The sequence below is a fragment of the Streptomyces sp. NPDC058812 genome (assembly GCF_042744565.1).
GTDB lineage: Bacteria > Actinomycetota > Actinomycetes > Streptomycetales > Streptomycetaceae > Streptomyces > Streptomyces thinghirensis.
Map to the genome: position 1 here is coordinate 143,277 of NZ_JBHYOB010000013.1, position 55,501 is coordinate 198,777.

A 55,501-nucleotide genomic window follows, 5' to 3' on the forward strand; every position below is an offset into this window, starting at 1 on the left:
GCGATTCCGGTGGCGAGAGCAAGCCGTTCGAGGGGCAGAGCGCCGACGACATCGCCGCGAAGGCGGTCGAGGCCACGCGGCAGGCCAAGTCCATGCACGTGAAGGGCGACAACCGTCTGGAGGACGGCGGCACCGTCACCATCGACGTCTCGGTCGACCAGGAGAAGAACTGCCAGGGCACCATCGGCACCGGCGAGTCCACGGCCGATGTGCGGCACACCGAAGCGACCCTCTACCTGCGCGGCGACGAGCAGTACTGGCGCAGCGCCCTGAAGCAGCAGCCCGACGCGGCGCAGAAGATGATCCCGAAGCTGCGGGACAAGTGGGTGAAGATGCCGGCGAACGACGCCACGACCACCGGTGTCTGCGACAAGCAGGGCTTCATCTCCGCCATGGACGAGGACAAGTCCGAGCGCCAGGGCATGAAGCGCGGCGACACGACGGAGGTGGGCGGCGAGGAGGCCCTGAAGCTCACGAAGAAGGGCTCGGCCGGGGAGACCCTCGCCCTGTACGTCGCCACGGAGGGCGAGCCGTACATCCTGAAGACCACGACCGAGGGCGGCAAGAACCCGGGCAGCGTCACCTTCAGCGACTACAACAAGCCGGTGAGCCCCGAGCAGCCGCCGGCCGACCAGACCGTCGACATGAAGGAACTGGCCGGCGAGCAGCAGGCCTGACCCTACTGGGCACCGCTCCCCGTCTCCCCGCGCTCCCGGTCCGAGGCCGGCCACACATAGGGCAGGTCGTCCGGGACCCCGGGAAACAGCTCGGCGTAGACCTCCGGCTCCTTGCGCACCAGCGCCGACCGGTGGCTGCGGTGGAAGGCCTCGTCCCCGAGCCAGGGCGGCAGTTCCCCGGCGTCCGCCAGCTCCGGCTGGTCCCGCACCGGCTCGTGCGGACGGCTCACGGCGAGCCCGGCGACGAGCGAGGCGGCGCAGCTGTCCTGGTGACCCTGCTCGCGCCAGACCCGGCAGACCTCCAGGCCGTACCGGACGAGGGCCTCCTCGTAACCCGTCCACATCCGCACCGCCGGATGCCGGCGCCAGCCGTAGCCGGGCACGGTCAGGCCGCGCAGCACCTGGAGCGCCTCGACCCGCTGTTTGCCCAGCCGGCGGCGGTCCAGGGCCAGCGCCGACTCCCGGAAGCCGGGGTGGGGGAGGAAGGTCTGCATGCCGGTGCTGCTCCGTTCAGCCGGGGAACTGGCCGCGCTCGCGCAGGTGTCCGCGGCGTTCGGCGTAGGCGAGGTCGTCGCGCCACAGACGGCCGGCGGCGGCGCGCATCAGCGGGCGCAGGGCCGGTGCCAGGCGGCGGGCCACGGGGAAGCCCGGCCGGTCCGAGGTGGCCAGCACCGCCTCGACGACCGCGGTGCGCGGTCGGCCGCCCCCGTCCGGACCCAGCGGCGTGGCATGGCTCTCCACGACGGACCCGGTGCCCTCGCCGTCGGTGATGCGCATGACGACGGTACGGGGCTCCGGAGCGGTGAACTCGGCCCGTACGGGCACGACGAGCCGGCCGGTGAGCCGGAAGGACACGTCCACGACGAAGCGGTCGTCGTCCTCGCCGACGCCCGCGGTTTCGCCGGATGTCTCGCCGGGCGTCTCGACGACGGTGAGGTCCACGAAGGAGTACGGGTGGAACCAGGCACCGTGCCACGGGTCGAGCCGGTTGGCGACGACGTCCTCGGGTTCGCAGATCCCGACGCCGCGCCAGACGGACGTCAGCGCCGTCGCCAACGGTGGCCTGCCGGGTACGAACGGCGCGACCGTCGGCGTCTCCTCCCCCACCGCGTCCAGCCGCACCCACACCAGTACGCCGTCGTCGTGCACCGGCAGCGGCTCCCAGCCGGCGAACGCGGCACCGTCCAGGGCCAGTCCGTGCCAGTGGCACACCAGCGTGCCGCACCGCACCGGACTGTCGGCCAGCGGGGCGCCGAGGTGGGGACACGCGCCGGGTCCGCCCACCAGACGCCCGTGCGCGTCGCGCCAGACGACGACCTCGACGCCGGCGACCGTGCCGGACAGCGGGCGGGTGGACCGCACCTCCGTACTCGCGCCGAGGACGTACCAGTTGCCCGAGGGGCGTGCCCGGGCGCGCTCGAGAGCCGCGGCGATGAGGGCGGGGCGGGCCTCGCGCCAGGTCGGCCGCTGCTTCTGCCAGGGGACGGGGCGGCGGCGCAGCCGTAGGGGAAAGCGGCCCCGGCGGGGGCTGGGGTCGTGCCTCATCCGGCCTCCTTCACGGAGCAGCCGTCGCTCCGGCACGGCATCGGCGGCGCCCCGCGAGCGGCGCCGCCCCGCGCCCTCAGCCGGGCGGACAGCACTCGTACGAGGCCGTCGGCGGCCACGGTCGCGCGACGGCGGCGGCGCACCACCGCGCGCCGGTGCAGTACCGCGTACCCGCCGTCCGCGATGGCGTCGAGGATGCCGCGGTAGAGGACGTACGCGGTACGGATGCAGGGGCGCGAGACCGGGTCCAGCATCGCCAGCCCGGGTGCGGCCTCGCGGTAGACGGCGCGGGTGAGGTCGTCGGCGGCCCGCAGCGCGGCGGTGATGCGGGGGTCGTGGCGGCCGGTGCGCCTGCTCCACAGCAGCAGGTCGCGCTGGACGCCGTGCGCGGCCAGCAGGTCCGCCGGGAGGTAGATCCGCCCCCGGTCCAGGTCCTCGCCCACGTCCCGCAGGAAGTTGGTCAGCTGGAAGGCGACGCCCAGCGCGGCGGCGTGCGGCGCGGCCCGGGCGCGGGCGGTCACGGTGCCGAGCACGGGGAGCATCTGCAGGCCGATGACGGCGGCCGAGCCGTGCATGTAGGCGCGCAGGTCGTCGTAGGTGGCGTAGTCGGTGACCGTGAGGTCGCTGCGCATGGAGGCCATGAAGTCGGTGAAGTGCGCCGGGTCGATGGCGTACCGGGCGGCTGTGTCGGCCAGGGCGGCCACCACGGGTTCGACGGCGGGCCCGGCATCGGTCAGCGCCTGCCGCAGCCGCTCCTCGAGCCGGGTGAGGGTCGCCGCGCGTTCGGCGGTCGTCGCCCGGGCCCCCATGTCGTCGACGATGTCGTCCGCCCACCGCGCGAATCCGTACAGGGCGTGCACGGCCGGCCTGCGGTCGGCGGGCAGGAGGCGGGTCGCCAGGAAGTAGGTGCGCCCGTGCCGGGCGTTGAGGTGCCGGCACCGGGTGTAGGCGGCGCGCAGCGCCGGGTCGGTGATGCCCGCCGCGTCCAGTTCACGGCGGGTCATCGGCGCCCGCCCTTCGTCGCCGTACGTCGTGCCGGTGTGCCGGTGATGCGGGCGGCGGCCAGCTTCCCGGAGATCAGCACGGTCGGCACGCCCACCCCGGGGGTGGTGCCGCAGCCCGCGAGGACCGCGTTGTCCGTGCCGCGCACGAGGTTGCGGGGACGGAAGGGACCCGTCTGGGCGAAGGTGTGGGCAACGGAGAACGGCGTGCCCGCGGCATGCCCCTGGGCGGTCCAGTCGGCGGGTGTCACCAGGCATTCCTCCTCGATGGCGGCGGCGAAGCCGGTCAGTCCCCGGTGTTCCAGGGTGGTGAGCAGACGGTCGCGGTAACGGGGCGCGAGGTCGGTCCAGGCCCGGGCGCCCGGGCCGATGTCGGTGTTGGGGCAGGGCGCGAGGACGTAGTGGAGGTGACGTCCCTCGGGGGCCAGGGTGGGGTCCCCGGCGGTGGGGCGGGTGATCAGCAGCGACGGGTCGGTCATCAGGGTGCCGGTCCGGGTCAGTTCGTCGAAGGTCCGGCGCCACGCGGCGCCGAAGGAGAGCGTGTGGTGGGCGAGGTGCGGCCAGGTACGGGTGGTGCCGGCGTGCAGGACGACGGCGGAGGGCGCGTGCCGCAGCCCGACCGGGCGGCGCGGGCGGCGGCCCAGCAGCCGGTGGACGACGGGCAGGTCGGGGGTGAGGACGACGGCGTCGCAGGGGATGCGTTCGTGAGCGGTGACGACGGCGGTGACCCGGTTTCCGGACCGTTCCAGGCGGGTGACGTCCTGTCCGAGGCGCAGGTCGGCACCGGCGTCGGCGGCGGCGTCCGCCATGGCCCGGGGCAGGGCGTGCATGCCTCCGCGGGGGAAGTAGACGCCGGCCACGGTGTCCATGTAGGCGATGACGGCGTAGGCGGCCAGCGCGCGGGCCGGGGCGACACCGGCGTACAGGGCCTGGAAGGAGAAGACCCGTTTCAGCCGTTCGTCCGTCAGGAAGCGTCCGATGCGCGCGTCCAGCCTGCCGAAGCCGCCGAGGGCGGCGAGTCTGGCCAGGTCGGGCGTGAGCAGGCCGAGCGGGGAGTCGAAGTTGGCGTCGATGAACCGGCGCATCTGCACGGCGTACAACCGCTGGAGCCAGGCGCGCAGCCGCCGGTATCCGGCCGCCTCCCGCGCCCCGGCGAACCGCTCCACCTCCGCCTCCATGGCGGCGGCGTCGGTGTGGACGTCCAGGGTGCCGCCGTCGGCGAAGCACGCCCGGTAGGCGGGGTGCAGGGGTAGGAGTTCGACGCGGTCGGCAAGCCGGTCGCCGACGGCGGCGAACGCCTCGTCGGCCAGATGGGGCATCGTCAGTACGGTCGGGCCCGTGTCGAGGCGGTAACCGCCGAACTCGCGCCGTCCGGCACGGCCGCCGGGCAGCGGGTCGCGTTCCACGACCGTCACCCGCCGTCCGGAGCCCAGCAGGTGCAGGGCGGCCGACAGGCCCGCGAGCCCCGCACCGACGACCACGACGTGGTCGGTGCGACCGGTCACCGTCCGCGTCATCGCGGGCCCTTGGCCGCGTGCGGCAGGTCCCGCGGCTTTTCCCGGCCGTCGTCGGCCGTGCTGGGGCGCATCCCGGGTCCTCTCGTCGTCGGCTGCGGCGCTGAGCCGTGTCGGGTACGTCGGCCGCTGCGGCTACTTCGACCGGGCGGCGCTCGGTGGATGCACCGTCCGGCGTCGGTCGCGGCGGGGTGACTCGGCGTCATGCCTTCCCCCTTCGCTGCCGGCACGACGCCGAAGGGGCCCGTTCCCGTCCGGCAGTCACCCGCCCGGCGGGCACCCGCCCCGGGCCGACCAGCGCGCCGTGCGTCCAAGGGCGGCACGGGGACGGAATACTCCGCCGGAACCGAGCCGTCGCACGCTCTTCGTACAGGCGGAAGGAGGTGGCCGTGGTCGAGGCGGACATCGTCGTCGTCGGTGCCGGGGCGGCAGGTCTCTCCCTGGCGCACCGGCTCCCGGCTCACTCACCGCACGGCGCGGCGCCCTCCGTCGTCCTGATCGATCCGCCGCCCGGCCCGCTGCGGGCACCGCGGCGCACCTGGTGCTTCTGGGAATCGGGCCCCGGCCGCTTCGACCCGGCGACGACGGCGTCGTGGGAGTGGCTGCGGGTGCGGAGCCGGGACGGGGCGGTGGTCCTGCGGCACATCGCGCCGGCCCGCTACAAGATGATCCGCTCGGACGACTTCGAGGCGCTGGTGGACCGTGACCTGAAGGAACGGAACGGGCTTCGGCGTCTGGAGGCCACCGTCGGCACGGTGACCACCCTGCCGGACGGGACCGCCTGGGTGCCAGCCACGGACGCCGCCGGGGCCGGCGTCGGCCTGCGCGCCCGCTGGGTCTTCGACTCCCGCCCGCCCGACCGCCTGCCGCCCGCCCGCACCCGCCTCCTCCAGCACTTCCGCGGCTGGTTCGTCCGCACCGAGCGGCCGGTCTTCGACCCGGCGGTGGTCGACCTGATGGACTTCCGCACCAGGCAGCCGGAGCGCGGCCTGTCCTTCGGCTACGTGCTCCCGACCGGGCGGCACACCGCGCTGGTCGAGTACACCGAGTTCGGCCCGGCGCCACTGACGTCCGCCGCGTACGACAGCGCCCTGGAGGACTACACGCGCCGCGTCCTGCGGACCGGTGCCACGGAGGTCCTGTCGACTGAGCAGGGGGTGATCCCGATGACCGACGCCGTGTTCGAGCGGCGGGCGGAGGGCTCCGGTGCCGTTTTCCGGATCGGGGTGGCGGGCGGGGCGACGCGCGCGTCCACCGGCTACACGTTCGCCGCCGTGCAGCGGCAGTCCGACGCCGTCGCCCGCGCCGTGCGCGCGGGCCGCCGCCCGGTACCGCCGCCCCCGCACCCGGTGCGCGCCCGGCTGATGGACGCGGTGCTGCTGCGCGCGCTGGACACCGGCCGGGTGGACGGCCCCGACTTCTTCTTCCGGCTGTTCGACCGCGTACCCGCCGGCCGGCTGCTGCGCTTCCTCGACGGTCGGTCCCGGCTGTACGAGGACCTCGCGGTCGGGGTGCGCACCCCCGCCCTGCCGATGCTGCGCACGGCGGCCGAGCTGCCGTGGCTGCCGCGCCGCCACACCTCCGTCCGTTGAGCGGGACCCGTCCGTACGCGACCCGTCCGCGCACAACCTGCCGGCGGGTCCCGGCCCGAGAGCAATCCGCCCGGGAGCACCCCCCGTTCCGTGAACGCCACCGTTCCGTGAACGCCACCGCCCGCGAGCGCCACCCGTCCGTGAGCACCACCGTTCCGCGAGCGCCACCCGTCCGTGAGCACCACCGTTCCGTAAGCACCACACGTCCGTGAGCACCACTCGTCCGTGTGCGCCAACCGCCCCGTGAGCACCACCCGTCCGTGAGCACCACACGTTCCGCGAGCACCACCCGTTCCGTGAGCCACCTGCCCCGGGAGTCCCGATGTCGTCCTTGCTGCGCGACGCCGCGCTGACCGCCGCCTTCGACCATGGCGCCGACCGCTACGACCGCCTGGTCGCGCTCAACCCGGGCTACCACGCGCAGTTGCGCCGCTCCGCCCGCCGGCTCGGCCTCGCGGACGGCGGCGCCGGACGCCGGGTGCTGGACCTGGGCTGTGGCACTGGCGCGTCGACGGCGGCGCTGGCCGCGGCCTTCCCCGCCGCGGAGATCGTCGGGGTGGACGCCTCGGCGGGCATGCTGGACCGGGCCCGGGCCAAGCACTGGCCGTCGCGAGTGCGCTTCGTACACGCCCCGGCGGAGGAACTTCACCGGGCCGAGGTGCACGGGCCCTTCGACGCGGTGCTCGCCGCCTACCTCTTCCGCAACGTGACCGATCCCGACGCCGTCCTGCGCACGGTGCACCGGCTGCTGGCTCCCGGCGGCAGGCTGGCGGTGCACGAGTACGCGCTCGGCGGGCGGCGCGTGGACCGTCTGGTGTGGGCCGCGGTCTGCCGGGGCGTCGTCCTGCCGCTGGGCACGGCCACGGGCGACCGCGACCTCTACCGGCACCTGTGGCGCAGCGTCGTGGCGTTCGACACCGCGCCGGCGTTCGGGGCGCGGTTGGGCCGGGCCGGGTTCGAACGGGTCCGGGTCCTCCCGTTGCCCGGCTGGCAGACGGGCATCACCCACACCTTCCTCGGCAGCCGCGCCGGCGCGGAGGCAGGCGGTGCGCGGACGGGCGGGGCCGGGACGGGCCGGGCGCGGACGGGCGGCACGCGGACCGGCGGTGCCTGGTGAGCCGGGGCGGTGGGGTGCGGCCTCCGGGGCGGGATCGCCGCGCCGTGGCCGTCGCTCCCCGGGCCGGGCGGGGGCGGGTGGCCGGTGATCCGCCGTCCGTGGCGGTGATCGGCGGCGGCATCGCGGGCCTGGCGGCGGCGACCGCCCTGGCGGAACGGGGGGTACGCGTCGTGCTCCACGAACGCGAGGCCGTGCTCGGCGGCCGGGTCGCCGGCTGGCCGGTCGACCTGCCCGACGGCACGCCCGCCACGATGAGCCGGGGCTTCCACGCCTTCTTCCGCCAGTACTACAACCTGCGGAGCCTGCTGCGCCGTTCCGACCCCGCGCTGGGAATGCTGACCGGTCTGCCGGACTATCCGCTGTGGCACAGCAGCGGGCTGCGCGACGGATTCCGCCGGGTACCGCGCACTCCCCCGTTCAGCGCCCTCGGTTTCGTCGCCCTGAGCCCCAGCTTCGGTCTGTGGGACCTGCCGGCCATGCGGCCCGCCGCGGCCCTGCCGCTCCTCGACGTCCGTACGCGCCGCGTCCACGAACAACTGGACGACCTCAGCGCCCACGACTTCCTCGACGCCGTGGGCTTCCCCGCGGCCGCGCGGCATCTGGCCTTCGAGGTGTTCTCCCGCAGCTTCTTCGCGGACCCGCGGGAGCTGTCGGCCGCGGAGATGGCGCTGATGTTCCACATCTACTTCCTCGGCTCCAGCGAGGGTCTGCTGTTCGACGTCCCCCGCGAGCCGTTCCCGCGGGCGCTGTGGGATCCGCTCGCGGAGCGACTGACGCGGCACGGGGCCGAGGTGCGGACGAGCACGTCCGTCGAGGCGGTCCGGCCCGGCCCGTCCGGCGGTCACCTGGTGGTGGACGCCGCCGGTGCCCGGCCGTACGACGCCGTCGTGCTCGCTCTGGACACCGGCGGTCTGAAGGGCGTGGTGGACCGTTCACCGCACCTCGGTGACGCCGGGTGGCGCCGGCGGGTGGCACGGCTACGGACCGCTCCGCCGTTCCTGGTCTCCCGGCTGTGGCTGGACCGTCCGGTCGCGTCCGGCAGGCCCGGTTTCCTCGGCACCAGCGGCTACGGCTCGCTGGACAATGTCAGTGTGCTGTCCCAGTGGGAGGGCGAGGCGGGCCGCTGGGCCGCCCGCACCGGAGGTTCGGTCGTCGAACTCCACGCCTACGCCCTGCCCTCGACGGCCGTCCGGGAGGTCGAGGAGAAGCGCCTCGTCGGTCAGTTGCACCAGGTGTACCCGGAGACCCGCGAGGCCCGGGTCGTGGCCGCACGGCACGAGTGGCGGGCGGACTGCCCGCTGTTCACCGTCGGCGGCTACCGCGACCGTCCGACGGTCCGCACCCCCGACCCGGCCGTCGTCGTCGCCGGGGACCTGGTCCGTACGGATCTGCCCGTGGCCCTGATGGAACGCGCCGCCACCTCCGGTTTCCTCGCCGCCAACGCCCTGCTGGAGCGGTGGGGCGTACGGGGGGAGACGCTGTGGACGGTGCCTGACCAGGGACGGTCGGCACTGCTGCGTACCGTGGCGCGACGGTTCGGGGCGCGCTGACATACGCGGGGCCCAGCGGCGCGTCGCCCCACCGGAAGGGCCACGCAACGGACCGGCCCCGGGGGCGGCACCGCGTAGCCCCTACGGCTTTACGCCCCCCGTTTCCTCCACCGCGCGGTCGGCCCGCCCGCCCGCGCCGAGCGGACCGGTGGGGCCCATGGCGCCCTCGGCCTCCAGCCGTGGCAGTGCGCGGCGGGACAGCCGCAGGACCACGGGCGGCAGGGCCGTGCGCCCCACCTGTGCCAGGCGCAGCCAGCCGGGCACGTACACGGCGGTGCGGCGGCGCTCCACGGCGCGCACCAGCCGGTCGGCGGCGTAGTCCGCCGGGAAGGTGCGGCGGGCCGGAGCCGGCATGTGTGCCCGCAACTCGCGCAGGACGGCGTACCGGTCGGCGTCGCGGATCATGTCGGTGTCGAGCCAGTTGAGGTAGGCGATGCCCACGGCGATCCCGTGGTGGGCCACCTCGGCGCGCAGTGAGTGGGTGAAGGCCTCCACGCCCGCCTTGGAGGCGCAGTAGGCGCTCATCATGGGGGCGGCGCCGAGCGAGGCCAGCGAGGCGATCTGCAGGTGGTATCCGGCGGTGCGGAGCAGGTCCGGCAGGAACGCGCGGGCCGTGTGGGCGCTGCCGGTCAGGTTCACGTCGACGACGCGGCGCCACTCGGCCGGGTCCGACGTGGCGAACGGGCCGCCTTCCGCGATGCCCGCGTTCGCCACCACGACCGACGGCGGCCCCAGGCGCCCGCGGACCTCACCGGCCGCGTCGTCCAGCGCGGCGGGGTCCGTGACGTCGGCCTCGACCGCGAACGCCGGAGTCGGCAGGTCTGCCGCCACGGCGTCCAGTAGCGACTTCTCGTGGCCGAGCAGCGCGATCCGGGCACCTCGGCGGGCGCACGCGCGTGCCAGGGCGGCGCCCAGTCCGCGTGCGGCGCCGGTCACCACGACGGTGCGGTTGTGGAGGGGGCTGTCTGTCACCGGTCGGCCCTTCCTCGGGGAAGACGTGGGCGGTCGAACGCGGCCGGTCGCACACGGCCGGTCGCACACGGCCGGTCACCGCTTGTCGCCGGTGCGGTCGCGTCGGGTGAGGGCACGCTGTACCCGCGCGAGCCCGGCGAACCGGTGCTGACGCAGCGCGGCGCGCGCGGCGTTGGCGCCCGGCGCCCCGTGCACCCCGCCGCCCGGATGGGCGCCCGCGGAGGCGAGGAAGAGGCCGGCCACCGGGGTCTCCGGCCGTCCGGTGCCGGGCACGGGCCGGAAGACGAGTTGCTGGTGAAGGGCCGTGGTGCCGCCGTTGATGGCGCCGCCCTCCAGGTTGGCGTTCATGTCCTGGAGCGTCGGCGGGGCCAGTACGCGCCGGGCCCGGATCAGTGACCGGAAGCCGGGCGCGAAGCGTTCCACCTGGCGCTCGACGCGGTCGGCCATGATTTCCTGCTCCCCGCTGTCCCAGCTGCCGGTGATGCCCCCCTCGCCCGCGTCGGCCCCGATGTCGTGGGGGACGTGGGTGTAGGCCCAGGCGGACTCCGTGCCGCGCGGTGAACGGGTCGGGTCCGTGGTCGTCATCTGGCCGAACAGCGCGAAGGGACGGTCGGGGACCTGCCGCATGGCGATCTGGGCGGCGAACCGGGTCAGCTCGTCGAGACCGTCCGCCAGATGGACGGTCCCGGCCCGCGCCGCGTCCTCGCACCGCCAGGGCACGGGGCCGTCCAGCGCCCAGTCCACCTTGAAGGTGGCGAAGTCCCACTGGAAGCGCCGCAGATCGGCGAGTACTTGGTCCGGCAGGTCCTCGGGGGCGACGAGATCGCCGTAGAGGGCGGGCACGGACACGTCCGCGAGGACGGCGCGCCGGGCGGCGACCGTCTCCCCGCCGGCCGTGCGGACACCCACCGCGCGCCGGTCACGCACCAGGACGTGCTCGACGCGCCGCCCGCAGCGCAGGGAGCCGCCCCGGGCCCGCAGCCGGTGGACCAGGGCCGCGGTGAGGGCGCCGGCGCCGCCGACCGGCACGGGAAAGCCGTAGGTCTGTCCGAGCATGGACATCAGCCAGCCGAAACCGCCGCTCCCGGCGGCCTCCGGCGCGAGGTCGGCGTGCAGGGCGTTGCCGGCCAGGAGCAGTTTGCCGCCCTCGCCGCGGAACTCCTCCTCGCCCATGCGCCGCACCGGCAGCACCAGGGTGCGCGCCAGCCGCAGTCCGCCCCCGCCGCGCAGCCGCAGGGCCAGCCGGGCGCCGGCCCGGACCGGGGGGAAGGGGGTGAAGAGGGCGTCCAGGATGTCGGCCCGGTATCGGTCCCACACCTCGTGCAGGCGGTCCCAGGCGGCGCCGTCCCCGGGCGCGAAGGCGTCGAGGGAGGCGGCGGTGGTGCCGACGTCGCGGTCGAGGACGGCGCACGTGCCGTCGGTCAGGGGGTGGGCCAGCACGTGGGGGGCGTGCGCCCAGCGCAGCCCGTGGTCCTCCAACCGCAGTCCGGCGAGGACCGGGGAAGCTGCGGCGAGCGGGTAGAAGGAGCTGAACAGGTCGTTGACGAAGCCGGGGGCGACCTCGCTGTCGTGGCGCACCGCCCCGCCCGGCTCGGGCTGCTCCTCCAGGACCTCCACGCTCCAGCCGGCGTCCGCCAGCAGGTTCGCCGCCACCAGCCCGTTGGGGCCGGCCCCGATCACGACGGCGTCAGGCACGGCCGGCTCCGGGTCCGAAGGCCACGGACCCGGTCGACTCCGCCTGGTCCGGCCGGCACTCTCCACCGGCCTCGGACTCGCACAGATTCGCGAGCCGGGCGAGCATCGCACGGTGCCGCACCTGGATCAGCGCCTCGACACCCACGTTGTGCAGCAGTCCGCCGGGGCCGCGCAGTGGGTGTTCGTCCACGATCACCAGGCACTGCTCGCCCCAGGGACGCAGCTCGATGGCGATCCGGGCCGTGCCGAGCCTGCCCGCCTTCGCCTCCAGCTCCAGCACGGAGCCCTCCACACAGTGCCGGACCACCGACTCGTTGTTCAGTCGCGCCGGCCCGAGCCGCACCTCGTAGGCGATCGTCGCGCCGACCTGCGGCCACTGCCCGGCCTTGGGGGTGACGGCCGACGGGCCCACCACCCACTCCACGTACCGGTCGCCGTCCGCGAGGACATCCCACACCGCCGCCGGGCTCGCCTGGATCAACCGATGCCGAATCGCCACGCGTGCCTCCCACATCCAGAAGCCGTCACTGCAAGGACGCAGCACTGAGTGCCCCGTCCGGGACCGGCCAACCGGGGCAGGCTCCTCCGCCCCCGCCATGCCATCCCCCACCGCCCGGCGAACAAGCTCCCCGGAAAGCCCCTGCATTGGCATGGACCTGACCTTGCACGGTGGCTAAGCTCGAAACAAACCCGATGAGAGCGCTCTCAGACCGCGGTTGTTCCACCCCCACCTTGCTGGAACGACGAAGGGCAACTCCCGTGAGACGCAGCAGACTCAGGCACCTCGGCCTGGCCACCCTCCTCGTGCTCGGCAGCCTCACCGCCGTCGGCACGCTGCCCGCCTCGGCGGCCGACTCCCCCACCGACTCCGTCAAGGACCCCGCCGCTTCCGCGGGTCTTCTGGACGCCATGCAGCGGGACCTCGGCCTCACCCGGGCCGAGGCCGAGGACCGGCTCGCGGCCGAACGCCGCGCCACCGACCTCGCGCCCACGGCACGCAGGGCCGCCGGGGACGCCTTCGGCGGCTCCTGGTTCGACGCCGGTCGCGGGCGACTGACCGTGGCCGTCACCCCGGAGGCGTCGCCCGCGACGGTCCGGGCCGTCGGCGCCACCGGTGCGCACGTCCGCACCGTCGAACACAGCGCACGGCAGCTCGACGCCGCCAAGACGCGCATCGACCGCCTGGACGCGCCCGCCGGCGTCAGCAGCTGGCACGTCGACCCGGCCGCCAACGCGGTGGTCGTCGACGTGGTCGCGGGCAAACGGGCTGACAACGATGTCCAGCGCTTTGTGACCCGGGCCCGCGAGGCCGGTCCGGTCACGGTGCGCACGGTGTCGTCGGCCCCGCGGACCTTCGCGGCGGGCACGGTCGGCGGCGACCCGTACTACACCGGCAACGTCCGCTGCTCCATCGGCTTCTCGGTGCACGGCGGGTTCGTCACCGCCGGGCACTGCGGCGGTGCGGGAGGGGCGGTCCGCGGCTGGGACGGCTCGCACATCGGAACGTTCCAGGGCTCGTCGTTCCCGGGCAACGACTACGCCTGGGTCAGCGTGGGCAGCGGCTGGTGGACGGTGCCGGTCGTGCTCGGCTGGGGCACGGTCTCCGACCAGCTGGTGCGCGGCTCGAACGAGGCACCCGTCGGCGCCTCGATCTGCCGCTCCGGCTCCACCACCCACTGGCACTGCGGCACCGTGCTGGCCAAGAACGAGACGGTCAACTACAGCCAGGGCGCGGTGCACCAGATGACGAAAACCAGCGTCTGCGCCGAGGGCGGCGACTCGGGCGGCTCCTTCATCAGCGGCGACCAGGCGCAGGGCGTCACCTCGGGCGGCTGGGGCAACTGCTCCAGCGGCGGGGAGACCTGGTTCCAGCCCGTCAACGAGATCCTGAACCGCTATGGGCTGACCCTGCACACGGCCTGACCCGGGGACGGAGGGGAGGGCTTCGCCGGGTGACCGGCGGGGTCCTCCCCCGACCGGCGGGGCTCCGCCTCGACCGGCGGTCGCGCGCGGTCAGAAGTCGCGCGCTCCGGCGCCCGGCTCCGGTGCGTCGGGTCCGGTCGCCGTGGTCAGTCGGCGGTAGGCGGCCCGGGCATGGACCAGGCGGGCCAGTGCCGTGCCGACGAGGGCCGCGACGAGCAGACAGCCCAGCCAGACCGCGTCCCGCCGGGCGGCCCACGTCAGCGTGCCGGCGGGCGGGATGGCGAAGCCGTTGAGGGACACCCAGCAGAGGACGGCGGTCCCGGGGGCGGCCGTGAACCGGGCGCAGAGCCCGAGCAGGGCCGCCAGCAGGGAGAGCACGGCCAGCGCGAGTCCGGGGCGGCCCGAGCCCACGGTGCCGTTGCGAAGGGCCACCAGGGCGAGGGCGCCGCCGAAGGCCCCGACCCACACAAGCGGAGCCGCGACCGGCCGGGGAACGGGCCTGGCACCGCTGCCCAGGGGCACCCACTCGATCATGCTGACGGCTCCTTCCGGTCCCGGACGGCTCCGACCACGCCGTCGGACACCGGCCCTGCGGGCAGATCGTCCCGCCGAGGTGCCCCGCGACGTACCGGCCGGGGTGCTGGCCGGGGCTCGCCGGGCACCGCCGCGACCGTACCCGCCTGCCCCGGCCCTCCGAAGACCCCCGTACCCACCGTCGTCCGAACCGCCGGGCCTCTGCCCTGCCCTGCCATTCGGCTTCCGCGTGCTCCGCGGGGCGCGGCGTCACGCCACGGTCACACGCCGGGCCGGGGGCGCGCCATCGGGGGCGACACCCATGACCTCCGGGCGTCGACACCCATCATCGGCCCGGGGCGCGCGTCGCCCGGCGGCCGAGGAGGTCGCCCGCTGGGCGGCCGACGGGGGTGCGCCGCGGCCGACTCGGGGATCCCGGCCGCGGCACACCCTGCCGCCCCGGTGCGGGAGGAATGCGCACCGGGGCATGCCCTGCGGCTTCCCCGGGCCGGCACCGTGACACTGCGCCGTGCGAGTGACGGTCACGGCCGGTCAACCCGCGCGGCGCCCCAACCCTTTCGGCTGACAGCCGCCGCCCGGCGGGCATGGCCTGTCGCCATTCGATCGACCGGTTCTCCATGATCTTGAGCGAATTGCCGACCCTTTATCCGGAAGGTGCGTGTTGCCATGGGATCCCCCGCATCCCGCGTATCCGGCGTGGAATTGCCGCCGGTCTTCTGTCCTTTCGAGTCCGCCATTCACCCCCGCGTCCGGCAGGTCGAGAAACGAGCAGTGGAATGGATCGGCGACAGCGGCATGTGTGCCACCGAACGGGAGCGCGCCTGGGCCGTGGCGACGCACAGCGCCGACTTCTTCGCCCGGTTCGTCCCGGTCGCGGACGACGACCGGCTGCTGGCGGCGGCCCTGTGGGTGTACTGGGGTTTCGCCTTCGACGACGCCCGCTGCGACAGCGGACCGCTCAGCAGCCGGCCCGCGCAGTTCAACGCGCTGGCGGGCCAGGTGCAGCGGGCCTGCGAGACGGATTCGGCCGCGGGCACGGACCGGTTCGTCGGCGCCCTGCAGGACATCATGCGCCGTTTCCGCGGCTTCGCCCCGCCCACGCAGGTGGCCCGGTTCACGCACGCCCACCGCGCCTGGCTGTCCGGCGTGGCCTGGCAGATCGGCAACCAGGCGGCCGGCCGCATGCCGGGCCTGGACGACTTCCTGGCGATGCGGCTGCTGTCGTCGGGCGGCGAGCCGACCTTCGCCCTGCTGGAACTGGCGACGGGCGCCGAGGTCCCCGACCGTGAACTGCACCGGCCTGCCGTCCGCGCGCTGACCGAGATGGCCATCCTCGTGGCCGCCCTGGACAACGACCGGCACTCGCTGCACAAGGAGTTGGCGGGCGGTCAGGCCGACCAGAACCTGTACACGGTGCTGATGCAGGAGCGGTCCTGCCCGCTCCAGGACGCGGTGACGGCCGGCACGGGGCTGCGGGACCGGGTTCTGCTGCGGTTCGTGCGGCTCCACGACCGGGTCCGGCCGACGGCGAGCGGCGAACTCGCCGGCTATCTCCAGGGGCTGCGGTACGGCATCCGCGGCAACAACGAGTGGGGGCTACGGGTGCCGCGCTACCTGAGCGGCGGGCACTGGCCGGACGAGATGGACGACACGCTGCTGTCCTGGGCCGACGAGCCGTCAGACGACGGTCCGGGGCCGGTGGAAGGCGCCCCGTCCGTCGCCTGGTGGTGGGACCCGGACCTCGCCTGACGCCTCGGCACGTGCGGACGCCTCACCGGCCCGAGGCCAGGTCGAGGGTCCACCAGGGGCCGCCGGCGCCCTTCGCCCTGCCGACGCCCGCGTGGGTGTAGCGGCAGGTGAGGAGGATGTCGCGGTGCGGGGCGCTGCGCATCCACGCGGCGACCGCGGCCTCCGCGGTGTCGGACCCGGCGGTGACGTTCTCGCCGGCGGACCCCACCCGGTAGCCGGCGGCCCGCATCCGGTCGGCGGGGCTGCTGCCGTCGGCTCCGGTGTGGGTCAGCCGGCGGCTTCGCGCCATCGCGGCACTGTGCTTCCGGGCGGCCCTGCTCAGCGCCGCGTGCAGCCGCACGGGAGAGCAGCCGGCCTTCTTCCGCTGCCGGTTGACTGCGGCGACCATGCGGTCGTCCACCGCGCCGGGGCGACCCGCCTGCGGCCGGGACCCCTCGGAGGCGGCCGGGCCGGACGCCGCCGGCCCGGGCGCGGACTGCCACCGGCCCGGCTCGGGCACCGGCCACAGGGGCGCCCGGTAGGGGGCGGGCGGGGTCGGTGCGGGCGGCGGCCCGGCCCAGGCGGGCACCGCGGCGACCTGCAGGGCGGTGAGGACCGCGCAGAGGACGAGCGTCGTCCGCCGCATCCCGGTCATATTGATTGCACCTTTCTCTTTCCGATACTGCTTCAGTGACGTTCATCGCGTTTTCTGCTGGTGTATCCACCGCTTCATTCGGGGGAATTCGGCCTTTCGCTGGCGGCTCGGGGAAGCCGTACTGGCTAGGCTTGCAATTGCCCACTCCCCCTCATTTTGTGAATCATTTCGGAGGTTTTTCATGTCGCTTTCACTGCGCCGCGCCGTCGTGGTGTCCTTGGCCGCTCTGGCCCTGACGGCGGGCGGGGCCGTGTCGGCCGCCAGTGCCGCTCCGGTGTCGGCTCCGGCCGTCACCTCGCCCGGCCCCGGCGGTGGTGGTGGCGGGTACAACGGTGGCCACGAGCCGCCGATGCACTTCGGCCCGTTCGAGATCCCGAAGTTCGGCAGTGTCTCCGGCGGCTTCTCCTGGGGTCTGGCGCGCTAGCCGGACCAGGCAGCAGGGGTACGCGGGTGAGGGCCGTCGGTGGACGGCCCTCATCGTCGTTTGAGCGTGGCGGCGCTGGCCACGAGCACCACGACCACGCATACGAGGATCAGCACCGCGTCCCGGACGAACAGCCCGGTGACGCCGTCGTGCGTGGCCGCCTCGCCCGCGGCCTGCACCGCGTACGTCATCGGCATCGCCCGGGCCAACGCCGCCAGCGCGCCGTGCATCTCCTCCCGGGGCACGAACAGCCCGCACACCAGGAACTGGGGCAGGACTCCGGCCGGCAGGAACTGCACCGCCTGGAACTCGTTGCGGGCGAAGGCGCTCACCAACAGGCCGAGGGCCAGGCCCAGCAGGGCACCGAGCATGGCGATGACCATCAGCAGATAGGCGGGACCCTTGATGTCCAGGCCCAGCGGGCCCACCGCGAGCAGCGTGGACAGCACCGCCTGGAGGAGCGCCAGGAACGCGAACGCGAGGCTGTAGCCGAGGACGATGTCCAGCCGCCGTACCGGCATGGTCAGCAGCCGCTCCGCGGTGCCGGAGGTGCGTTCCCTGAGCGTCGACACGGAGGCCACCAGGTACATCACGATGACCGGGAAGATCCCGAAGACCTGGGGCCCGACCCGTTCGAAGGTCTCCTCGGAGTCGTGGAACATCAGCTTGAGCAGCACCATGAGCATGCAGGGAATGCCCAGCAGCAGGGCGGTGCTGCCGCGGTCGCGGGAGATCTGCTGCAGCACCCGTACCGCGGTCGCGGAGGTGATGCCGGGTGAGAACGGCAGCCGGTCGGTCAGGTGGGTGGCAGTCATGTGAGGGTGTCCGCGGCGAAGAAGGTGCGTTCGGCGTCGGGCGCGCCGGGCTGGTCGAGCAGGTGGGGCGAGAGGCCGTCGACGGCGTCGTGCTGCCTGGCCCGCGCCTCGGCCGCGGCCGCCGCCCGGACGAGGTGCAGGAACGCCTCCTCGACCTCGTCGCAGCCGGTGTGTTCGAGCAGGCTGTTCCGGTCGGCGCTGGCCAGGAGCCGGCCCGAGCGCATCAGCAGCAGCCGGTCGCAGCGGTCGGCCTCGTCCATGACGTGGCTGGAGACCAGCAGCGTGGTGCCCTCCTCGGCGAGCCGCTGGAAGACCAGCCACAGCTCCCGGCGCACCATCGGGTCGAGGCCGACCGTCGGTTCGTCCATCACCAGCAGGTCGGGGCGGTTCAGCAGGGCCACGGCGAGGGAGACGCGCGAGTACTGACCGCCCGACAGCCGGGTGACCGGCTGGTCGGCGTACGCCACGAGGTCCACCTCTTTCACGACGCGGACCACGGCGTCCTCCCGGTGCCAGCCCCGCATGCCGAGGGCGGCGGCGAAGTACCGCAGGTTCTCCAGGACCGTCAGGTCCGCGTACACGGAGGGCGCCTGGGTGACGTAGCCGACGCGGGTGCGCAGCGGCCAGGCACCCGCCGCGTGGCCGAGCACCTGGACATGGCCGCCACTGGGCTGCTGGACGCCGACCACGCAGCGCAGCAGGGTGGTCTTGCCGCAGCCGCTCGGGCCCAGCAGGCCGACGATGCGTCCGCGGGGGATGGTGAAACTGACGTTGCGCAGCACCGGTTGGGTCCCCCGGGCCACCTGCAGCCCGTAGGCGGCCACGGCCGGGAAGTCGCCCGGAGGCGTTGCGCTGTGCTCGGTGTGCTGCACGGCTCCACTGTGTTTCGTCGGATCGGGCCTCGGCGGGCCGCCTCGGCGCGGCCACCCGGGGGTGGCGGGGGATGTTCCGGGTCAGGACTCGCGGCGGGTCATCGCCCAGGCGATGTCGTGCAGTTGGCGGTAGGCGTCGGCGGTCGGCCGGGCCAGTGACAGGGACCGCAACGCGGCCGCCATCTGGCGGCGCGCCTCCTCCTCGGCCGCCTGCCGTCCGCCGGCCCGTTCCACGAGGTGACGCGCCAGGTCGATGTCGTCCTCGTCCAGGGGGTGCGGTGCGCGGTACAGCTCGCGCAGCCGCTCGGCCTCCGCGCTCGGAGCCGCGAGGGCGGCCGCCACCGGCAGTGACTTCTTGCGCGCGGCGAGGTCCGCGCCGACCGGCTTGCCGCTGCGCGCGGTACGGCCCCAGATGCCGAGGATGTCGTCCGCGCACTGGAACGCCACGCCGAGTCGCCGGCCGAACTCCCGCAGGCCGCCGACCCGGACGTCGTCCGCGCCGGCCAGCACGCCGCCCAGCGCGCAGGCGCAGCCGATCAGGGCGCCCGTCTTGCCCGCGGCCATGTCCAGGTAGTCCGCGACCGACACCTCGTGGGCCTTCTCGAACGCGACGTCGCTGCTCTGCCCCTCCACCAGTTCCAGGAGGGCGCCCACGAGTTCCTGCACGGCTGCCTCGGCCCGCCCCGGCGGGGCCTGGGCCAGTGCGCGCAGCGCCGCGACCAGCAGGGCGTCTCCGGTCAGTACGGCCGCCGGGGTCCCGAACAACGACCAGGCGGCGGGCCGGTGGCGGCGCAGGGCGTCGCCGTCGATGACGTCGTCGTGCAGCAGGGTGAAGTCGTGCACCAGCTCGACCGCCACGGCGCCGGGTACCGCGGCCGCCGGGCTCCCTCCGACGGCCACCGCCGACAGCAGGGTGAGTGCCGGGCGCACCGACTTGCCGCCGCCGGACTCGGCCGCGCGGGGTGCGCCGTCGGCCTCGCACCAGCCCCGGTGGTACCGGGCCACCAGACTCTCCGCGGCCGGCAGCGACTCGACCGCGGCCCGCAGGGCGGGCGCGAGCACGTCGTCGACCCAGTCCAGACGCGGAAAGGCACCTACCGGGGCCGAGTCGGTGATCTGCGACACGTACTGCTCCTCACGTTGGCAGGACACGTTGACGGAAGGCGGGAACCGGCGGCCCTCGCACCACGCCGCGTCGGCCGCACCGCCAGTCAATCGGCTGCCGCACCGCGGGGAGAGTCCGCGGCGCACCGCCCGGCGAAAGATCACCGGAGCAGCCCAGCTCTATGACCATGCACCCAGCCGACAATCACGCCGACCGCCCGCCACGGCTCCCGCCGACCGCCCTACGCGGTCCGCGGTCCGCGGTCTCACGCGGTGCGCGATCCGCAGTCCGCCCCGCCGCGGGATGCGACGGGGCGGACGGTTGCGGACGGTCCGTCAGCACGGCGTGACTGCCATCAACTTCTCGAACGAAGCCATGCAGTCCGGGCAGTGACGTGCCCGTTCACCGTCGGATGCCTCGATACGCTCGCGGAGCCGCTGTCCGCACAGGGTGGCCGCGGCCTGTTTGGCCATCACGTGCCACACCAACGCTCCGCCCGCCTTCTCCGGGCCCACGCACATTTCGTACATGATCGGCCTCCCAGCCTGGACGCCGCTGACACTCTCCAGGAGACACCGGATCGGCCGTCACCAGTACTGTGCGGGGGCCATTCGGGTGACGGCCGCTTCGTCTCTCCGAGGTGACGACGCACCCGGACGGATAGAAACGATCAGCCAATCGGCCCTACATGAGTGGTCGCGTGACGTGGCGTCGGCGCAGGCCGTCGGGGGTCGGCTGCTCTGGTCGGATGGCGACACAGACCGAACCGATCGCACCGGACCCGGCGGCGGAACACCGCGGCAAGGGGCGGGTGGTGGTCTCCTGGCTGACCACGACCGACCACAAGCGGATCGGCCACCTCTACCTCATCACGTCGTTCGCGTTCTTCCTGATCGCCGGGGTGCTGGCGATGCTGATCCGGATGGAGTTGGCCCGGCCGGGTCTGCAGCTGCTCTCCAACGAGCAGTACAACCAGGCGTTCACGATGCACGGCACGATCATGCTGCTGCTGTTCGCCACCCCGACCTTCGCCGGATTCGCCAACGCCGTCATGCCGTTGCAGATCGGTGCGCCCGATGTGGCCTTCCCGCGGCTGAACATGCTGGCGTACTGGCTGTTCCTCTTCGGCGGTCTGATCGTGCTCGGCGGCTTCCTCACCCCGCAGGGCGCCGCGGACTTCGGCTGGACCGCCTACACACCGCTCAGCGGCCCGCTCCGCGCCCCCTATCTCGGCGGTGATCTGTGGATCATGGGGCTGGCGCTGTCGGGGTTCGGCACCATCCTGGGCGCGGTCAACTTCATCACCACGATCATCTGCATGCGCGCTCCGGGTCTGACGATCTTCCGTATGCCGATCTTCGTCTGGAACGTGCTGCTGACCTCGGTCCTGGTGCTGCTGGCGTTCCCGGTGCTGGCGGCGGCGCTGCTGGTGCTGGAGGCGGACCGGCACTTCGGCGCGCACGTGTTCGACGCCGAGAACGGCGGGGCGATCCTGTGGCAGCACCTGTTCTGGTTCTTCGGCCATCCCGAGGTGTACATCCTCGCGCTGCCGTTCTTCGGCGTGATCACCGAGATCATCCCGGTCTTCGCCCGTAAGCCGATCTTCGGTTACATGGGCCTGGTGGGTGCCACCATCGCCATCGCCGGGCTGTCCGCCACCGTCTGGGCGCACCACATGTTCGCCACCGGTGCCGTACTGCTGCCGTTCTTCTCCTTCCTGACGTATCTCATCGCCGTCCCCACGGGCGTGAAGTTCTTCAACTGGATCGGCACGATGTGGAGGGGGTCCCTGTCCTTCGAGCCGCCGATGCTGTGGGCGGCCGGCTTCCTGGTGACGTTTCTCTTCGGGGGCCTGACCGGAGTGATCCTCGGCTCGCCGCCGCTGGACTGGCACGTCACCGACTCGTACTTCGTCGTCGCGCACTTCCACTACGTCCTGTTCGGCACGATCGTGTTCGCGATGTTCGGCGGGTTCAGCTTCTGGTGGCCGAAGATGACGGGCCGCATGCTCGACCACCGTTTGGAGAAGGTGCACTTCTGGACGCTGTTCGCCGGTTTCCACACCACGTTCCTGGTGCAGCACTGGCTCGGGGTCGAGGGCATGCCGCGCCGGTACGCCGACTATCTGGCCGTCGACGGATTCACGGCCCTCAACACCCTCTCCTCCATCGGCGCGTTCCTGCTGGGCCTGTCCACGCTGCCGTTCCTGTACAACGTGTGGAGGACCGCCAAGTACGGTCGGCCGATCGAGGTCGACGACCCCTGGGGCTACGGGCGCTCACTGGAGTGGGCCACGTCCTGTCCCCCGCCCCGCCACAACTTCCGCGAACTGCCGCGCGTGCGCTCCGAGTCGCCGGCCTTCGACCTGCATCATCCCGGCCTGGCCCGGCTCGACCAGGCGGAGCGGACCGGGCGGCGCGACGCGATGGAGCCGGGTGAGGGACACAAGGGCGGCAACCGTACGTCCTGACGCGCGTCAGGGCACGCGTACGCCGGTGACGGCGAAGCCGCTGCGCGGACGGGTCGGGACGCGGCGCAGGGGGATGCGAAGGTCCTGCTCGGGGACCGTGCACTCCAGACGCGCCAGCCGCACCGCCAGGGACTCACGGTGACGCGCTCCCCGGGACAGCGGTGACCGGTGGCCGGATCGCCGCCGCCCTGCGGGATCAGTTCGTCGGAGTCGGCGGGCCGCTCCAGGAACCGCTCCGGCCTGAAGGCGTAGGGGTCGCCCCAGAGCTTCTCGTCGTGGTTCTGGCCGTAGACGTCGAGCAGCAGCATCCCGCCGGCGGGGACGGACTCGCCGTGCCAGGTCAGCTCCTTGACGGTCCGGCCGCCGAGGAACGGGGCGAACGGGTAGAAGCGGCGGACCTCGTGCGCGAACGCCGTGGCGAACACGCCGTCACCGCGCGCAGCCGCTCCCGGTGGGCCGGCCACCGGTGCAGGGCGTGGGCCGCGAAGGCCACGAACCAGCTCACGGCGGCCGTGGGGCGCAGCACGTTCAGCAGTTCCACCGCCGCCGTCCGGGCGTCCAGCGGCTCGTCCGGCGCGTCGTGGTGCCGGGCGACCCGCTCCAGCACCGAGCCCCCGGGGGGCGGTGACCTTCCCGGACCGTACGTCCTCGATCAGGCGGGCCATGCGGGCCTCCTGCCGGGCGCGGGCTCGGCGGGCCCGCAGATGGCGGGGCCCGAGGGTGGCGAAGCCGTCGACCATGGCGATCAGGTCCCGCGCCAGTGGCTCCGTATCGACGGCCTCGGCCGGGAGACCGGCCCAGCGGCAGACCCCTCGGGTGAGTACCACGCCCGCCGCGTCGAACAGCACGACGCGGGGGCGTTCGCTCCAGGAGCGTGCGGCCTCGTCCCAGGCCGCGGTGACGTGCTCGGTGAGGTCGGCGACGCGGTCGGGGTCGAGCAGCGGAAGGAACAACTCCTTGCGAACGCGGTGGGCGTCCCCGTCGAGGGTGTGGACCGCGCCCTGCCCGAACAGCGTGTCCAGCACGGGTGCGGGGATGGCGCCGTGGCGGCGCACGTGTCCCTCGTCGTAGAAGAAGCGCACCGCCTCCGGTCCGCGTACTGCCAGCGCGGGCTTGCCGAGCAGCCGGGTACGCACCACGGAGTCCGTGCTGTCCCGCATGCGGTTGGGCAGCCAGGCGTACCCCTCGGTCAGCAGGGCCGGAGTGCGGTCCATCAGCGGCCGGCGGTGTGCGTCCATGGCCGGCGAGTGCCCCGGGCCGCCGCGCGGACACCTGGCCGGCCTGTCCGGGCCGGGGCGGACGGTGGGGCGCGGTGCCGCTTGGCCCGCCCGGGCGCTCCCGGCAGCGGCCGCGGCTCCGGCCGCCGGGGAAACGTTCGCCGGGCCGGCCCTCCCGTCACGCCCGGCCGGCGGTCCGCCGTGGCACCGGCTCTACGTGTCCGGCGACACCCTGCTGTTCGACGGACTGGACGAGATCGCCCGGCGCTTTCCCGGACTGGACCTGGCCGCACCCGCTCGACGCCTTCCTGGCCGGGGCCGACCGCAAGGGCCTCGCGGACCGGATCGTGCACCGCCGGTCCGGTCAGCGGGCCGTCCTCGGCCCGGACGGCGGGCCGCCCGCCGTGACGTAGCGGGCGGCGACCGCCGCGACCGTTCAGTTCAGCTTGTCGACGGCCGTGACCGTGGTGGCCTTGAAGTCGGCCACCTGGGCGTGCGCGAAGGTGCCCATCTGACCCCACTGCACGACGGTCACGGTCCTGCCGTCCCGGCCCACCGAGAACAGGCCGATGTCGGAGGCGCCCCACTCGGCGACCGTGTGGACGCCGTAGACGTGGGCGCCCTCCTCCACGTTCAGCCGGCCGTAGTACTTCTGCGTGGCGGTGATGTCGGGGTGCTGCTCCATCACCTTCCGCGCGCAGTCGGCGAGGTCCCCCCGCAGCAGGGCGGCGAACTCCCGGGCCTGCCGCGGGCTGCGCTCGACGACCGTGATCTGGAGGGCGCCGGTGTCGTACTCGGTCCAGTACCGGCGGTGGGAGGCGGTGGACGGCAGCGCCTCGCCGACGCACATGGGCAGCGGCTCCGGCTGCCCGGCGGTGACCGGTCCGGCGTACCAGTCGGAGGTGGGGTGCGGCGGCAGTTCGGCCGGCTCCAGGAAGGCGGGCGGGTCGGTCTGCGGCGTCGCCGCGGTCGCCGGGACCGCGGCCACGGCGACCGCGGCACCGGCCGCCAGCGCGGTCACGGCGGTGCGGACCCCTCGGTTACGGACGTACATGTTTCCCCCATGTCGGTTCGTCGGTATCGGTCGTCCTTTTCCCCGTACGACACATACGACCCGACATGAGGGCGAAGGGTTGCCCTTGTCCCTGCTACGAATTCACCCGGCCGCACTGTCGGTGCGCGTCCGCACCTGCTCCTCCAGGCGCCGCAGGCTGCTGTCGAGGGCGTCGGCCACCGCGTGCTGCCCGGGGTCGTGGCCCTCGTCGAAGAACGACAGGTGCACCGTCACCTCGCTGGCCCCGCTGTCGAGCCCGGCGACCTGCAGCCAGCCGGCGTAGCTGCCCTGGTCGCGGGTGCCCCATTCGAGCCGCATCTGCTCGGGCCGGGCGCTCAGCAGCGCGGAGGTGTCCTGGTCGGTGCGGTCCTCGTGCACGGTGACCGCCGGCGGGTCCTCGGGCTCCACGTGCAGGCCCCGGGGCAGCCAGGTGTCCAGCCGGCCGACGTTCGCGGCCTGGTCGAAGACCTGCTCGGGCTGGGCGGGCATGGTGCGGGAACGCTCGTACTCGGTCATGTGGCACCACTCCTCGGCGCTCGGGGTCGTACGCGTGACGCGTGCCCTGTCTGCCCGGACCGAAGCGCTTCGCGGGTGATCCGCTCGACGGGCGGGGCGGGCCGCTCGGTGCCAGACTGCTGCGCAGGGTGCCCTGCCACGACGGGTTTCTCGACGAGGGGAGACGAGGTGTCGACGCCAGAGGCGAGCGATGCGCTGCTGCAGGGGTTCCTCGCCGACCCGGCCCATCTGACCCTGGACCTGGCCACCGCGGTGGCCAGGTGCGCCAAGGCGCTGGATCTCCAGCACGCGGTGGTCTACCTCGTCGATCTGCAGCAACGGCACCTCGTACCGCAGACCGACGTGACACCTGCCATCCCCGTCGACGGCTCCCTCGCGGGCTGGGCGTACCGCACCCAGGCGTTGCGTGTGGAGGAGTCGGACACGGGCGGCGTCACGGCGTGGCTGCCCTTGCTGGACGGCGCCGAGCGGCTCGGCGTGCTGGCGGTGCACTCGTCGGCGCTCACCTCCGCCACCCTGACCCGGAGCCGGGCACTGGCCTCGCTCCTGGCCATGATGATCACCTCGAAGCGGGCCTTCGAGGACTCCTTCGTCCGGCACACCCGCACCGAGCCGATGCACCTCCCCTCGGAGATGCTCCGCGCGTTTCTGCCGCCGCGGACGATCGGCAACTCGCACGTCGTGTCGACGGCCGTCCTCGAACCGGCCTACGAGCTCGGCGGCGACGCCTTCGACCACTCGCTCACCCAGACGACGCTGCACGTCTCGGTCATCGACTCCATGGGGCACGACCTGGCTTCCGGGCTGACCAGCGCGGTGGCGCTGGCCGCCTGCCGCAACGCCCGGCGCAACGGCGCCGATCTGCCCGCGCTCGTGGAGTGCGTCGACGACGCGCTGGCCCGCTGGCTGCCGGAGCAGTACTGCACCGCGATCCTCGCCCAGTTGGAGTTCGAGACCGGTCTGCTGCGCTGGAGCAACTGCGGTCACCCGGCGCCTCTCCTGATCCGGGGTGAGCAGTTGATCGTCGACGCCCTGGAGCGGGACGCCGACCCGCCGATGGGCGCGCCGGCCCTGCTGTCCCCCGAGCCGCGCCGGATGCACGAGATGAGGCTCGAGCCCGGTGACCGGGTGCTGATGTACACCGACGGGGTCACGGAGGCGCGCACCCGGGAGGAGAAGCTGTTCGGGCTCGAACTGTTCGCGGACTACGTCATCCGGGCCACGGCGGGCGGCGAGCTGGCGCCCGAGTCGCTGCGGCGCCTGATCCACTCGATCCTGGACTCGCAGACCGGCGGGCGACTGCGGGACGACGCGACGATCCTGATGTTCGAATGGCGGCCGCCGGTCTGCTGAGGCCGCCGCGGCACGGTCCCCGACAGGTCAGACCGGGTGCCCTCGCGCACGCAGCCAGTCGTGCACGGTGTCCTTGTCCGACGGGGTGATCCGGACGGGCCCCTCCACGTAGGGGCCCTCGTCCTCGGTGAAACCGGTGTCCGTGATCCTCGCGGTGACCCAGGTGGCCAGGTCCTGGGCGGCCCGCTCGGACAGGGCGCCCCGTTCCCAGCCGGTGCGGGCCTCGTGGGCCGCGGCAGGGTCGTGGTGTTCGGTCTCCGCCAGCCACGCGGCCACCAGCCGTTCCACCGTCCGGTGGTCCTCGGGTCCGGTCCGCTGCTGCGCCTGCTTGTCGTTCATGCCGCCCGAGTGCCCGGATTCCTCCCGGCGCCTCACCTGCGGGACGGGTTCGTGTCGGCATTACCGCGCCGGGTACCCGGAACCTCAGCGGAGGACCGGCCCGATCCAGTCTGATTCGTTTCGTTTCACTCCGACTGATTCGTTTCGCTTCAGTCCGATTCAGACTGATCCGGCCCGGCAGAAGGCGACAGCCCGGAAAGGGGACAGCAATGACGCAGCCCGCCGACGACCACGCTCTCGACCAGCGCGCCGGCGTTTCCGAGCTCCGTCTGGCAGCGGGGGACCCCGAACTCGTCCCCCAGAACGACGCACGCCACGAAGATCTCCCGCTCGACCGCAATCAGGCGATCCTCCAGGCGGCCAAGCAGGTGGGCTCGATCCTCAAGAAGAAGGAGCACCCGTTCGCGCTGGCCGGCAGCGTGGCCGTGTACGCGCACGGCGGCACCCAGAACCTCCAGCACGACGTCGACTTCTGCATCCGGCCCGACGACGCGGAGGCCGTCGCCGCGACGCTGCGGGAAGCGGGTCTGGCGGTGTACACGCCGCCCGAGGACTGGCTCCTGAAGGCGAACTGCCTGGGACAGCAGGTCGACCTCATCTTCGAGCTGGCGCATGAGCCCGTCACGACACAGCTGCTGGCGCGGGCCCAGGACCTCTCGGTCGACTCGGTGCTCATGCCGGTCCTGTCGCCGACCGATCTGCTGCGCGGTCTGCTGGCGGCCTTCTCGGAGCACCACTGCGACTTCGGGGCGGTACTGCCGATCGCCCGCACGCTGCGCGAGAAGATCGACTGGGAAGAACTGCGCCGCGACTGCGGGGACGCCCCGATGCCCGCCGCGTTCTTCTACATCCTCGAACGGCTGGAGATCATCTCCCCGGCCCGTTCCGCGAAGGAGGAGCAGCGATGAGCGACCCCGTCGCACACCAGGGGCCCGCGGCGAGCGACACCGCTGCCGCGCCGGCCGAGAACGTCGAGTACCGCGTGGCCCACCTGCACGACCGGCTCGCCGCGGAGGAGCTCGGCGAGCTGGGCGTGCGGGCCGAGATCCGGGCCGGCGCGATCGTGCTCACCGGCACGGTGCCTTCCGCGCAGTGCCGCGAGACGCTGCTGCGGGTCGCCTACGAGGAGCTGGCCGGGCTCACCGTGCACACCGATGTCGTGGTGGCGGAGACGGCCGGCCCCGACCACGCGGAGGAGCTGTGATGATCCGCGTCGCCGCCGTCGGAGACATCCACATGGGGCCGGACAGCCAGGGACTGCTGCGGCCGGCCTTCGAGACCCTGCCCGACTGTGCCGACCTGCTGCTGCTCGCCGGGGACCTCACCCGGCACGGCACACCGGAGGAGGCGCGCGTGGTGGCCCAGGAGGTACGCGACCTGCCGGTGCCGGTGGTGGCCGTGCTCGGCAACCACGACCACCACGACGAGCAGCCCGAGAAGGTCACCGCCCTCCTCCAGGACGCCGGCGTGAGGGTCCTGGAGGGCGAGGGGACCGTCGTGGAGTGCGCCGGGACCCGGGTGGGGATCGCCGGGACCAAGGGGTTCGGCGGCGGTTTCGTCGGGCGCAGCGCGGGAGAGTTCGGCGAGCCGATCATGAAGGAGTTCGTCCGCACCACCCGCCGCTCGGCGGACAGTCTGCACGCCGCGCTGAAGGAGTTGGACGACGAGGGCTGCGCGGCCCGGGTGGCGCTGACCCACTTCTCCCCCGTCGCCGACACGCTCGCCGGGGAGCCGCCGGAGATCCACCCGTTCCTCGGCAGCTATCTCCTGGCCGAGGCGATCGACACGGCCGGCGCGGACCTCGCCGTCCACGGCCACGCCCACCTGGGCTCGGAGCACGGGATGACGGCGGGCGGAGTGCGGGTGCGCAACGTGGCCCAGCCCGTCATCCGCCGGGCCTTCAACGTCTACCGGCTGGGCGCCGCCTGACCGCCGACCCGTGCGTCAGGTCCGGCCGGTGTCCTGCGTCGTACGTCCGAGGCAGGTGACGTCCGCGGGGTCCAGGCCCGCCGCCTCGATCACGTGGAAGCCCATACGGTCGTAGAAGGCCCTGGCCGGCGTGTTGGCCGTCGCCATGACCAGGTGGACGGCCGGTACGCCGCGCTCCCGCAGTGCCCGCCAGAACGTGCGCATCAGTGCCCGGCCGTGTCCGTGGCCCTGCCACTCGGGCAGCAGGTCGATGTGCAGATGGGCCGGGTACGCGGCCAGTTCGGGGACGATCATCCGCTCCGGGTCGTGCAGCAGTCCGGCCATGACCTCGTCCGGGGAGCCGGGCGTGCCGTCCGGCGCCGGATAGCGGTCCGCGACCCGTGGCAGCCACTTGGCACGGAACTCCTCCGCGAAACGCGGGGTGTCCGCCGTGCCGAGGATGTAGCCGACCGCCCGGCCCCGTCCGTCGTCCAGTACGAAGGCCAGGCCGGGGTCCAGGTGGACGTAGGGTGCGGCGAAGATGGCGGGCAGGACGGCGGGGTCGGCGTACACGGGCCGGCTGTCGCGGCCGTTGTGCGCGGTGCGGACGCAGATGTCGTCGAGGGCCGGGGCGTCGGCGGGACGGTACGGGCGTACGGCGGCGGTCGGGGTCACCGCAGCATCCTGCCCGGTTGGGAGCGCTCCCACAAGTAGTCCGCGTCGATCGGTGGCGCCCGGGTACCCGGCGGCCGGCAGTGTGACGGCAGTTGGCGGGAGGCCGGCGATGGAGGACACGGCGGACCGGATCGCGCGGCCGTGGGGCGACAGGGTGCCCTACGGGCGGCACGAGACCTGGCCGGCCCGGGTGGACACGTTCCTCGCGGAGGGGGTGGAGCCCGAGGCGGTGCAGCGGTGGGTGCAGTCCGCGTCGATCCTGCACTCCGACGGTGACGCCATGGACATCGCGGTGGCCGACGGCCGGATGGTGGGCGTACGCGGCCGGGACGTGGACCGGGTCAACCGGGGCCGGCTCGGCCCGAAGGACCTGTTCGGGTGGCAGGCGAACACCTCCCGGGACCGGCTGACCCGGCCGCTGGTACGGCGGAACGGACGGCTGGAGGAGACGGACTGGGACACCGCGATGGACCTGGTGGCCGCCCACTCGCGCGAACTGCTGGACGAGCGCGGCCCGGGCTCGATCGGCTTCTACACCTCCGGCCAGCTCTTCCTCGAGGAGTACTACACGCTCGCGGTCCTCGCCCGGGCCGGCATCGGCACCAACCACCTCGACGGCAACACCCGCCTGTGCACGTCGACGGCCGCGGAGGCGCTGAAGGAGAGCTTCGGCTGCGACGGGCAGCCCGGCAGTTACGACGACTTCGACCACGCCGACGTGGTCGCGCTGTTCGGCCACAACATCGCCGAGACCCAGCCGGTGCAGTGGATGCGGCTGCTGGACCGGATGGAGGGGACCGATCCGCCGCGCCTGCTGTGCGTGGATCCCCGGCCCACACGGGTAGCCCGGCACGCCGCCGTGCACCTCGCGCCGCGCGGCGGCACCAACGTCGCGCTGCTCAATGCGCTGCTGCACGAGACGATCCGGCACGACCGGATCGACCATGACTTCATCGCCGCGCACACCGTCGGTTTCGCGGAGCTGGCCGGCCGGGTCGCCGACTGCACGCCCAAGTGGGCCGCGGACATCTGCGACGTCCCCGCCGCCCGGATCGAGGAGGCGGCCGAACTCGTCGGCACCACCGACGCGCTGGTCTCCACCGTGCTCCAGGGCGTCTACCAGTCCCACCAGGCCACCGCCGCCGCGGTGCAGATCAACAACCTGCACCTGATCCGGGGCATGCTGGGCCGCCCGGGCGCCGGCCTGCTCCAGATGAACGGCCAGCCCACCGCGCAGAACACCCGCGAGTGCGGCGCCAACGGCGACCTGCCGGGCTTCCGCAACTGGCAGAACGACGCCCACGTCGCCGACCTCGCGAAGGTGTGGAACGTCGAGCCGGAGAAGATCCCGCACTACGCGCCGCCCACGCACGCGATGCAGATGTACCGGTACGCCGAGCAGGGCTCGATCCGGATGCTGTGGATCAGCGGCACCAACCCCGCCGTCTCGCTGCCCGAACTGTCCCGCATCCGCTCGATCCTGACGCAGAAACGCCTGTTCACGGTCGTACAGGACCTGTTCCTGACGGAGACGGCGCAACTGGCCGACGTGGTGCTGCCGGCCGCGACCTGGGGCGAGAAGACCGGCGCCCTCACCAACGCCGACCGCACGGTGCACCTGTCGGAGAAGGCGGTCGAACCGCCCGGCGAGGCCAAGCCCGACCTGGACATCTTCCTCGACTACGCGCGGCGCATGGACTTCCGGGACAAGGACGGCGGCCCGCTGATCACCTGGGACGACCCCGAGTCGGCTTTCGAGGCGTGGAAGCGGTGCAGCGCGGGCCGCCCCTGCGACTACACCGGCCTGTCCTACGCCAAGCTGCGCGACACCAGCGGCATCCAGTGGCCCTGCGACGAGCGGGCGCCCGAGGGCACCGCACGGCTCTACACCGACGGCGTCGACTGGGCCCATCCCAACCTGTGCGAGAGCTATGGCAAGGACCTGGAGACCGGGGCGTCGCAGGAGGTCGTCGAGTACCGCTCCCTCAACCCCGACGGCAAGGCGATGCTGAAGGCCGCCGCCTACTGGCCGGCGCACGAGGAGCCGGACGACGAGTACCCGTTCCAGCTCACCACGGGCCGGACGATCTACCACTTCCACACCCGTACGAAGACCGGGCGGGCGCCTCAGCTCCGCGACGCCGCCCCGGACGTGTGGGTGGAGATCTCCACCGCGGACGCGGACCGGCTCGGCCTCGGCGAGGGCGACCTGGTCGAGGTCACCAGCAGGCGGGGGTCCCTGCGCGGGCGGCTGCGGGTGACCGGCATCCGGCCGGGCCTGTTGTTCGTGCCGTTCCACTACGGCTACTGGGACACCGAGGACGGATCCGGGCCGGGCCCGGACACTCCCGGGCGGGCCGCCAACGAGGCGACCATCACGGACTGGGACCCGGCCTCCAAGCAGCCGCTGTTCAAGACGGCCACGGCCGCGCTCACCCTGGTCGATCGCGGCGACGGCCGGCCGTCCCCGGCGCCGACCACCACCGCGTCGGCGCCCGCCGCCCCGGGCGTCGCGCGGCCCACCGCGGGCGGACCGGCGGCCCACACGACGCAGACGCCGACAAAGTTCCCGCACGGCCGTGAGGAAGGCGCCCAGTGAACGGCATCACCCTGACCCTGCGCACGCTGCACCGCGGCGAGCGGCGCCTGGCGCACGACCTGGTGACCGTCGCCGAGCGGCACCGGACCGAGCACGAGGTCCATCACGTCGCCACGGACCTCGCCGTCTGGTCCCGCGAACACGTCCGGCGGCTGGCGGAGGTCGCCGCGCACCACGACGCGAAGCTGGGCGACCCGCCGGACCACTCCCCGGACGGTGTCTTCGCGACGCTGCGGAAGAAGGCGTCGGACGCGGTGGTGCACCGACCCGAGCCCGGCCTGCTGCTCCTGCGCGACCTGCGGGAGCTGCACGTCGCCGCCGCGGAGAACTCGCTGCACTGGGAGATGCTCGCTCAGGCCGCCCAAGCGTCCAGGGACAGCGAGCTGCTGGGGCTGGCCTCGGCCTGCCACCCGCAGACACTGCGCCAGATGCGCTGGACCAACACCATGATCAAGAACCTGTCGCCGCAGCTCCTCAACAGCCTGTGACCTGCGCGGAGCCCGCGCGGCGCGGTGCCGGCGAGCGCGGGTACCGCGCCGGACGCCGAATGGCGCCGCCGGGTCCGGGCACCTGATGATCCCTGTAGGCATCACACCCTCGGCAACCTCGACACCCATGGAAGAAGCGAGAGAGCGTCATGAGTCTTCTGCGTATGGCCGGCCGCCCGATGCTCGCCTCGATGTTCGTCGCGGGCGGTCTGCACGCCCTGCGCCGGCCCGAGGACGTGGCCCCGGCGGCGGAGCCGATCGTGCGGCCGGTGGCCGACCGCGTGGCGGTGCTGCCGGACGGCACCGAACAACTCGTACGGCTCAACGGCGCCGTCCAGGTGGTGGGCGGGGTCCTGCTCGGGCTCGGCCGCTGTCCGCGGCTGGCCGCGCTGGCCCTCGCGGTGACGCTGGTCCCCACCACGCTGGCGGCGCACCGCTACTGGGAGGCGGAGGACCCGTCCGACCGCGCCCAGCAGCGCATCCACTTCCTGAAGAACCTGTCCATGATGGGCGGGCTGCTGATCGCGGCCGACGACACCGGCAGCGCCCCCTCGCTGCTGTGGCGCGGGCGTCACGCAGCTCAAGACCTGCGGCACGACGCCCATTTGGTGCACCGTTCGGTCCGGGCCGCGGCACGTCCCGCGGCGACGGCGGGCGGTGTCCGGGCCAAGCTGGGCGTCTGAGCCCGCCGGTGAACCGGGCGTTAGCCCACTGAGTGTGGGGGGACCCGACGTCCGTGGCGGGTCGGTCCCGTAACCGCCACGACCTGCTGGAGGTGAAACATGGGACACGGAGGAAACGTCATCGACGAGCTGACGACCGATCACCGTGAGGTCGAGGAGCTCTTCGGCAAGATCGAGGCGCTGCCGTCCGGTCACAAGGACCGCAAGCTGTACGCCGATCAGGCCACCATCGAGCTGATCCGGCATTCGGTGGCGGAAGAGGCGTATCTCTACCCGGCCGTCCGTGAGCACGTGGCGAACGGAGGTGCCCTCGCGGACAAGGAACTCGAGGATCACGCCGAGGCCGAGCAGATCATGAAGGACCTGGAGGGCTGCGCGGCGGACGACGCCGAGTTCGACCGGTTGATCGGCAAGCTGATGAGCGAGATCCGTGAGCACGTCGCCGACGAGGAGGGCAACCTCTTCCCGAGGCTCCGCGAGGCCTGCCCCGCGGACGCGCTGAACCAGTTGGGCGACAAGGTCCGACAGGCGAAGAAGACGGCGCCGACACGTCCGCACCCGTCCGCGCCGGACAAGCCCCCGATGAACAAGCTCCTGGCGCCCGGTGCGGGAATGGTCGACCGGGTGCGGGACGCGATGTCGGGGCGGGGCAAGCCCGACTGAGCGCGCCCGTCCGCAAACCCGTGTGAGGGCCCGTCGCCATGGCGACGGGCCCTCACACGGCGTTCACGCCCACCACTCCCCCGCCCGCCCGGACGCCGCCGTCGTCGGGATCGTCTCGGGCAGGCCGCGGAGCGAGGCGACGGTACGTTCCAGGCCGTCCTGCCAGGTCACGCTCGGCAGCCAGCCGAAGATCTCGCGGGCGAAGCCGGTGACCGGCCGGGGCTCGGCAGGCCGGTCACCCGTCCCGTCGACGAACGACAGCGGCGAGTCGGAGCCGGTCAGGTCGATCACCAGGCGGGCGATCTCGACGGCGGTGGGCTCCTCGTCGCCGCCGATGTCAACGGGCCGCACCGAGCGGCCGGCCGCGACCAGCAGCACGCCGTCGACCATGTCGTCGACGTAGCACAGGGGGTGCTTCCGGCTGCCGTCCCCGGTGACGGTGACGGGCCGGCCGGCGAGGGCCTGCTCGATGAAGCCGGCCGGGGTTCCACCGGCGTCCGTGCGCATACCGGGTCCGTAGCCGGTGAACAGCCGGACGATGCCGGCGTTCGAGCCATGGGCGCCCGCGTGCGCGGCGACCAGAGCCTCCGAGAACCGGACGGCCTCGGCACAGGCGCTGTGCGGACCGACCGGGTCGGCGTCGGGCGGCGCGGCGGGCAGCACCGGCGGCGATGAGGCGAGCAGAAACCGGGCACCGTCCCGGTCGGCGACGGCCAGCGCGGCGCGGGTGCCGAGGCTGGCGGCGTCCAGGACCTCCACGGGCCGGTCCGGCCAGGCGGCCGGGGACGCGGGGCCCGCCAGGTGCAGGACCAGGTCGTAGGGGCCGACGAGGGCGTCCGAGCAGCCGGGTTCGGAGATGTCGCGTTCCAGGAAGCGGAAGCCTGGCCGGCCGGCGAGGTGGGCCACCTTTTCCGCCCGCCCCGTGGAGAGATCGTCCAGGCAGTCGACTTCGACACCTGAATCGAGCAGGCGGGTGCACAGATGTGAACCGAGGAACCCCGCGCCACCGGTCACCAGGACATGGTCCCAGGGCGGGCGGGCCCCTGCCCGCGGGTTGAACGCCGCCATCGGCATCATGAGGACGACCTTTCTTCCTCTGCGAAACGCTGACGGAGCGAGCCCCGGGTGCCCCACCGAGTCGCTTTCATGCTCTGACGTCTACTGCGCCCCTGCCGTACCAGCCCGGCCGCTGTGTCCACCGTCACGGCCACAGGCCCGGACCATGGGCCACCAAGACCTGTGATCAAACCCACTCGAATCACCAAGTGAGTTAACGGAAAAGGAATTTGACCCATCCGACCGTGACTCGGGGCGGGGACCGGCGATGACTCGCCGGTCCCTTCTGCCACGATGGTCGGCGCCGTCATCCGGCTCAGTGGAGTGGCCGCGCAACGCAGCCGGCCTTCTCGCTCCCGTCCCTTTCCCTTCCGGGTCTCACGACTCGTCTTCGAGTGGCGCACTGTGTCTTCTTCCCCTGCCCCCACCTCCGCACCGTCCCGTTCGCCGTGGCGGTCCCTGAGATACCCCAGCATGCGCTGGTGGTCGGTCGCGAACTTCGTGTCGAACGCCGGTACGTGGATGCAGCTCACGGTGCAGAACCTGCTGGTCCTGCAGATCACCGGGTCCGCCGCCGCGACGGGTCTGTCGATGTCCGTCCAGGCCGCGCCCGCGCTCCTGATCAGCGTCTTCGGGGGAGCGGCCGTCGACCGCTGGCCGCGGAAGCTGACCGCCGCGGTCAGCCAGGCGCTGCTCGGCACGGTCGCGTTCGTGACGGCGCTCATGGTGGCGCTGGACCGACTCGACGTGACCTCCCTGATGCTGCTGGCCGCCGTCACCGGGATCATCGCCACCGTCGACGGCCCGGCGTGTTCGCTGCTGGGCAACGACCTCGTCCCGCCCCAGGACGTCCCCTCCGCGATCGGCGTGGGCGCGCTGGTGCACCAGGCCGGCCGCCTCACGGGGGCCGCGCTGGCCGGGGTGACGGTCGGTTTCCTCGGCACGGCCGCCGCCTACGCCGCCAACGGGTTGTCGTTCCTGTTCGTGGCCTCGGTCATCCCCTTCCTGCGTCCGGCGCGCGGGGCGGTCAAGCACACCGGGGCGGTCAAGCGCGGCGGTGACGCGGACACCATGACCGTGCGCGAGGGGCTGGCCTTCTTCGCACGCCGTCCCCGCCTGCTGGCGCTGGCCGGCGTCACCGGGGTCAGCGCGGTCTTCGGCCGCAACTACCAGCTCACCCTGGCCGTCCTGGTCACCGGGCCGCTCGCGGGCGGCGCCGGGTCGTTCGGCACGGTCTCCACGGTGCTGGCCGTCGGCGGCATCGTCGGCGCCGTCCTGGGCGCCCGGCTGCGCCGGCCCTCCGTGCGGATCGTGGGCGCGCTGGCGGCGGTGGGCGGCCTGCTGCAGGTGGTGGCCGGCCTGTCACCATCCCTGGCCGTCCTCCTGGTGATGGTCCTGCCGATGGCCGTGGTGGAGTCCGTCTCCGACACCGCGGGCACGGCGGTGCTCCAGACCGATCCGCCCGCTCACATGCGGGGCCGGGTGCTCGGGGTGTGGGGCAGCATCGGCACGGTGTGGAGCCTCGGCGGCCCACCCGCCCTCGGCCTGCTGATGGAGCTGGCCGGCGCACGCGGCGCGCTCATCGCGGGCGGGCTGATCATCGCCGGCAGCATCGGCGCCGGGCACCTCCTCCGGGAGCGCCGGATCACGGCCCCGGTGGCGGTGCGGGCCGGAGACGCCGATGTGCCCGGGCAGACGGCGCTGGGGACGGCCGCCTGACTGAGCGGGGCACGACTCGGGGCGGGGGTGGGTGCGCGGCCCGGCGCTACGGGGTGCCGCCGCGCCCACCCGTGCCGCCCCAGCGGCGCCGCGGGACGGAGAGCCGCGTACGGCGCGAAGGGACGTGTCGGGGGGGTCCGCCCGCAGCGGTTGGCGCGTCAACACCGGCACTTCCGCGGCCGACCGATTCCGCGCCGTTCCGAGGACGGACACCCCCCGGCACGTCCCGACCCACAACAAAACAGAACGCGCTACCCGCACCCCCACCCAACCCGCACAGGCCGCCGCAGGCACCGCACCCGCACCCGCACCCGCACAGGCCACCGCAGGCACCCGGATCAGGCGACGAGCGCCCGCCCGGGATCCAGTCGGGCGACGAGCTGGGCATGGTGCAGTGCGGCGACGGGCGCGGCGAGGTCGGGGTGGCGCAGGAGCGTCGCCGCGCGCCGGTCCCGCTCGTCGGGCGCGAGCAGGCGGCGGAACTCGACCGGCGTACCGGACGGCATACCCGCCACGGGGCCGCCGTCGCCGTCCGCCAGCGCCGCCACGGCCAGGGCAGCCAGTTCCGGGTCGGTCAGCAGGCAGGCCGCCCAGCTCGCGACGACCTCGTCCACCCAGGTCCGCCAGGCGTCCCCGTCCAGGTCGGGGGCCGCCGTACCGTCCGCGCCGGTGATCCAGTCGAGCCGGGCGGAGCCTCCGGGTCCCGCCACGCCCAGCAGCGCGACGTCCATCGGGGTCGGATAGCGCAGCCGGGCCGCGACCGTCACCGCCTGCCGCGCCTGCGCCTCACACAGGGCGCGGGCCAGCGCGCCGCCGGACGCCGGGTAGGCGCAGGTGAGCCACTGGGCGGTCGCCGCGATGACGGGGGAGAGATCTGCGTGCACTGCCGGGCCGTCCGAACTGCTCGTCGTGGGACAGGGAGTCTGGTCGTCGTGGAGGACACGGGGTCCGCGAAAACCGTAGCCCGGAGCCCCCGGCGCGGAACATGGCCCGGCTCTCGTCGGCGGCGTGGCCTCGGACACATCAAGAGCAGGCCGAAGGGCGGGGGCGCACGGCGTCAACCCCGCCCCGCCTCATCGACACGTGACACCGGCGGCGTCGGCCCATGCCGAGCGTCCGGTCACTCGGCCGCCACGACGATGCAGCGCCGCAGCTCCTCGACCGCCTCCGGGTCGCCCTCGACCGTCACCCCGGTGTCCCCGTCGGCGCTCTCCCGGTTCCACAGCCGGCGCAGCACGGCCTCCGGGGTGCCACTGAACGTCACGTCGGCCGTGCCGTCGCCGGCGCCGTCCGTCACGGCGAACTCCCCCGGTGCGGTCCGCACCCGCCACGCCGCGTCACCGGCCCGCACCAGGAACGTGTGCCCCGGCGTGTCGGCCAGGATGTCGGTGAAGTACTCGCCCCACTCGACGACGGAGTACGCGGCGAAGACCTTGAGCAGTTCGTCGATCCCGTCCACGGCGAGATCGGCCGGGACCGGCGCGACAGCCTGCCCGCTGCCCAGTTCGGCGTCGATGCGGTGGATGACGGTCTCCTGCGCCATCCGCCGGATCCAGAAGCCGACGCTCTGGTCGGGGCCGTACCAGGTGGCGGCGGGGTCCTCGGGAGCACGGGTGGCGAACTCGGCGCGCAGTGCGGTGTACCCACGGTCGAGCAGCGCCGTCGGCTCCTCCTCGGCGAACTCCTCCGGCGGCCACGGCTCGGGCTCGACGCCCTCCCGCATGGCGACGGTCTTGTGCAGGTAGACCTCGCCGACGTGGCGGGTCAGATCGGCGACGGTCCAGCCGGGGCAGGTGGGTACCGGTGCGTCGGCGCCGGTCTCGACGACGGCCCGCAGCCGGTCGTAGTCGGCCGCGAGACAGTCGAGGAAGCGGGAGTACTCCATGCCGCAGAGCCAAGCACACGCTCAGGCGAGGAGCGCGGTGTTTTTCCGGCCCGGCGGGAGCGGGCCCGTGCTCACCAGGCCCCGCTGGTGAGCACGGGCCGGCGGACCGCCTCGGCGGCGTCCCGCAGATGGAGGGCGACGGTGATCAGGGCGCGCAGGGCGGAGGGGCGCAGGCTCTGGGCGCTCTCGGCGGCCAGCACCAGGAGGCAGCCCGCGGCCTGCTCGACGACCGGGACGGAGAACGCGAAGTCGTCGCCGTCGGCCCCGCGGAACGCGCGCCAGGGGGTCGCCGCACCGTCGATGGCCTTCTGGACGGCGTGCTCGAGGTGCTGTGCGGCCTGCTCGCACACGGGGGCGGGCAAGGTGATGGTGCGATGGAACGCTGAACTGGTCATAGTCCCACTTCTCCCCCGCGCCCGGGGTCTTCGATAGGCGTACCGGGCGTTTTTCACCGGGTCGGCCGCAGCCCGGTCCTGGGCTCCTAGGCTGGTTGCCATGTGTTCCACCACCTCGCCCTCGGTCGCCGCGGCCCGCTTCACCGGCAGGTCGGTGACCGGTGAGCGCCCGCTGTCCGGGTCGCTCACCGAAGTCACCCTTGACGACGGACACACGGTGATGGTCAAACGCGGTGACGGGGCGGGAGCGGCGCGGGCCGAGGCCGCCGGGCTGCGCTGGCTGGCCGACGCCCGCACGGTGCGGGTCCCGGCGGTGCGCGGCGAAGGCGAGCGCTGGCTGGTCACCGACCGGGTGGCGCGGGGGCGGGCGAGTGACCGGGCGGCGGTGCGGTTCGGCCGGGACCTGGCCGCGCTGCACGCCGCCGGGGCTCCGGGATTCGGTGCCGCGCCGCCCGGCGGGCCCGAGGACGCGTACATCGGCCTCGCCCCGATGCGCAACGTCATCGGGGACGACTGGCCGACCTGGTACGCGGAGCACCGGGTGCTGCCGTATCTGCGCCGCGCGGTCGACGCCGGCACCCTCCGGCAGGCCGAGGCGGCCGATGTCGAGCGGGTCTGCGAGCGGCTGCCCGAGCTGGCGGGGCCCGCGGAGCCGCCCGCCCGGCTGCACGGCGACCTGTGGAACGGCAACGTGCTGTGGGGTGCCGACGGGCGGGCCCATCTGATCGACCCGGCCGCGCACGGCGGGCACCGGGAGACCGACCTGGCGATGCTGTGCCTCTTCGGCTGCCCGCACCTGGACCGGATCCTGGACGGCTACCGGGAGACCGCGCCGCTCGCCGACGGCTGGGCCGGCCGCGTCGGCGTGCACCAGCTCTTCCCGCTGCTGGTGCACGCCGTACTCTTCGGGCGCGGCTACGCCGAGCAGGCCGTCACGGCGGCCCGGGCGGCACTACGGCGCTCCGGCTGAGCGTCAGCGCGTCACGACGTGCCGCTCGTTGGGGACGCAGTGGGTCATCGTCAGCCCCGCGACGTCACGCGGCGGGTTCTTGCCGAGGTTGGCCAGCCGCTCGCGGTCCTCGTCGGTGAGGTCCTGACTGGCCAGCGGCTTCAGATCCGACACGTCCTGCGGGCTGATGCCGATCCCCTCGCCGACCCGCAGGCCGAGGTCGTTCTCGACCAGCAGGAAGTGCCACACCATGCGTTCCTGCACCGGCCGGTCGCACTGGGAGAGCAGGTTGACGAAGTTCGCCACGAGGTCGTCGCGCTCCCACTCCTCCAGCAGCAGGTAGCGCTGTCCGGCCTGCATGTAGTCGTTGGTGCGCGGGATGCGCTTGCGGGTGAGCCGCCCCTGGATCTCCGGTCCCTGCTCGTCGTGCGTGGGGTACTCCCCCTCGCGCAGGCCGCCGGTGATCGACGGTTCGTAGTTGACGATCGGGTTCTCGCCGCCGCCGTCCTGGTGGTAAGCCATCAGGCCGTCGCGCTGGTTGGTGCGCACGTCGGCGTTCTTGGCCTGGTTGACGGGCAGCTGGAGGTAGTTGGGGCCGACCCGGTAACGCTGGGTGTCGCTGTAGGAGAAGGTGCGGCCGACCAGCATCTTGTCGTCGGAGAAGTCCAGCCCGTCGACGAGGACGCCGGTGCCGAAGGAGATCTGCTCGTTCTCGGCGAAGTAGTTCTCCGGCATCCGGTCGAGCACCATCCGGCCGACCGGCTTGGCCGGGAACTCCTGCTCGGGCCAGGTCTTGGTGTCGTCGAGCGGGTCGAAGTCGAGCTCCGGGTGGTCGTGGTCGTCCATCATCTGGACGAGCAGCTCCCACTCGGGGTACTCGCCGCGGGTCACCGCGTCATAGAGGTCCTTGGTGGCGTGGCCGAGGTTCTGGGCCTGGACGTTGGCGGCGTCCTCCTCGGTCATACTGCGGACGCCCTGCTTGGGCATCCAGTGGTACTTCACGAGCTTCGTCTCGCCGGCCGCGTTGACCCACTTGTAGGTGTTGACGCCGAAGCCCTGCTGGTGGCGGTAGTCCGCCGGGATGCCGCGCGGGCTGAACAGGTTGACCAGCATGTGCATGCACTCCGGCGTCTGCGACATGAAGTCGAAGATGCGCCGCGGCTGCTGCTCGAAGGTCACCGGGTCGGGCTTGAGGGCGTGGATGACGTCCGGGAACTTGATCGCGTCGCGGATGAAGAAGACGGCCAGGTTGTTGCCGACCAGGTCCCAGTTGCCGTCCTCGGTGTAGAACTTCACCGCGAAGCCGCGGGGGTCGCGGGCCGTCTCGGCCGAGTCGCGTCCGCCGATGACGGTGGAGAACCGGACGGCCAGGTCGGTGCGCTTGCCCCGCTCCTGGAACAGCTTGGCCCGGGTGTAGCGCTCGATCGGCTCGTCGCCCCAGGCGCCGTACGCCTCGAAGTAGCCGTACGCGGTCACCCCGCGGGCGTGCACGACGCGCTCGGGGATGCGCTCGCGGTCGAAGTGGCTGATCTTCTCCAGGAACTGGTAGTTCTCCAGCGTGGCGGGGCCGCGGGCGCCGACGGTGCGCTGGTTCTGGTTGTCGTAGACGGGGTGCCCCTGCCGGTTGGTGAGCACCTTGCGGTCGTCGCCCGGGACGGGTCCCTGGCTCGATACGTCCGTCATGTTCGTGGGCTCCTTCGACTCGTGGCCGGCCTCGGACGCGGCCCTGAGCTGCGAGGCGGCCGTCGGCCGCGCACATGGGCGCCCCGGGTACCCCGCGTGCGTCATCCGACACATACTGATTTTCACGTATTTCCCGTGATTTCCCGTATTTCACGCCGAGGACCCGGAAGCCCGTGCCGCAGGGCGTCCGGGTCCTCGCGGACGGGCCGCGTTCAGCCGCCGTTCAGCCGCGCGCGCAGCAGCCCCTTGCCCAGTTCGGCGCCCTTGCGGCTGTCCGACTGCGCCTTGCGGAACAGCTCCGCGACCTCGGTGTCCTTGTTGCGCTCCGCGTCCTGGATGTACGTCTCCAGGCGCAGCGCGTTGTTCAGGCACGACTCGACGTACCAGATCAGGTTGTAGTCCTTGTCCTGCGTGCCGGTCACGCCGCCGGTCTCCGTGCCGCTGGTCATGCGGGCCTCCTCTTTGGGGTGTTCGATCCGAAGTGCGGGCCGGGTACCCGGGGCGCCATGGGGCACACGGCCTTCGCGGGCACGGACTCGGACCCCTACTCGGACCCATACTCATGTCCCATTGGGTCATGTGTCCCAGTGGGACATTTTCGGGTGTATTCTCGGAGACATGACGGCGACGAAGCCCTCCCCCACCCCCGAGGACCGGCGGCAGCGCAAGGCGCGGCAGACCCGCGACGCGCTGGCCACCGCCGCCTGCGACCTGATCCTGGAGCGCGGGTCCGCGGCGACCACGGTGGAGGCCATCGCCGAGCGCGCGGACGTCACGCGCCGCACGTTCAGCCGGTACTTCGCCGGCAAGGAGGACGCCGCCCTCGACTTCGTCCGCCGGGACGGCGACCGCATCAACGCGCTGCTGCGGTCCCGCCCCGCCATCGAGCCGCCCCTGCTCGCCTATCGCAGGGCCGTGCGCGACTGGCTGGCCGACCGGGACGACCCGGCCTGGCATGTGCGTCCGCGGATGCGCCGGCTGCTGGCCCTCGCCGACAGCGAGCCCGACCTGTTCGCCGCCTACCAGCGCATCCGGGTCGACGCCCAGGAGGAGTCGATCCGCATCGTCGCCGACCGGCTCGGCACCGACGAAGCCCGGGACGTGCGCCCGGCCGCCCTCGTGGACGCCGCCGCCGGAGTCCTGATCGCCGCCCTGCGCCTGTGGGCACGCGGCGGCGACCGGGACGCGGGAGCCGCAGACCTCGCCGCCCTCGTGGAGCGGGCCTACGACGCCCTGACCTCGGAGGCCGCGGCCGCGACCCCCGACAGCACCACCGAAGAGTGAGAGCACCATGAGCACCACCACCGGGAGCACGGGCACCACCCACGCCACCACCCCCGTCGCCGGCCACGCCGCCGAGTTCGCCGGCCGCACCGCCCTCGTCACCGGCGCCGCCTCCGGCATCGGCCTGGCCACCGCCCGACGCCTCGGCGCCGGCGGCGCGAGCGTCGTCGTCGCCGACCACAACGCCGAGGGCGCCGAGAAGGCCGCCGCCGAGCTGGTGGCGGAGGGCGTCAAGGCCGCCGCGGTCGAGCTGGACGTGACCCGTCCTAAGTCCGTCGAGGCCGCGGTGAGGTTCGCCGTCGACACCTTCGGCGGCCTGGACCTCGCCGTGAACAACGCGGGAATCGGCGGCCCGAGCGCCCCGACCGGCGAGTACGACATCGAGGCCTACGACCGGGTCGTCCGCACCAACCTCGACGGCGTCTTCTACTCGATGCGCCACGAGCTGCCCGCCATCGAGGCCACCGGCGAGGGCGGCGCCATCGTCAACGTCGCCTCCATCCTCGGCTCGGTCGGCTTCGCCGGCTCGCCCGCCTACGTCGCCGCCAAGCACGGCGTCGTCGGGCTGACCAAGTCGGCCGCGGCCGAGTACGCGGCCAAGGGCATCCGGGTCAACGCGGTCGGCCCCGGCTTCATCGACACCCCGCTGCTGAAGGCCATGGACGAGGCCGCCCACAACGGCCTGGTCGCCCTGCACCCGGCCGGCCGTCTCGGACGCTCCGAGGAGGTCGCCGAGCTGATCGCCTTCCTGCTGTCGGACCGGGCGTCCTTCGTCGCCGGCAGCTACCACCTGGTCGACGGCGCCTACACCGCCGTCTGAGACCGGCCGCACAGCAGGGGGGCCGACCGGGGGAAACACAAAGGAGTTCAGCCATGAAGGCACTGCAGTACCGCAGCATCGGGGCGCCGCCCGAGGTGGTCACGATCCCCGACCCGGAGCCCGGCCCCGGCCAGGTGCTGTTGAAGGTCACCGCCGCCGGCGTCTGCCACTCCGACATCGCGGTGATGAGCTGGCCCGCCGAGGGCTTCCCCTACGAGCTGCCCCTCACCCTCGGCCACGAGGGCGTCGGCACGGTGGCGGCGCTGGGCGCCGGGGTGAGGGGCCTCGCCGAGGGCGACGCGGTCGCCGTGTACGGCCCCTGGGGCTGCGGCACCTGCGCCAAGTGCGCCGAGGGCAAGGAGAACTACTGCCTGCGCGCCGACCAGCTGGGCATCCACCCGCCCGGGCTCGGGCGTCCGGGCTCGATGGCCGAGTACCTGCTCATCGACGACCCCCGGCACCTGGTCCCGCTGGACGGGCTCGACCCCGTCGCGGCGGTACCGCTGACGGACGCGGGGCTGACGCCGTACCACGCCATCAAGCGGTCGCTGCCCAAGCTGGTCCCCGGGTCGACCGCCGTCGTCATCGGTACCGGCGGCCTCGGCCACGTCGCCATCCAGCTGCTGCGCGCCCTGACGTCCGCCCGGGTCGTCGCCCTCGACGTCAGCGAGGACAAGCTGCGCCTCGCCCGTGAGGTGGGCGCGCACGAGGCGGTGCTCTCGGACGCGAAGGCCGCGGACGCGGTGCGCGAACTCACCGGCGGTCTCGGGGCCCAGGCCGTGTTCGACTTCGTCGGCGTGGCGCCGACCGTGCGGACCGCGGGCGCCGTGGCCGCCGTCGAGGGCGACGTCACGCTGGTCGGCATCGGCGGCGGGTCGCTCCCCGTCGGGTTCGGCCTGCTGCCCTTCGAGGTGTCGGTGAACGCCCCCTACTGGGGAACCCGCAGCGAACTCATCGAGGTGCTGAACCTGGCCCGCTCGGGCGCCGTGTCGGTGCACACCGAGACGTACTCCCTCGACGATGCCCCGCTCGCCTACGAGCGGCTCCACGAGGGGAAGGTCAACGGCCGTGCGGTGATCCTGCCCCACGGCTGACCGCCCGCCCCTTCCCGTCGGCCGGGCAGGGGCGACGAATGCGCCAACTCGTCGCCCCCGCCCGGTCTTTGCGGTCGCGGCGAAGTACAGTCCCTGAACGGATCGGCCCGATCCGCCGTCCGGAGGAGATACGTCGTGACCGTGACCGACCGCATCGCCCTCGACCCGTTCGGCGCCGACATCCCCGGGGAGAGCGCCCGCCTGCGCGCCCTCGGGCCGATGGTTCCCGTGGAGCTGCCCGGCGGCATTCCGGCGTGGGCGCCCACCGGCCACGACACGCTCCGGGAGCTGATCCTCGACCCCAGGGTGAGCAAGGATCCGCGGCTGCACTGGCGGCTGTGGCCCGAGATCGGCGAGCGCCCCGCCTGGCGCTGGATCCTGGGCTGGGTGGGCGTGGTCAACATGCTGTCCACCTACGGCCCCGACCACACCCGGCTGCGCAGGCTGGTGGCGCCGAGTTTCACCCACCGGCGCACCGAGGCGATGCGCCCCCGGGTGGCGGCGATCACCGCCGAGTTGCTCGACTCGCTCGACTCGCTCGACGCGTCCGAGGGTGCCGCGGCCGAGCTGCGGGAGCGGTTCGCGCACCCGCTGCCGATGCGGATGATCTGCGAGCTGTTCGGTGTGCCCGAGGAACTGCGGCAGGACACGGGGCGGCTCATCGCGGCCCTCATGGACACCTCCGACCCGAGCCCCGAACACGCCGCGTCCGTGCAGCGGCAGATCGGCACGGTGCTGCCCGCGCTCGTCGCCCACCGGAGCGAGCACCCCGGCGACGACCTCACCACCGAGTTGATCCGGGTCCGCGACGAGGACGGCGACCGGCTCACCGGCGAGGAACTGCTCCACACGCTGCTGCTGGTCATCGGGGCCGGTTTCGAGACCACCGTGAACCTCATCGGGAACGCGGTCGTCGCCCTGCTGACGCACCCCGGCCAGCTGGCGGCCGTACGCTCCGGGCGGATCGGCTGGGACGCCGTCGTCGACGAGACGCTGCGGGTGCACCCGTCGATCGCGTCGCTGCCGCTGCGGTTCGCCGTCACCGACATCACGGTCGGCGGGGTCACCGTCCCGGCCGGCGACGCCATCGTCACGACGTACGCCGCCGCCGGGCACGATCCCGCGCGCTACGGTCCGGACGCGGACGCCTTCGACGCGGCGCGCGGTGCCGACGACCACCTGGCGTTCGGCGTCGGAGTGCACCGGTGCGTCGGCGCTCCGCTGGCCCGTGCGGAGGCCCTGACGGCGCTGCCCGCCCTGTTCGAGAGGTTTCCGGAGCTGCGCCTGGCCGTGGACCCGCGGGAGCTGCGGCAGGTGCCGTCGTTCATCGCCTTCGGCTGGCGGGAGATCCCGGTACGGCTGCGCGGCTGAGCCGGTCCCCCGCCCGGGCGGAGAAAGGGCGGAGGAGGCGCGACCGGTCCCCCGTTCCGGTCGTGCCCCCTCGGCCCGTCGAACCTACGTGGACGGCTCGGCCGTTGTGAATCGCGTCGATGCCCGCTGCCGGGTCGCGGGGGCTCACTCGTGCACAGGTGAGTCCGGATGGTCCGGTTTCGTCCCACGCAGGGGTGGGTGGTCGAGGTCGCCCGCCGCCAGATGGGCGAGCACGACCTCGTACAGGTCGCTGCCCGCGGCGAGCAACTGGCGTTCCAGAACGGGCTCGGCGCTGCGGACGTGCTCGCGCACGGTCTGGGCGTGCACGCCGAGCGTCCGCGCGGCCCGCTCGGCGTTGCCCCCGACGGCGATCCAGGTGCGCAGCGTGCGCCGCAGGTCCCGGGGGTCCGGTTCCAGGCGGCCGAGCAGGTCGCCGGCCCAGGTGCGCAGCGCGGGCCCGGCCAGCAGGTCGGTGAGACGGGCGGGGCCGGGCCGTTCGGTGCCGTCGGGGTGCTGGGCGAGGCCGGCCTGGGCGTTCAGGGCGAGGTGGACGGTGGCGCGGACGGTCAGGTCGGCGAAGTCCGTCCGCAGCAGTCCCTCGACCCGGTCCATGCGGGCGCGGACCGTGTTACGGCTGACGCCGAGGACCTTCGCCGTGTTGACGGCGGTGAACTCCAGGCCGAGCCGCGTGGTGGCGAGGAGTTCGGCACGGGTGTGGTGCGGCAGGACGTCGAGCGGGCGCAGCAGGTGGAGCGTCCAGCCGTGCAGCGCCGCCGGGTCCATCAGGCGCTCCGGGTGGGTCCGCTCGGCGTACACGGCCGCCTTGTCCGGGCGGAACCGGGCGACGGCCAGGGCGCTCACGGCCTGGCCGTACGCGGTGGCGGTGCGGGCGAGGTTCTGCCGGGCGCTGCCGCCGAGGAAGACGCCGGGGAGACCGCCGACGAGCGAGCGCAGCTCCTGACCGGCCGCCTCGCGGGGCGTGAGGACGATCACGTGCCCGTCCATGGCCGGGCATCGTACGACGAGCGCCCGTTCGCCCGTAGCCGACAGGCACTCCTCGGCGAGTCGGTCGCGCTCCTCGGGGCTGCTCTCCACCACGTAGACACACGCCTCGTCGGTGTCGAGGAGGCCCGGCCAGAGTCCGGCGGCCACGCGGCGGGCGGAGACGGTGTCCTCCACCATCAGCAGTTGCAGGATGGCCAGGCGCAGGTCGGAGGTGGCCCTGCGCAGCCGGTGTCCGGCGGCGGTCGACTCGTGGCCGGCCAGCAGCAGCTCCACGACCTGGGCGGTGTGCGTGACGATGTCGGAGACCCGCCGGTCGAAGGGGGCCTCGCGCGCCACCGCGAGGACGGCGGCCGACGCCGGGTGGACCCGCTCCACGCGGACGAGCCGCAGATGACGCCCCCGGTCCTCCAGGGCGGCGGAGGCGATCCGGCCGGAGGTGATGTCGGCGACCAGGTCCTCGTCCAGCGGGGTGCGGGTACCGGCCAGCAGGCGGCCGGCACCGTCCTGCAGGGACACGGCGGCGTGCGCGGCCCGGGCGAGCCAGGTCACGACCCTGCGCACGTCGCGTCCGGCCGGCCGCAGATGGTCGAGCAGTTCCGCCGCCCAGTCCGCGTGTTCACCGGCCCCGGCTCTCCGCTGCCGTGCCCCGTCCTCTCGGCCCGCCACGTCGGCCTTCTCCTCGCCCTCGCCTTGACCCTCGGCCCAGGTCGGGGACGTTACCCCATGGCTGAGCGCGCACGGCGCTTCCGGCGGAGGCGACGATCCGGGAACGGACGACAACCGGGCCGCCGACCAGGCCTGTCGGCCCGGCGCGCGCCGGCGGGCATAAGCTCGGTGAATGGCGAAGTACTTCGACGTGCACCCCGACAACCCCCAGCCGCGCAGCATCACCCAGGTCGCCGACAGCGTCCGCTCTGGGGCGCTGATCGCGTATCCGACGGACTCCTGCTACGCGCTGGGCTGCCGACTGGGCAGCCGCGACGGCATCGACCGCATCCGGTCGATCCGGCAACTGGACAGCCGGCACCACTTCACCCTGGTGTGCCAGGACTTCGCGCAGCTCGGTCAGTTCGTGCAGATCGACAACGACGTGTTCCGGGCGATCAAGGCGTCGACGCCCGGGAGTTACACCTTCATCCTGCCGGCGACGAGGGAGGTGCCGCGCATGCTCCAGCATCCGAAGAAGAAGACCGTGGGGGTGCGCATCCCGGACCACGTCGTCACCCAGTCCCTGCTCACCGAACTCGGTGAACCGCTGCTGTCCAGCACCCTGCTGCTGCCCGGTGAGGAGGAGCCGATGACCCAGGGCTGGGAGATCAAGGACCGGCTCGACCACGTACTCGACGCGGTGATCGACTCCGGGGACTGCGGCACCGAGCCGACCACGGTCGTCGACTTCTCCGGCGGTGAGGCGGAGATCGTGCGGCGGGGCGCGGGCGACACAGCCAGGTTCGAGTAGCCGGCCGCTCACCGTCGGGGGACCGCCGCGCTCCCCCGGAGCGACGTGCCAGGATGACCATGAACCGCCGGTGACACCGGCGGGTCGGGCACCGAGGCACGACAGAAAGGCAGTCCCCCATGACCGCCGTACAGGGAACAGCCGTCGACGTCCCCACCGACGAGGGCACCGCCGACGCCTACCTCGCGCATCCCGCCGACGGGAACCCACGTCCCGCGGTCCTGCTCTACATGGACGCCTTCGGACTGCGCCCGCGACTGCGGAACATGGCCGACCGGCTGGCCGGTGCCGGGTACACGGTCCTGGTCCCCAATGTCTTCTACCGGCACGGGCGGGCGCCGGTCGTGGAACTGCCCGAGTTCATCGACCCGGGGGCTCGGCCGGACATCTTCCAGCGCCTCGGTCCGATCATGCGGTCGCTGACGCCCGACCGGGCGATGCGGGACGCCGGGGCCTACCTGCGGTGGCTCGCGGACTGCCCGGCGGCGGCCGACGGCCCGGTCGCGCTGACCGGCTACTGCATGGGCGCCGCGCTGGCCCTGCGCACGGCCGGCACGTATCCGGACCGGGTCGCCGCGGCGGCCGGCTTCCACGGCGGGAACCTGGCGACCGAGGGGCCGCAGAGCCCGCACCTGGTGGCCGGGGACATCACCGCCGAGCTGTACTTCGGCCACGCGGACCACGACGGGTCCATGCCGCCCGAGCAGCAGGAACGCCTGGCGGCCGCCCTGACCGCGGCAGGCGTCCGGCACCGCTGCGAGGTGTACGGCGACGCCCCCCACGGCTACACGCAGGCCGACACCGCGGCGTACGACCCGGAGGCGACCGAGCGGCACTGGGAGGCGCTGCTGGACCTCCTGAAGCGGACGTTGTGACCCAGAGGGCTGCGAAACGACGGTGCCGGGGCGGGAGTTGACGGGGCTCCCCTCGTCGGGCCCCGTCCCGGGCGTTGTTACCGTGCCCGGGTGTCTGACTCCTCACGTGATACCGCCGAAGGCGCCGGCTGGGGCTCCGCCGAGCGCGGCGCCTACCGAGAACTCATGCCGCAGCGCACCGAGAAGCTGTCCTGGCTGAGTCCGAGAACGCTGTGGGCCGCGCGCAACGGCGTGCTGGCCTCCTTGTTCGGGGACCCCACGGGCCGGACCCGCGGCCGCTGGGTGGCGCGACGGACGGCGGCCGGGGCGCCGGCCGACAAGGTGATCCGGCGCGATGACCCGGACCGGTTCTCCTTCCTGGTCATCGGCGACACCGGGGAGGGCGACGACCCGCAGTACGCCGTCGTCCCCGGCCTCCTGAAGGCAGGTCAGGACACGCGGTTCGCCGTCCTCGCCAGCGACGTGATCTACCCGGTGGGCAGTGCCGACGACTACGGCACGAAGTTCTTCCGCCCGTACCGCGACTACCCGGCACCCATATACGCGATACCGGGCAACCACGACTGGTACGAGGACCTCGGCGGCTTCATGCGCGTCTTCTGCGACGACGCCCCGCCCCTGCCGCCCGAACCCGCGCCGCGCCCCCTCACTCCCGCCTGGCTGCGGTCCCTGCTGTGGCACCGGCCGCGTCCGGACGACGGCCGGCACCTGGACGAGGCGCGCAAGATGCGGTCCGCACCCGCGCAGCAGGCCGGCCAGCCCGGACCGTACTGGGCGATCGACGCCGGACCGGTACGGATCATCGGCATCGACACGGGGCTGCTGGGCACGGTCGACGCCGAACAGGGCGCGTGGCTGCGCGAGGTGTCCCGAGGCCCGCGGCCGAAGATCCTCGTCACCGGCTCGCCCCTGTACGTGGACGGCGAGCACCACCCGTGCCCCATAGAGGGCGGCGGCACGGTCGACGGCCTCGTGCGCGACCCCGGCCACCACTACGTCGCGGCGATAGGCGGCGACATCCACAACTACCAGCGCTATCCGGTCGACGTGGACGGCCGCACCGTCCAGTACGTCGTCGCGGGCGGCGGCGGGGCGTTCACGCACGCCACCCACACCATCCCCCGTGTTTCGGTGGCCGGCGTCGACGAGCGGGACTTCCGCTGCTATCCGCTGCGCGGCGACTCCCTCGCCTTCTACAGCCGGCTGTACGGCCGCCGGCTGCGTCTGCGCCGCTTCTTCACCCTCACGGAGGCCGAGGCGACGGCCGTGATCACCGAACGCCTCGGCATCCGCCCGGCCCGCGCCCCGGGAACGGCCGCGCGGGTCACCCGGCGCACCAGGCTGGTCGCCGGGCTGCTGGGCACCGGACGGCGGCCCGATCGCGGGAAGCGGTTCCGGCTGCCCGTGCGCAAGATCTACACGCAGCTGTTCTCGCCGAGTTCGGCGACGTACGACCCGCCCTTCTTCAAGTGCTTCCTGCGTCTGGACGTCGCCCCGGACGCGGTCCGGCTGCGCTGTTACGCCGCCACGGGCAACCGGGCGCAGGAGCTGGACCCGCCGGTCGAGGACGAGGTGACGATCCCGCTCGTCTGACGGCTCACCAGCGTCCCGGCTCGCTGCCGGTGATCGCTTCCGAGGGGGTGCCGTCGACTCCGGCCGGTACGTCGCCGGCGAGCATCACGCGGTGCATGGTCCGGGGGTGGTCGAGGTGGGCGTTGTCGCTCGGGGCGAGGTGGATGGTGGCCCGGTTGTCCCAGAAGGCGACGCTGCCCGGCTCCCAGCGGAAGCGGACGGTGTACTCGGGCCGGGTCGCCTGCTCCACCAGCAGCTCCAGGACCGCCGCGCTCTCGGGGCGGGAGAGCCCGGCGATCTGCTCGACGTAGTAACCGTTGACGAACAGCACCCGCTCCCCCGTCTCGGGGTGGACGCGGACCAGCGGGTGCACGGTCGCGGTCTGGTGGTCCAGCAGGTGGCGGACGTAGGCGTCGTCGCCCGGCCGGGGCTGGTAGCCGACGCCGAGGCGGTGTTCGGCGCGCAGTGTGTCGGCGAAGGCGCGCATCGGGGCGGACAGTCCGGCGTAGGCGGCGGCGAGGTTCGACCAGGTGGTGTCGCCGCCGTACGGCGGAACCGTCTCGGCGCGCAGGATCGTGGCGGCCGGCGGGTCGACGCGGGCGCCGTGGTCGCAGTGCCAGCCGCGCAGCAGCGTGTGGCGCCGGCGCCGCAGCCACTCGTCGTGCTCCATCCCGAACCGCCCGCCCAGCTCCAGCCGGTCGGCGGTCGTCTCGACCTCCGGGAAGTCCGCCGGCGAGGCCTTGCCACGCCGGGGCAGGACGACGGGCTCGCCGAAGAGGCGCGCGAACGCCACGTGTCCGGCGTGGTCGAGGCGCTGGTCGCGGAAGAACACCACCTTCCAGCGCAGCACCGCCGCCCGGACCGCCGCGACCTGTGCCGCGTCGAGGCCGCCGGCCAGATCGACGCCGGCGATCTCGGCGCCGATGTGCCCGGCGACCGGTTTCACCTCGATCCCGGCCGCCTCGGCCGCCGCGGCGTCGGCCGCCGTACGTTCCGCCGTTGCCCTGTCCGTCGTCATGCGCGCTCCGTTGGTCGGTCGGTCGTTGGCCGTTCGTTCGTGCGTGCCGGCTCCCTCGGAGATCGTGGCAGACCCCCTCCCGCGCCGTCCGGTTGATCACCACTCGACCCGTGGGCGACGCTGGACGGGCGGCACACCGCCGTACACGGTCTAGGGAAGGTCCCACGGTGATCAGCATCCCGACGCACACGCTCAACGACGGCACCCCGCTCCCCGCCCTGGGGCTGGGCACCTGGCCGATGACGGACGAGGAGGCGGAGCGGGCGGTCCGCGAGGCCCTGGAGACGGGCTACCGCCTGATCGACACGGCGACGAACTACCGCAACGAGACCGGCGTCGGCCGCGGCGTGGCCGGCAGCGGGGTACCCCGCGAGGAGATCGTGGTGACGACCAAGCTGCCCGGCCGGCACCACGGCTACGAGGAGACCCTCGCCTCGTTCGAGGAGTCCCGTGCCCGGCTCGGACTCGACTACGTCGACCTGTACCTGATCCACTGGCCGCTGCCCCGCGTGGACAAGTACGTCGACTCCTGGAAAGCCATGGTCAAGCTGCGCGAGGACGGCCTGGTGCGCTCGGTGGGCGTCTCCAACTTCACGGCCGGGCACATCGAACGGCTGGAGAAGGAGACCGGCGTCCTGCCGTCCGTCAACCAGATCGAGCTGCACCCGCTCTTCCCGCAGGACCAGCTGCGCGCCTTCCACGAGCGCAAGGGCATCCGCACCGAGAGCTGGAGCCCGCTGGGACGCGGCAGCGACCTGCTGGACGATCCGGCCCTGGTCGCGGTCGCCGACGCGCACGGCGTGACGCCCGCCCAGGCGGTCCTGCGCTGGCACACCCAGCTCGGCGCGGTGCCCATCCCGAAGTCCTCCGACCCCGCGCGCCAGCGGGCGAACCTCGACGTCTTCGGCTTCGAACTGGACGCCGGGCAGATGCACACGGTCGCGGACCGCGCGCACCGGCGGATCGGCGGCGCCCCGGAGGTGCACGAGGAGTTCTGACCGGGGTACCCGGTCCCGGTCGGCGCACATCTCCCGGGAAGGAGCCGCAGGTGGGCGAGGGGAACGGGCTGCGGGACTACCGCGGCAGGCGTGACTTCGGCCGGACCGGTGAGCCGGCGGGGCGCGGGGCGTCCTCGGACGGAGTCGGGAGCGCGGCGCCCCGCTTCGTCGTGCAGATCCACGACGCCAGCACCCTGCACTTCGACTTCCGCCTCCAGGTGGCCGACGTGCTGAAGTCCTGGTCGGTGCCGAAGGGGCCGTCGGCGGACCCGAGCGACAAGCGGCTCGCCGTGCCGACGGAGGACCATCCGCTGGAGTACGAGGAGTTCGAGGGCGTGATCCCCGCGGGCGAGTACGGGGGCGGCACGGTCATCGTCTGGGACCACGGCACCTACGAGCCGCTGAGCCACGACCGCCGGGGACGTCCGGTGGACTTCGGGGAGTCGCTCGCGCACGGCCACGCCAGGTTCCGGCTGCACGGTGCGAAGCTGCGCGGCGAGTACGCGCTGACCCGGTTCCGCGGCGGGAAGGCGGGCGACGACGAGGAGGCGTGGCTCCTCGTGAAGACGGCCGGCGGCGGGTCCCGCGGGCACGGCGGTACCCCGGACCCTCGGCGCGCCCGGTCCGCACGGACCGGCCGCACGCTCGCTCGGGTCGCCGCGGAGGACCGCGAGGGGTAGGACGGGACGGCGCCGGGCGGGGTGCGGCTCCGGCGGGTCGTTCAGTCTGCGGGCAGGGTCTGTTCGGCCCAGATGGTCTTGCCGGTGCCCGTCTGCCGGCTGCCCCAGCGCTGGGTGAGCTGGGCGACCAGCAGCAGGCCCCGCCCGCCCTCGTCGTAGGCGTGGGCCCGGCGCAGGTGCGGCGAGGTGGAGCTGCCGTCGGAGACCTCGCAGATGAGGGCGCCGTCGCGGATGAGGCGCAGTTGGATGGGCGGCTCGCCGTACCGGATCGCGTTGGTGACGAGTTCACTGACGACCAGTTCGGTGACGAACGCGGCCTCGTCCAGTCCCCACGCCGTCAGCTGCTCGGTGACGGACCGCCGGGTGGCGGCCACGTGCGAGGGGTCCGGGTGGACGTCCCAGGTGCGGATCTGGTCCGTGCCCAGCGCACGGGTACGGGCCAGCAGCAGCGCCACGTCGTCACTGGGCTCCTCCGGCATGACCGCCTTGAGCACCGTGTCGCACAGGACGTCGAGCGAGTTGGCGGGGGCGGTCAGCGCCCGGCACAGTTCCGAAGTGGCGTGGTCGACGTCGCGGTCGCGGTCCTCGACGAGGCCGTCGGTGTACAGGGCGACGACGGAGCCCTCGGGCAGTTCCAGCTCGGCCGCCTCGAACGGCAGTCCGCCGACACCGAGCGGCGGCCCGGCGGTCATGCGGACGAGCCGCGCGGTGCCGTCGGGCAGGACGACGGCCGGCGCGGGGTGGCCGGCCGCGGCCAGGGACAGGCGGCGGGAGACGGGGTCGTAGACGGCGTAGAGGCAGGTGGCGCCCAGTTCCGCGACCTCGTCGCCCGAGTCGCCGGCCACGAGGTGGGTGACGAGGTCGTCGAGGTGGGTGAGGAGTTCGTCGGGGGGCAGGTCGACGTCGGCGAGGGTGCGGACGGCGGTGCACAGCCGTCCCATGGTCGCCGTGGACGGGATGCCGTGGCCGACGACGTCGCCGACGACGAGCGCGACACGGCTGCCGGCCAGCGGGATCACGTCGAACCAGTCACCGCCGATGCCGGCCGCCGACACGGAGGGCAGATAGCGGTGGGCCACCTCGACCGCCGCCTGACCGGGCAGTCCCTTCGGCAGCAGGCTGTGCTGGAGGGCCAGCGCGGTGGCACGCTCGCGGGCGAAGCGGCGGGCGTTGTCGATGCAGACCGCGGCCCTGCTGGCGAGTTCCTCGGCGAACACGGCGTCCTCGCTGCCGTACTCGTCCGGCTGTTCCCTGCGCACGGCCACGGCGACGCCCAGGGTGATGCCGCGGGCCCGAAGGGGCACCGCCATCATCGAGTGGGCGCCCGTACGGTAGGAGCGGCCCGCCGGAGCACGCGCGTTGCGCTCGGCGACCCAGTGCACGAACGACGGCTCGCCCGCCTGGCTGACGAGGACCCGGCCCTCCCGCATCGCCCGGGCGGGCGGCGAGAGGGCGGGGTGGACATCCACCTGCCCCAGGGGCACGGCCGCCTCCGGGGTGCCCTCGGTGACGGAGCCGTGCGCGACCCGGCGCAGCACGACCTCCTCGCTGAACACCGTCGGCGACTCCTCCGCGCCCAGGACCCATTCGAGCAGGTCGACACTGGCGAAGTCGGCGAACCGCGGCACCACCACCTCGACCAGCTCCTCGGCGGTGCGCACCAGGTCCAGCGTGGTGCCGATGGCGGCCGCCGCCTTGTTCAGCAGGACCAGCCGCTCCCGCGCCCAGTACTGCTCGGTGCTGTCGAAGGCCGCCAGGGCGGTCCCCAGCAGCTCGCCGGAGGCGTCCCGCACGGGCCACATCTCGGTGGTCCAGGCGTGGTCGCGGTTGAGGGCCGGCGCGCCCGTGAAGCTCTCGTAGCGCGCGGGTCTGCCCGTCTCGGCGACCTGGCGCAGGTGGTGGAGGAAGCCCCGGCTGTGCTCGGCGTCCTCGACGGAGTCCGAGAAGTGGCGGC

Annotated in this window: 52 protein-coding genes and 1 pseudogene (2 of these 53 only partly in view); 27 read left to right on the forward strand and 26 right to left on the reverse strand. The window is 73.4% G+C overall.

Annotated elements, in window-relative coordinates; all coding sequences use genetic code 11:
• On the forward strand, window positions 1-677 hold the 3' portion of the coding sequence (locus ACFW48_RS25725) for a hypothetical protein (RefSeq protein ID WP_386318269.1). Its footprint begins 73 nt before the window's first position; only the last 677 of its 750 coding nucleotides appear in the window; the start codon falls outside the window, past its left edge; the stop codon is at window positions 675-677.
• 2 nt (window positions 678-679) lie between these two features.
• Here the strand turns inward: ACFW48_RS25725 and ACFW48_RS25730 are convergent, their stop codons facing one another.
• Genes ACFW48_RS25730 through crtI form a run of 4 tightly spaced genes read right to left on the reverse strand, consistent with a single transcriptional unit; the run spans window position 680 to window position 4,740 of the window.
• Window positions 680-1,171: an MSMEG_6728 family protein gene (locus ACFW48_RS25730; RefSeq protein ID WP_386318271.1), complete on the reverse strand. Its 492-nt coding sequence runs from the start codon at window positions 1,169-1,171 to the stop codon at window positions 680-682.
• Window positions 1,172-1,187: 16 nt separating this feature from the next.
• Window positions 1,188-2,222, reverse strand: a complete 1,035-nt coding sequence (locus ACFW48_RS25735; RefSeq protein WP_386318273.1) for a DUF5914 domain-containing protein — start codon at window positions 2,220-2,222, stop codon at window positions 1,188-1,190.
• Window positions 2,219-3,226 (reverse strand): phytoene/squalene synthase family protein, encoded by a 1,008-nt coding sequence (locus tag ACFW48_RS25740; RefSeq protein WP_386318274.1) that lies wholly within the window; start codon window positions 3,224-3,226, stop codon window positions 2,219-2,221. The genes ACFW48_RS25735 and ACFW48_RS25740 overlap by 4 nt, the downstream gene beginning before the upstream one ends.
• Window positions 3,223-4,740: a phytoene desaturase family protein gene (crtI, locus tag ACFW48_RS25745; protein ID WP_386318276.1), complete on the reverse strand. Its 1,518-nt coding sequence runs from the start codon at window positions 4,738-4,740 to the stop codon at window positions 3,223-3,225. The genes ACFW48_RS25740 and crtI overlap by 4 nt, the downstream gene beginning before the upstream one ends.
• Window positions 4,741-5,126: 386 nt before the next feature.
• On the opposite strand from crtI, the gene ACFW48_RS25750 reads away from it, so the two are divergent.
• From ACFW48_RS25750 to ACFW48_RS25760, 3 genes are all read left to right on the forward strand, one after another.
• On the forward strand, window positions 5,127-6,329 hold the full coding sequence (locus ACFW48_RS25750; protein WP_386318278.1) for a lycopene cyclase family protein: 1,203 nt from the start codon (window positions 5,127-5,129) through the stop codon (window positions 6,327-6,329).
• A gap of 322 nt (window positions 6,330-6,651) precedes the next feature.
• Window positions 6,652-7,446, forward strand: a complete 795-nt coding sequence (locus ACFW48_RS25755) for a methyltransferase domain-containing protein (RefSeq protein ID WP_386318280.1) — start codon at window positions 6,652-6,654, stop codon at window positions 7,444-7,446.
• Window positions 7,447-7,490: 44 nt separating this feature from the next.
• Complete coding sequence (locus tag ACFW48_RS25760; protein WP_386318282.1) at window positions 7,491-8,996, forward strand: FAD-dependent oxidoreductase; 1,506 nt, start codon at window positions 7,491-7,493, stop codon at window positions 8,994-8,996.
• Window positions 8,997-9,077: 81 nt separating this feature from the next.
• Here the strand turns inward: ACFW48_RS25760 and ACFW48_RS25765 are convergent, their stop codons facing one another.
• The 3 genes from ACFW48_RS25765 to ACFW48_RS25775 all read right to left on the reverse strand — a co-directional run bounded on the left by ACFW48_RS25765 (window position 9,078) and on the right by ACFW48_RS25775 (window position 12,162).
• Window positions 9,078-9,968, reverse strand: a complete 891-nt coding sequence (locus ACFW48_RS25765) for an SDR family oxidoreductase (RefSeq protein WP_386318284.1) — start codon at window positions 9,966-9,968, stop codon at window positions 9,078-9,080.
• 75 nt (window positions 9,969-10,043) lie between these two features.
• The gene (locus ACFW48_RS25770) at window positions 10,044-11,663 is read right to left on the reverse strand and encodes a phytoene desaturase family protein (RefSeq protein ID WP_386318286.1); all 1,620 of its coding nucleotides are present in this window, start codon (window positions 11,661-11,663) and stop codon (window positions 10,044-10,046) included.
• On the reverse strand, window positions 11,656-12,162 hold the full coding sequence (locus ACFW48_RS25775) for an SRPBCC family protein (RefSeq protein ID WP_386318288.1): 507 nt from the start codon (window positions 12,160-12,162) through the stop codon (window positions 11,656-11,658). Before ACFW48_RS25775 ends, ACFW48_RS25770 begins: the two co-directional genes overlap by 8 nt.
• 260 nt (window positions 12,163-12,422) lie before the next feature.
• Between ACFW48_RS25775 and ACFW48_RS25780 the strand changes: the two genes are divergently transcribed.
• Window positions 12,423-13,586: a S1 family peptidase gene (locus tag ACFW48_RS25780; RefSeq protein WP_383558439.1), complete on the forward strand. Its 1,164-nt coding sequence runs from the start codon at window positions 12,423-12,425 to the stop codon at window positions 13,584-13,586.
• A gap of 90 nt (window positions 13,587-13,676) precedes the next feature.
• Here ACFW48_RS25780 and ACFW48_RS25785 read toward each other — a convergent pair whose 3' ends face one another.
• Window positions 13,677-14,120: a hypothetical protein gene (locus ACFW48_RS25785; RefSeq protein WP_386318289.1), complete on the reverse strand. Its 444-nt coding sequence runs from the start codon at window positions 14,118-14,120 to the stop codon at window positions 13,677-13,679.
• 666 nt (window positions 14,121-14,786) lie between these two features.
• Between ACFW48_RS25785 and ACFW48_RS25790 the strand changes: the two genes are divergently transcribed.
• Window positions 14,787-15,869 carry a hypothetical protein gene (locus tag ACFW48_RS25790; protein ID WP_386318290.1) on the forward strand — a complete coding sequence of 361 codons (1,083 nt, stop codon included), beginning with the start codon at window positions 14,787-14,789 and terminating at the stop codon, window positions 15,867-15,869.
• A 22-nt stretch (window positions 15,870-15,891) separates the two neighbouring features.
• On the opposite strand, the gene ACFW48_RS25795 is transcribed toward ACFW48_RS25790, so the two are convergent.
• Complete coding sequence (locus ACFW48_RS25795; RefSeq protein ID WP_386318291.1) at window positions 15,892-16,503, reverse strand: CAP domain-containing protein; 612 nt, start codon at window positions 16,501-16,503, stop codon at window positions 15,892-15,894.
• 181 nt (window positions 16,504-16,684) lie between these two features.
• Here ACFW48_RS25795 and ACFW48_RS25800 point away from each other — a divergent pair, with 181 nt between their 5' ends.
• The gene (locus tag ACFW48_RS25800) at window positions 16,685-16,927 is read left to right on the forward strand and encodes a hypothetical protein (protein WP_386318292.1); all 243 of its coding nucleotides are present in this window, start codon (window positions 16,685-16,687) and stop codon (window positions 16,925-16,927) included.
• 50 nt (window positions 16,928-16,977) lie between these two features.
• Here the strand turns inward: ACFW48_RS25800 and ACFW48_RS25805 are convergent, their stop codons facing one another.
• From ACFW48_RS25805 to ACFW48_RS25815, 3 genes are all read right to left on the reverse strand, one after another.
• A complete protein-coding gene (locus ACFW48_RS25805; protein ID WP_386318294.1) occupies window positions 16,978-17,742 on the reverse strand; it encodes an ABC transporter permease in 765 nt (254 codons plus the stop codon).
• On the reverse strand, window positions 17,739-18,614 hold the full coding sequence (locus ACFW48_RS25810; RefSeq protein WP_386318296.1) for an ABC transporter ATP-binding protein: 876 nt from the start codon (window positions 18,612-18,614) through the stop codon (window positions 17,739-17,741). The genes ACFW48_RS25805 and ACFW48_RS25810 overlap by 4 nt, the downstream gene beginning before the upstream one ends.
• Window positions 18,615-18,695: 81 nt before the next feature.
• Window positions 18,696-19,739, reverse strand: a complete 1,044-nt coding sequence (locus ACFW48_RS25815) for a polyprenyl synthetase family protein (RefSeq protein WP_386318298.1) — start codon at window positions 19,737-19,739, stop codon at window positions 18,696-18,698.
• Between the two features lie 728 nt (window positions 19,740-20,467).
• Between ACFW48_RS25815 and ctaD the strand changes: the two genes are divergently transcribed.
• Window positions 20,468-22,189: a cytochrome c oxidase subunit I gene (gene ctaD / locus ACFW48_RS25820; protein WP_386318300.1), complete on the forward strand. Its 1,722-nt coding sequence runs from the start codon at window positions 20,468-20,470 to the stop codon at window positions 22,187-22,189.
• A gap of 6 nt (window positions 22,190-22,195) precedes the next feature.
• Here ctaD and ACFW48_RS25825 read toward each other — a convergent pair.
• The 3 genes and pseudogenes from ACFW48_RS25825 to ACFW48_RS25835 form a co-directional block, all read right to left on the reverse strand.
• Window positions 22,196-23,427, reverse strand: a pseudogene (locus ACFW48_RS25825) (cytochrome P450).
• 415 nt (window positions 23,428-23,842) lie between these two features.
• Window positions 23,843-24,460 (reverse strand): hypothetical protein, encoded by a 618-nt coding sequence (locus ACFW48_RS25830; protein WP_386318302.1) that lies wholly within the window; start codon window positions 24,458-24,460, stop codon window positions 23,843-23,845.
• A 102-nt stretch (window positions 24,461-24,562) separates the two neighbouring features.
• Window positions 24,563-24,976 carry an SRPBCC family protein gene (locus tag ACFW48_RS25835; protein ID WP_386318304.1) on the reverse strand — a complete coding sequence of 138 codons (414 nt, stop codon included), beginning with the start codon at window positions 24,974-24,976 and terminating at the stop codon, window positions 24,563-24,565.
• Between the two features lie 168 nt (window positions 24,977-25,144).
• Between ACFW48_RS25835 and ACFW48_RS25840 the strand changes: the two genes are divergently transcribed.
• Complete coding sequence (locus tag ACFW48_RS25840) at window positions 25,145-26,329, forward strand: PP2C family protein-serine/threonine phosphatase (protein WP_386318306.1); 1,185 nt, start codon at window positions 25,145-25,147, stop codon at window positions 26,327-26,329.
• A 27-nt stretch (window positions 26,330-26,356) separates the two neighbouring features.
• On the opposite strand, the gene ACFW48_RS25845 is transcribed toward ACFW48_RS25840, so the two are convergent.
• Complete coding sequence (locus tag ACFW48_RS25845) at window positions 26,357-26,668, reverse strand: hypothetical protein (RefSeq protein WP_386318307.1); 312 nt, start codon at window positions 26,666-26,668, stop codon at window positions 26,357-26,359.
• Between the two features lie 209 nt (window positions 26,669-26,877).
• On the opposite strand from ACFW48_RS25845, the gene ACFW48_RS25850 reads away from it, so the two are divergent.
• The 3 genes from ACFW48_RS25850 to ACFW48_RS25860 are packed head-to-tail and all read left to right on the forward strand — an operon-like array spanning window position 26,878 to window position 28,597.
• A complete protein-coding gene (locus ACFW48_RS25850; protein WP_386318309.1) occupies window positions 26,878-27,576 on the forward strand; it encodes a nucleotidyltransferase family protein in 699 nt (232 codons plus the stop codon).
• Window positions 27,573-27,872, forward strand: coding sequence for a BON domain-containing protein (locus ACFW48_RS25855; RefSeq protein WP_386318311.1), 300 nt, complete (start codon window positions 27,573-27,575; stop codon window positions 27,870-27,872). The genes ACFW48_RS25850 and ACFW48_RS25855 overlap by 4 nt, the downstream gene beginning before the upstream one ends.
• Entirely contained in the window at window positions 27,872-28,597 is a 726-nt protein-coding gene (locus ACFW48_RS25860) for a metallophosphoesterase (protein WP_386318313.1), read from the forward strand. Before ACFW48_RS25855 ends, ACFW48_RS25860 begins: the two co-directional genes overlap by 1 nt.
• A 15-nt stretch (window positions 28,598-28,612) precedes the next feature.
• On the opposite strand, the gene ACFW48_RS25865 is transcribed toward ACFW48_RS25860, so the two are convergent.
• Window positions 28,613-29,251, reverse strand: a complete 639-nt coding sequence (locus ACFW48_RS25865; protein ID WP_386318315.1) for a GNAT family N-acetyltransferase — start codon at window positions 29,249-29,251, stop codon at window positions 28,613-28,615.
• A gap of 109 nt (window positions 29,252-29,360) precedes the next feature.
• Between ACFW48_RS25865 and ACFW48_RS25870 the strand changes: the two genes are divergently transcribed.
• The 4 genes from ACFW48_RS25870 to ACFW48_RS25885 all read left to right on the forward strand — a co-directional run bounded on the left by ACFW48_RS25870 (window position 29,361) and on the right by ACFW48_RS25885 (window position 33,684).
• On the forward strand, window positions 29,361-31,850 hold the full coding sequence (locus tag ACFW48_RS25870) for a molybdopterin oxidoreductase family protein (RefSeq protein ID WP_386318316.1): 2,490 nt from the start codon (window positions 29,361-29,363) through the stop codon (window positions 31,848-31,850).
• A complete protein-coding gene (locus tag ACFW48_RS25875; protein ID WP_386318318.1) occupies window positions 31,847-32,338 on the forward strand; it encodes a hypothetical protein in 492 nt (163 codons plus the stop codon). The genes ACFW48_RS25870 and ACFW48_RS25875 overlap by 4 nt, the downstream gene beginning before the upstream one ends.
• A 149-nt stretch (window positions 32,339-32,487) precedes the next feature.
• Entirely contained in the window at window positions 32,488-33,021 is a 534-nt protein-coding gene (locus ACFW48_RS25880) for a DoxX family membrane protein (RefSeq protein ID WP_386318320.1), read from the forward strand.
• A 99-nt stretch (window positions 33,022-33,120) separates the two neighbouring features.
• Complete coding sequence (locus ACFW48_RS25885; protein ID WP_386318322.1) at window positions 33,121-33,684, forward strand: hemerythrin domain-containing protein; 564 nt, start codon at window positions 33,121-33,123, stop codon at window positions 33,682-33,684.
• Window positions 33,685-33,747: 63 nt separating this feature from the next.
• On the opposite strand, the gene ACFW48_RS25890 is transcribed toward ACFW48_RS25885, so the two are convergent.
• The gene (locus ACFW48_RS25890) at window positions 33,748-34,761 is read right to left on the reverse strand and encodes an NAD-dependent epimerase/dehydratase family protein (protein WP_386318324.1); all 1,014 of its coding nucleotides are present in this window, start codon (window positions 34,759-34,761) and stop codon (window positions 33,748-33,750) included.
• 453 nt (window positions 34,762-35,214) lie between these two features.
• On the opposite strand from ACFW48_RS25890, the gene ACFW48_RS25895 reads away from it, so the two are divergent.
• Window positions 35,215-36,459 carry an MFS transporter gene (locus tag ACFW48_RS25895; protein ID WP_386318326.1) on the forward strand — a complete coding sequence of 415 codons (1,245 nt, stop codon included), beginning with the start codon at window positions 35,215-35,217 and terminating at the stop codon, window positions 36,457-36,459.
• 338 nt (window positions 36,460-36,797) lie between these two features.
• Here ACFW48_RS25895 and ACFW48_RS25900 read toward each other — a convergent pair whose 3' ends face one another.
• The 3 genes from ACFW48_RS25900 to ACFW48_RS25910 all read right to left on the reverse strand — a co-directional run bounded on the left by ACFW48_RS25900 (window position 36,798) and on the right by ACFW48_RS25910 (window position 38,739).
• Window positions 36,798-37,343 carry a hypothetical protein gene (locus ACFW48_RS25900; protein ID WP_386318328.1) on the reverse strand — a complete coding sequence of 182 codons (546 nt, stop codon included), beginning with the start codon at window positions 37,341-37,343 and terminating at the stop codon, window positions 36,798-36,800.
• A gap of 236 nt (window positions 37,344-37,579) precedes the next feature.
• Entirely contained in the window at window positions 37,580-38,344 is a 765-nt protein-coding gene (locus tag ACFW48_RS25905; protein ID WP_386318330.1) for a maleylpyruvate isomerase family mycothiol-dependent enzyme, read from the reverse strand.
• Window positions 38,345-38,415: 71 nt separating this feature from the next.
• The gene (locus ACFW48_RS25910) at window positions 38,416-38,739 is read right to left on the reverse strand and encodes a hypothetical protein (protein ID WP_210961187.1); all 324 of its coding nucleotides are present in this window, start codon (window positions 38,737-38,739) and stop codon (window positions 38,416-38,418) included.
• Window positions 38,740-38,839: 100 nt separating this feature from the next.
• Here ACFW48_RS25910 and ACFW48_RS25915 point away from each other — a divergent pair, with 100 nt between their 5' ends.
• Window positions 38,840-39,709 carry a fructosamine kinase family protein gene (locus ACFW48_RS25915; RefSeq protein ID WP_386318332.1) on the forward strand — a complete coding sequence of 290 codons (870 nt, stop codon included), beginning with the start codon at window positions 38,840-38,842 and terminating at the stop codon, window positions 39,707-39,709.
• Between the two features lie 3 nt (window positions 39,710-39,712).
• On the opposite strand, the gene ACFW48_RS25920 is transcribed toward ACFW48_RS25915, so the two are convergent.
• Window positions 39,713-41,371 (reverse strand): catalase, encoded by a 1,659-nt coding sequence (locus tag ACFW48_RS25920; protein ID WP_386318334.1) that lies wholly within the window; start codon window positions 41,369-41,371, stop codon window positions 39,713-39,715.
• A gap of 212 nt (window positions 41,372-41,583) precedes the next feature.
• Window positions 41,584-41,820 (reverse strand): hypothetical protein, encoded by a 237-nt coding sequence (locus ACFW48_RS25925; protein ID WP_310874995.1) that lies wholly within the window; start codon window positions 41,818-41,820, stop codon window positions 41,584-41,586.
• A gap of 169 nt (window positions 41,821-41,989) precedes the next feature.
• Between ACFW48_RS25925 and ACFW48_RS25930 the strand changes: the two genes are divergently transcribed.
• The 4 genes from ACFW48_RS25930 to ACFW48_RS25945 all read left to right on the forward strand — a co-directional run bounded on the left by ACFW48_RS25930 (window position 41,990) and on the right by ACFW48_RS25945 (window position 45,940).
• Window positions 41,990-42,655 (forward strand): TetR family transcriptional regulator, encoded by a 666-nt coding sequence (locus ACFW48_RS25930; protein WP_386318336.1) that lies wholly within the window; start codon window positions 41,990-41,992, stop codon window positions 42,653-42,655.
• Window positions 42,656-42,662: 7 nt separating this feature from the next.
• Window positions 42,663-43,475: an SDR family NAD(P)-dependent oxidoreductase gene (locus ACFW48_RS25935; protein ID WP_386318338.1), complete on the forward strand. Its 813-nt coding sequence runs from the start codon at window positions 42,663-42,665 to the stop codon at window positions 43,473-43,475.
• A gap of 53 nt (window positions 43,476-43,528) precedes the next feature.
• Window positions 43,529-44,569, forward strand: coding sequence for an NAD(P)-dependent alcohol dehydrogenase (locus tag ACFW48_RS25940; RefSeq protein WP_386318340.1), 1,041 nt, complete (start codon window positions 43,529-43,531; stop codon window positions 44,567-44,569).
• A gap of 135 nt (window positions 44,570-44,704) precedes the next feature.
• Window positions 44,705-45,940, forward strand: a complete 1,236-nt coding sequence (locus tag ACFW48_RS25945; protein WP_386318342.1) for a cytochrome P450 — start codon at window positions 44,705-44,707, stop codon at window positions 45,938-45,940.
• 144 nt (window positions 45,941-46,084) lie between these two features.
• On the opposite strand, the gene ACFW48_RS25950 is transcribed toward ACFW48_RS25945, so the two are convergent.
• Complete coding sequence (locus tag ACFW48_RS25950; RefSeq protein ID WP_386318344.1) at window positions 46,085-47,611, reverse strand: helix-turn-helix domain-containing protein; 1,527 nt, start codon at window positions 47,609-47,611, stop codon at window positions 46,085-46,087.
• Between the two features lie 172 nt (window positions 47,612-47,783).
• Between ACFW48_RS25950 and ACFW48_RS25955 the strand changes: the two genes are divergently transcribed.
• The 3 genes from ACFW48_RS25955 to ACFW48_RS25965 all read left to right on the forward strand — a co-directional run bounded on the left by ACFW48_RS25955 (window position 47,784) and on the right by ACFW48_RS25965 (window position 50,872).
• Window positions 47,784-48,404, forward strand: a complete 621-nt coding sequence (locus ACFW48_RS25955) for an L-threonylcarbamoyladenylate synthase (protein ID WP_193776685.1) — start codon at window positions 47,784-47,786, stop codon at window positions 48,402-48,404.
• A gap of 119 nt (window positions 48,405-48,523) precedes the next feature.
• Entirely contained in the window at window positions 48,524-49,279 is a 756-nt protein-coding gene (locus tag ACFW48_RS25960; RefSeq protein WP_386318346.1) for a dienelactone hydrolase family protein, read from the forward strand.
• A 90-nt stretch (window positions 49,280-49,369) separates the two neighbouring features.
• Window positions 49,370-50,872, forward strand: a complete 1,503-nt coding sequence (locus ACFW48_RS25965; protein ID WP_386318348.1) for a metallophosphoesterase family protein — start codon at window positions 49,370-49,372, stop codon at window positions 50,870-50,872.
• Window positions 50,873-50,876: 4 nt separating this feature from the next.
• Here the strand turns inward: ACFW48_RS25965 and ACFW48_RS25970 are convergent, their stop codons facing one another.
• Window positions 50,877-51,869, reverse strand: coding sequence for a TauD/TfdA dioxygenase family protein (locus ACFW48_RS25970; protein WP_386318350.1), 993 nt, complete (start codon window positions 51,867-51,869; stop codon window positions 50,877-50,879).
• A 167-nt stretch (window positions 51,870-52,036) separates the two neighbouring features.
• Here ACFW48_RS25970 and ACFW48_RS25975 point away from each other — a divergent pair, with 167 nt between their 5' ends.
• Both ACFW48_RS25975 and ACFW48_RS25980 read left to right on the forward strand, forming a co-directional pair.
• Window positions 52,037-52,867: an aldo/keto reductase gene (locus tag ACFW48_RS25975; RefSeq protein WP_386318352.1), complete on the forward strand. Its 831-nt coding sequence runs from the start codon at window positions 52,037-52,039 to the stop codon at window positions 52,865-52,867.
• Between the two features lie 50 nt (window positions 52,868-52,917).
• Complete coding sequence (locus ACFW48_RS25980; protein ID WP_386318354.1) at window positions 52,918-53,547, forward strand: DNA polymerase ligase N-terminal domain-containing protein; 630 nt, start codon at window positions 52,918-52,920, stop codon at window positions 53,545-53,547.
• A 41-nt stretch (window positions 53,548-53,588) separates the two neighbouring features.
• On the opposite strand, the gene ACFW48_RS25985 is transcribed toward ACFW48_RS25980, so the two are convergent.
• Window positions 53,589-55,501: the 3' portion of a SpoIIE family protein phosphatase gene (locus ACFW48_RS25985; protein WP_386318356.1), read on the reverse strand. The gene runs 427 nt beyond the window's last position; the window shows 1,913 of its 2,340 coding nt (coding positions 428-2,340); its start codon lies off the right edge, out of view; the stop codon is at window positions 53,589-53,591.

Excerpts from the sequence above, each read along its gene's own strand:
- ACFW48_RS25895 (WP_386318326.1), top strand. The coding sequence starts at position 35,215 with ATGCGCTGGTGGTCGGTCGCGAACTTCGTGTCGAACGCCGGTACGTGG.
- ACFW48_RS25735 (WP_386318273.1), bottom strand. The coding sequence starts at position 2,222 with ATGAGGCACGACCCCAGCCCCCGCCGGGGCCGCTTTCCCCTACGGCTG.
- ACFW48_RS25855 (WP_386318311.1), top strand. The coding sequence starts at position 27,573 with ATGAGCGACCCCGTCGCACACCAGGGGCCCGCGGCGAGCGACACCGCT.
- ACFW48_RS25850 (WP_386318309.1), top strand. The coding sequence starts at position 26,878 with ATGACGCAGCCCGCCGACGACCACGCTCTCGACCAGCGCGCCGGCGTT.
- ACFW48_RS25955 (WP_193776685.1), top strand. The coding sequence starts at position 47,784 with ATGGCGAAGTACTTCGACGTGCACCCCGACAACCCCCAGCCGCGCAGC.
- ACFW48_RS25860 (WP_386318313.1), top strand. The coding sequence starts at position 27,872 with ATGATCCGCGTCGCCGCCGTCGGAGACATCCACATGGGGCCGGACAGC.
- ACFW48_RS25890 (WP_386318324.1), bottom strand. The coding sequence starts at position 34,761 with ATGATGCCGATGGCGGCGTTCAACCCGCGGGCAGGGGCCCGCCCGCCC.
- ACFW48_RS25835 (WP_386318304.1), bottom strand. The coding sequence starts at position 24,976 with ATGACCGAGTACGAGCGTTCCCGCACCATGCCCGCCCAGCCCGAGCAG.
- ACFW48_RS25830 (WP_386318302.1), bottom strand. The coding sequence starts at position 24,460 with ATGTACGTCCGTAACCGAGGGGTCCGCACCGCCGTGACCGCGCTGGCG.
- ACFW48_RS25920 (WP_386318334.1), bottom strand. The coding sequence starts at position 41,371 with ATGACGGACGTATCGAGCCAGGGACCCGTCCCGGGCGACGACCGCAAG.
- ACFW48_RS25910 (WP_210961187.1), bottom strand. The coding sequence starts at position 38,739 with ATGACCAGTTCAGCGTTCCATCGCACCATCACCTTGCCCGCCCCCGTG.
- ACFW48_RS25795 (WP_386318291.1), bottom strand. The coding sequence starts at position 16,503 with ATGACCGGGATGCGGCGGACGACGCTCGTCCTCTGCGCGGTCCTCACC.
- ACFW48_RS25905 (WP_386318330.1), bottom strand. The coding sequence starts at position 38,344 with ATGGAGTACTCCCGCTTCCTCGACTGTCTCGCGGCCGACTACGACCGG.
- ACFW48_RS25970 (WP_386318350.1), bottom strand. The coding sequence starts at position 51,869 with ATGACGACGGACAGGGCAACGGCGGAACGTACGGCGGCCGACGCCGCG.
- ACFW48_RS25885 (WP_386318322.1), top strand. The coding sequence starts at position 33,121 with ATGGGACACGGAGGAAACGTCATCGACGAGCTGACGACCGATCACCGT.
- crtI (WP_386318276.1), bottom strand. The coding sequence starts at position 4,740 with ATGACGCGGACGGTGACCGGTCGCACCGACCACGTCGTGGTCGTCGGT.
- ACFW48_RS25880 (WP_386318320.1), top strand. The coding sequence starts at position 32,488 with ATGAGTCTTCTGCGTATGGCCGGCCGCCCGATGCTCGCCTCGATGTTC.
- ACFW48_RS25845 (WP_386318307.1), bottom strand. The coding sequence starts at position 26,668 with ATGAACGACAAGCAGGCGCAGCAGCGGACCGGACCCGAGGACCACCGG.
- ACFW48_RS25790 (WP_386318290.1), top strand. The coding sequence starts at position 14,787 with ATGGGATCCCCCGCATCCCGCGTATCCGGCGTGGAATTGCCGCCGGTC.
- ACFW48_RS25805 (WP_386318294.1), bottom strand. The coding sequence starts at position 17,742 with ATGACTGCCACCCACCTGACCGACCGGCTGCCGTTCTCACCCGGCATC.
- ACFW48_RS25940 (WP_386318340.1), top strand. The coding sequence starts at position 43,529 with ATGAAGGCACTGCAGTACCGCAGCATCGGGGCGCCGCCCGAGGTGGTC.
- ctaD (WP_386318300.1), top strand. The coding sequence starts at position 20,468 with ATGGCGACACAGACCGAACCGATCGCACCGGACCCGGCGGCGGAACAC.
- ACFW48_RS25730 (WP_386318271.1), bottom strand. The coding sequence starts at position 1,171 with ATGCAGACCTTCCTCCCCCACCCCGGCTTCCGGGAGTCGGCGCTGGCC.
- ACFW48_RS25925 (WP_310874995.1), bottom strand. The coding sequence starts at position 41,820 with ATGACCAGCGGCACGGAGACCGGCGGCGTGACCGGCACGCAGGACAAG.
- ACFW48_RS25800 (WP_386318292.1), top strand. The coding sequence starts at position 16,685 with ATGTCGCTTTCACTGCGCCGCGCCGTCGTGGTGTCCTTGGCCGCTCTG.
- ACFW48_RS25960 (WP_386318346.1), top strand. The coding sequence starts at position 48,524 with ATGACCGCCGTACAGGGAACAGCCGTCGACGTCCCCACCGACGAGGGC.
- ACFW48_RS25785 (WP_386318289.1), bottom strand. The coding sequence starts at position 14,120 with ATGATCGAGTGGGTGCCCCTGGGCAGCGGTGCCAGGCCCGTTCCCCGG.
- ACFW48_RS25915 (WP_386318332.1), top strand. The coding sequence starts at position 38,840 with ATGTGTTCCACCACCTCGCCCTCGGTCGCCGCGGCCCGCTTCACCGGC.
- ACFW48_RS25755 (WP_386318280.1), top strand. The coding sequence starts at position 6,652 with ATGTCGTCCTTGCTGCGCGACGCCGCGCTGACCGCCGCCTTCGACCAT.
- ACFW48_RS25740 (WP_386318274.1), bottom strand. The coding sequence starts at position 3,226 with ATGACCCGCCGTGAACTGGACGCGGCGGGCATCACCGACCCGGCGCTG.
- ACFW48_RS25930 (WP_386318336.1), top strand. The coding sequence starts at position 41,990 with ATGACGGCGACGAAGCCCTCCCCCACCCCCGAGGACCGGCGGCAGCGC.
- ACFW48_RS25935 (WP_386318338.1), top strand. The coding sequence starts at position 42,663 with ATGAGCACCACCACCGGGAGCACGGGCACCACCCACGCCACCACCCCC.
- ACFW48_RS25870 (WP_386318316.1), top strand. The coding sequence starts at position 29,361 with ATGGAGGACACGGCGGACCGGATCGCGCGGCCGTGGGGCGACAGGGTG.